The 56155-nt window shown below is 70.2% G+C and carries 54 protein-coding genes and 4 tRNA genes (1 of these 58 running past the window's edge); 32 read left to right on the top strand and 26 right to left on the bottom strand.

What is annotated here, in order from left to right:
* Together rarD and ACIQ7D_RS23565 are read right to left on the bottom strand one after the other, a co-directional pair.
* Positions 1-420, bottom strand: the beginning of a protein-coding gene (gene rarD / locus ACIQ7D_RS23570) for an EamA family transporter RarD (protein WP_403940530.1). It extends 603 nt beyond the left edge of the window; 420 of the gene's 1023 nt are visible here — the first part of the coding sequence; the start codon lies at positions 418-420; its stop codon lies off the left edge, out of view.
* A 207-nt stretch (positions 421-627) separates the two neighbouring features.
* Positions 628-1488: an SDR family oxidoreductase gene (locus tag ACIQ7D_RS23565; protein WP_403940528.1), complete on the bottom strand. Its 861-nt coding sequence runs from the start codon at positions 1486-1488 to the stop codon at positions 628-630.
* 107 nt (positions 1489-1595) lie between these two features.
* On the opposite strand from ACIQ7D_RS23565, the gene ACIQ7D_RS23560 reads away from it, so the two are divergent.
* Entirely contained in the window at positions 1596-2018 is a 423-nt protein-coding gene (locus tag ACIQ7D_RS23560; RefSeq protein WP_403940526.1) for a winged helix-turn-helix transcriptional regulator, read from the top strand.
* Between the two features lie 69 nt (positions 2019-2087).
* Here ACIQ7D_RS23560 and ACIQ7D_RS23555 read toward each other — a convergent pair whose 3' ends face one another.
* The 5 genes from ACIQ7D_RS23555 to ACIQ7D_RS23535 all read right to left on the bottom strand — a co-directional run bounded on the left by ACIQ7D_RS23555 (position 2088) and on the right by ACIQ7D_RS23535 (position 9322).
* Positions 2088-3089 carry a 2-oxoacid:ferredoxin oxidoreductase subunit beta gene (locus ACIQ7D_RS23555; RefSeq protein WP_403940618.1) on the bottom strand — a complete coding sequence of 334 codons (1002 nt, stop codon included), beginning with the start codon at positions 3087-3089 and terminating at the stop codon, positions 2088-2090.
* Between the two features lie 121 nt (positions 3090-3210).
* Entirely contained in the window at positions 3211-5253 is a 2043-nt protein-coding gene (locus tag ACIQ7D_RS23550) for a 2-oxoacid:acceptor oxidoreductase subunit alpha (protein WP_403940525.1), read from the bottom strand.
* A gap of 353 nt (positions 5254-5606) precedes the next feature.
* The gene (locus ACIQ7D_RS23545) at positions 5607-6278 is read right to left on the bottom strand and encodes a response regulator (protein ID WP_403940523.1); all 672 of its coding nucleotides are present in this window, start codon (positions 6276-6278) and stop codon (positions 5607-5609) included.
* A 251-nt stretch (positions 6279-6529) separates the two neighbouring features.
* Positions 6530-7843 (bottom strand): sensor histidine kinase, encoded by a 1314-nt coding sequence (locus tag ACIQ7D_RS23540; protein ID WP_403940521.1) that lies wholly within the window; start codon positions 7841-7843, stop codon positions 6530-6532.
* Positions 7844-8092: 249 nt separating this feature from the next.
* Entirely contained in the window at positions 8093-9322 is a 1230-nt protein-coding gene (locus tag ACIQ7D_RS23535) for a sensor histidine kinase (RefSeq protein ID WP_403940519.1), read from the bottom strand.
* Positions 9323-9518: 196 nt separating this feature from the next.
* On the opposite strand from ACIQ7D_RS23535, the gene ACIQ7D_RS23530 reads away from it, so the two are divergent.
* The 13 genes from ACIQ7D_RS23530 (at position 9519) to ACIQ7D_RS23470 (ending at position 21258) form a co-directional block, all read left to right on the top strand.
* Positions 9519-9911, top strand: coding sequence for an NADH-quinone oxidoreductase subunit A (locus ACIQ7D_RS23530; protein ID WP_403940517.1), 393 nt, complete (start codon positions 9519-9521; stop codon positions 9909-9911).
* On the top strand, positions 9902-10600 hold the full coding sequence (locus ACIQ7D_RS23525; RefSeq protein WP_403940515.1) for an NADH-quinone oxidoreductase subunit B: 699 nt from the start codon (positions 9902-9904) through the stop codon (positions 10598-10600). Before ACIQ7D_RS23530 ends, ACIQ7D_RS23525 begins: the two co-directional genes overlap by 10 nt.
* Positions 10597-11655, top strand: a complete 1059-nt coding sequence (locus ACIQ7D_RS23520; RefSeq protein WP_403940513.1) for an NADH-quinone oxidoreductase subunit C — start codon at positions 10597-10599, stop codon at positions 11653-11655. Before ACIQ7D_RS23525 ends, ACIQ7D_RS23520 begins: the two co-directional genes overlap by 4 nt.
* Positions 11652-12620 carry an NADH-quinone oxidoreductase subunit H gene (locus ACIQ7D_RS23515; RefSeq protein WP_403940511.1) on the top strand — a complete coding sequence of 323 codons (969 nt, stop codon included), beginning with the start codon at positions 11652-11654 and terminating at the stop codon, positions 12618-12620. Before ACIQ7D_RS23520 ends, ACIQ7D_RS23515 begins: the two co-directional genes overlap by 4 nt.
* A 2-nt stretch (positions 12621-12622) precedes the next feature.
* Positions 12623-13174: a NuoI/complex I 23 kDa subunit family protein gene (locus ACIQ7D_RS23510; RefSeq protein ID WP_403940509.1), complete on the top strand. Its 552-nt coding sequence runs from the start codon at positions 12623-12625 to the stop codon at positions 13172-13174.
* An 8-nt stretch (positions 13175-13182) separates the two neighbouring features.
* Positions 13183-13722 carry an NADH-quinone oxidoreductase subunit J gene (locus ACIQ7D_RS23505; RefSeq protein WP_403940616.1) on the top strand — a complete coding sequence of 180 codons (540 nt, stop codon included), beginning with the start codon at positions 13183-13185 and terminating at the stop codon, positions 13720-13722.
* Complete coding sequence (gene nuoK / locus ACIQ7D_RS23500; RefSeq protein ID WP_329828523.1) at positions 13722-14090, top strand: NADH-quinone oxidoreductase subunit NuoK; 369 nt, start codon at positions 13722-13724, stop codon at positions 14088-14090. The genes ACIQ7D_RS23505 and nuoK overlap by 1 nt, the downstream gene beginning before the upstream one ends.
* The gene (locus tag ACIQ7D_RS23495) at positions 14087-16090 is read left to right on the top strand and encodes an NADH-quinone oxidoreductase subunit L (protein WP_403940507.1); all 2004 of its coding nucleotides are present in this window, start codon (positions 14087-14089) and stop codon (positions 16088-16090) included. The genes nuoK and ACIQ7D_RS23495 overlap by 4 nt, the downstream gene beginning before the upstream one ends.
* Positions 16091-16117: 27 nt before the next feature.
* Positions 16118-17746 (top strand): NuoM family protein, encoded by a 1629-nt coding sequence (locus tag ACIQ7D_RS23490; protein ID WP_403940614.1) that lies wholly within the window; start codon positions 16118-16120, stop codon positions 17744-17746.
* Complete coding sequence (locus ACIQ7D_RS23485) at positions 17743-19332, top strand: NADH-quinone oxidoreductase subunit N (protein ID WP_403940505.1); 1590 nt, start codon at positions 17743-17745, stop codon at positions 19330-19332. The genes ACIQ7D_RS23490 and ACIQ7D_RS23485 overlap by 4 nt, the downstream gene beginning before the upstream one ends.
* 160 nt (positions 19333-19492) lie before the next feature.
* A complete protein-coding gene (gene htpX / locus ACIQ7D_RS23480) occupies positions 19493-20356 on the top strand; it encodes a zinc metalloprotease HtpX (RefSeq protein ID WP_403940503.1) in 864 nt (287 codons plus the stop codon).
* The gene (locus ACIQ7D_RS23475) at positions 20353-20745 is read left to right on the top strand and encodes a YccF domain-containing protein (protein ID WP_403940501.1); all 393 of its coding nucleotides are present in this window, start codon (positions 20353-20355) and stop codon (positions 20743-20745) included. Before htpX ends, ACIQ7D_RS23475 begins: the two co-directional genes overlap by 4 nt.
* Before the next feature lie 243 nt (positions 20746-20988).
* A complete protein-coding gene (locus tag ACIQ7D_RS23470) occupies positions 20989-21258 on the top strand; it encodes a GlsB/YeaQ/YmgE family stress response membrane protein (RefSeq protein ID WP_403940499.1) in 270 nt (89 codons plus the stop codon).
* A 51-nt stretch (positions 21259-21309) separates the two neighbouring features.
* On the opposite strand, the gene ACIQ7D_RS23465 is transcribed toward ACIQ7D_RS23470, so the two are convergent.
* The 3 genes from ACIQ7D_RS23465 to ACIQ7D_RS23455 form a co-directional block, all read right to left on the bottom strand.
* Entirely contained in the window at positions 21310-22056 is a 747-nt protein-coding gene (locus tag ACIQ7D_RS23465) for an alpha-ketoglutarate-dependent dioxygenase AlkB family protein (RefSeq protein WP_403940496.1), read from the bottom strand.
* Positions 22053-22562: a methylated-DNA--[protein]-cysteine S-methyltransferase gene (locus ACIQ7D_RS23460; RefSeq protein WP_403940494.1), complete on the bottom strand. Its 510-nt coding sequence runs from the start codon at positions 22560-22562 to the stop codon at positions 22053-22055. Before ACIQ7D_RS23460 ends, ACIQ7D_RS23465 begins: the two co-directional genes overlap by 4 nt.
* A 130-nt stretch (positions 22563-22692) precedes the next feature.
* Complete coding sequence (locus ACIQ7D_RS23455) at positions 22693-23181, bottom strand: YajQ family cyclic di-GMP-binding protein (protein ID WP_329828534.1); 489 nt, start codon at positions 23179-23181, stop codon at positions 22693-22695.
* Between the two features lie 243 nt (positions 23182-23424).
* On the opposite strand from ACIQ7D_RS23455, the gene ACIQ7D_RS23450 reads away from it, so the two are divergent.
* Positions 23425-23506 (top strand) — tRNA-Tyr (locus tag ACIQ7D_RS23450).
* A 66-nt stretch (positions 23507-23572) separates the two neighbouring features.
* Here ACIQ7D_RS23450 and ACIQ7D_RS23445 read toward each other — a convergent pair.
* Both ACIQ7D_RS23445 and ACIQ7D_RS23440 read right to left on the bottom strand, forming a co-directional pair.
* Positions 23573-24232 carry an SDR family oxidoreductase gene (locus ACIQ7D_RS23445; RefSeq protein WP_403940492.1) on the bottom strand — a complete coding sequence of 220 codons (660 nt, stop codon included), beginning with the start codon at positions 24230-24232 and terminating at the stop codon, positions 23573-23575.
* Between the two features lie 64 nt (positions 24233-24296).
* On the bottom strand, positions 24297-25568 hold the full coding sequence (locus tag ACIQ7D_RS23440; RefSeq protein ID WP_403940490.1) for an amidohydrolase family protein: 1272 nt from the start codon (positions 25566-25568) through the stop codon (positions 24297-24299).
* A gap of 283 nt (positions 25569-25851) precedes the next feature.
* On the opposite strand from ACIQ7D_RS23440, the gene ACIQ7D_RS23435 reads away from it, so the two are divergent.
* The 6 genes from ACIQ7D_RS23435 to ACIQ7D_RS23410 all read left to right on the top strand — a co-directional run bounded on the left by ACIQ7D_RS23435 (position 25852) and on the right by ACIQ7D_RS23410 (position 28406).
* Positions 25852-25924 (top strand) — tRNA-Thr (locus tag ACIQ7D_RS23435).
* A gap of 47 nt (positions 25925-25971) precedes the next feature.
* Positions 25972-26044: transfer RNA gene (locus ACIQ7D_RS23430), tRNA-Met, on the top strand.
* A 93-nt stretch (positions 26045-26137) separates the two neighbouring features.
* Positions 26138-26302: a 50S ribosomal protein L33 gene (gene rpmG / locus ACIQ7D_RS23425; protein WP_003956487.1), complete on the top strand. Its 165-nt coding sequence runs from the start codon at positions 26138-26140 to the stop codon at positions 26300-26302.
* Between the two features lie 87 nt (positions 26303-26389).
* A complete protein-coding gene (locus tag ACIQ7D_RS23420) occupies positions 26390-26842 on the top strand; it encodes a MaoC family dehydratase N-terminal domain-containing protein (RefSeq protein WP_403940488.1) in 453 nt (150 codons plus the stop codon).
* 5 nt (positions 26843-26847) lie between these two features.
* Complete coding sequence (locus ACIQ7D_RS23415) at positions 26848-27276, top strand: MaoC family dehydratase (RefSeq protein WP_403940486.1); 429 nt, start codon at positions 26848-26850, stop codon at positions 27274-27276.
* Positions 27277-27350: 74 nt separating this feature from the next.
* Complete coding sequence (locus tag ACIQ7D_RS23410; RefSeq protein ID WP_403940484.1) at positions 27351-28406, top strand: UDP-N-acetylmuramate dehydrogenase; 1056 nt, start codon at positions 27351-27353, stop codon at positions 28404-28406.
* 12 nt (positions 28407-28418) lie between these two features.
* On the opposite strand, the gene ACIQ7D_RS23405 is transcribed toward ACIQ7D_RS23410, so the two are convergent.
* Both ACIQ7D_RS23405 and ACIQ7D_RS23400 read right to left on the bottom strand, forming a co-directional pair.
* Positions 28419-29450 (bottom strand): adenosine deaminase, encoded by a 1032-nt coding sequence (locus ACIQ7D_RS23405; protein ID WP_403940482.1) that lies wholly within the window; start codon positions 29448-29450, stop codon positions 28419-28421.
* Between the two features lie 145 nt (positions 29451-29595).
* Complete coding sequence (locus ACIQ7D_RS23400) at positions 29596-30822, bottom strand: pyridoxal phosphate-dependent aminotransferase (RefSeq protein WP_403940480.1); 1227 nt, start codon at positions 30820-30822, stop codon at positions 29596-29598.
* Between the two features lie 205 nt (positions 30823-31027).
* Here ACIQ7D_RS23400 and ACIQ7D_RS23395 point away from each other — a divergent pair.
* The 10 genes from ACIQ7D_RS23395 (at position 31028) to ACIQ7D_RS23350 (ending at position 44421) form a co-directional block, all read left to right on the top strand.
* Positions 31028-31100: transfer RNA gene (locus ACIQ7D_RS23395), tRNA-Trp, on the top strand.
* A 108-nt stretch (positions 31101-31208) separates the two neighbouring features.
* Positions 31209-31493, top strand: a complete 285-nt coding sequence (gene secE / locus ACIQ7D_RS23390) for a preprotein translocase subunit SecE (RefSeq protein WP_329828543.1) — start codon at positions 31209-31211, stop codon at positions 31491-31493.
* Positions 31494-31565: 72 nt separating this feature from the next.
* Positions 31566-32435 (top strand): transcription termination/antitermination protein NusG, encoded by an 870-nt coding sequence (gene nusG, locus ACIQ7D_RS23385; RefSeq protein WP_403940478.1) that lies wholly within the window; start codon positions 31566-31568, stop codon positions 32433-32435.
* Positions 32436-32601: 166 nt separating this feature from the next.
* The gene (gene rplK, locus ACIQ7D_RS23380; protein WP_023539372.1) at positions 32602-33036 is read left to right on the top strand and encodes a 50S ribosomal protein L11; all 435 of its coding nucleotides are present in this window, start codon (positions 32602-32604) and stop codon (positions 33034-33036) included.
* Between the two features lie 82 nt (positions 33037-33118).
* Positions 33119-33841: a 50S ribosomal protein L1 gene (rplA, locus tag ACIQ7D_RS23375; RefSeq protein WP_403940476.1), complete on the top strand. Its 723-nt coding sequence runs from the start codon at positions 33119-33121 to the stop codon at positions 33839-33841.
* Positions 33842-34076: 235 nt separating this feature from the next.
* Positions 34077-34952: a DUF6612 family protein gene (locus tag ACIQ7D_RS23370; RefSeq protein ID WP_403940612.1), complete on the top strand. Its 876-nt coding sequence runs from the start codon at positions 34077-34079 to the stop codon at positions 34950-34952.
* Positions 34953-35228: 276 nt separating this feature from the next.
* Positions 35229-35789 carry a 50S ribosomal protein L10 gene (gene rplJ / locus ACIQ7D_RS23365; protein WP_329828548.1) on the top strand — a complete coding sequence of 187 codons (561 nt, stop codon included), beginning with the start codon at positions 35229-35231 and terminating at the stop codon, positions 35787-35789.
* Positions 35790-35893: 104 nt separating this feature from the next.
* Positions 35894-36277, top strand: coding sequence for a 50S ribosomal protein L7/L12 (gene rplL, locus ACIQ7D_RS23360; protein ID WP_403940473.1), 384 nt, complete (start codon positions 35894-35896; stop codon positions 36275-36277).
* 621 nt (positions 36278-36898) lie between these two features.
* Entirely contained in the window at positions 36899-40381 is a 3483-nt protein-coding gene (gene rpoB / locus ACIQ7D_RS23355) for a DNA-directed RNA polymerase subunit beta (RefSeq protein ID WP_403940471.1), read from the top strand.
* A 125-nt stretch (positions 40382-40506) separates the two neighbouring features.
* Positions 40507-44421, top strand: a complete 3915-nt coding sequence (locus ACIQ7D_RS23350; protein WP_403940469.1) for a DNA-directed RNA polymerase subunit beta' — start codon at positions 40507-40509, stop codon at positions 44419-44421.
* An 87-nt stretch (positions 44422-44508) separates the two neighbouring features.
* Here the strand turns inward: ACIQ7D_RS23350 and ACIQ7D_RS23345 are convergent, their stop codons facing one another.
* The 10 genes from ACIQ7D_RS23345 to ACIQ7D_RS23300 all read right to left on the bottom strand — a co-directional run bounded on the left by ACIQ7D_RS23345 (position 44509) and on the right by ACIQ7D_RS23300 (position 54798).
* Positions 44509-44772 (bottom strand): hypothetical protein, encoded by a 264-nt coding sequence (locus tag ACIQ7D_RS23345; protein ID WP_403940467.1) that lies wholly within the window; start codon positions 44770-44772, stop codon positions 44509-44511.
* A gap of 12 nt (positions 44773-44784) precedes the next feature.
* Entirely contained in the window at positions 44785-45696 is a 912-nt protein-coding gene (locus tag ACIQ7D_RS23340) for a peptidoglycan-binding protein (protein ID WP_403940465.1), read from the bottom strand.
* 215 nt (positions 45697-45911) lie between these two features.
* Positions 45912-47369 (bottom strand): phage tail protein, encoded by a 1458-nt coding sequence (locus ACIQ7D_RS23335; protein WP_403940463.1) that lies wholly within the window; start codon positions 47367-47369, stop codon positions 45912-45914.
* 64 nt (positions 47370-47433) lie between these two features.
* The gene (locus tag ACIQ7D_RS23330) at positions 47434-48147 is read right to left on the bottom strand and encodes a hypothetical protein (RefSeq protein WP_403940461.1); all 714 of its coding nucleotides are present in this window, start codon (positions 48145-48147) and stop codon (positions 47434-47436) included.
* 4 nt (positions 48148-48151) lie between these two features.
* Positions 48152-49270, bottom strand: a complete 1119-nt coding sequence (locus ACIQ7D_RS23325; RefSeq protein WP_403940611.1) for a hypothetical protein — start codon at positions 49268-49270, stop codon at positions 48152-48154.
* An 11-nt stretch (positions 49271-49281) separates the two neighbouring features.
* Complete coding sequence (locus tag ACIQ7D_RS23320; protein WP_403940459.1) at positions 49282-50418, bottom strand: hypothetical protein; 1137 nt, start codon at positions 50416-50418, stop codon at positions 49282-49284.
* Positions 50419-50508: 90 nt separating this feature from the next.
* Positions 50509-51435 (bottom strand): phage distal tail protein, encoded by a 927-nt coding sequence (locus ACIQ7D_RS23315; RefSeq protein WP_403940457.1) that lies wholly within the window; start codon positions 51433-51435, stop codon positions 50509-50511.
* A 49-nt stretch (positions 51436-51484) separates the two neighbouring features.
* Positions 51485-52774: a tape-measure protein gene (locus ACIQ7D_RS23310; RefSeq protein WP_403940455.1), complete on the bottom strand. Its 1290-nt coding sequence runs from the start codon at positions 52772-52774 to the stop codon at positions 51485-51487.
* Positions 52771-53967, bottom strand: coding sequence for a phage tail protein (locus tag ACIQ7D_RS23305; protein WP_403940453.1), 1197 nt, complete (start codon positions 53965-53967; stop codon positions 52771-52773). The genes ACIQ7D_RS23310 and ACIQ7D_RS23305 overlap by 4 nt, the downstream gene beginning before the upstream one ends.
* A gap of 75 nt (positions 53968-54042) precedes the next feature.
* Entirely contained in the window at positions 54043-54798 is a 756-nt protein-coding gene (locus ACIQ7D_RS23300; RefSeq protein WP_403940451.1) for a hypothetical protein, read from the bottom strand.
* Positions 54799-54845: 47 nt separating this feature from the next.
* On the opposite strand from ACIQ7D_RS23300, the gene ACIQ7D_RS23295 reads away from it, so the two are divergent.
* Entirely contained in the window at positions 54846-55247 is a 402-nt protein-coding gene (locus ACIQ7D_RS23295; RefSeq protein ID WP_403940449.1) for a hypothetical protein, read from the top strand.
* Positions 55248-55275: 28 nt separating this feature from the next.
* On the opposite strand, the gene ACIQ7D_RS23290 is transcribed toward ACIQ7D_RS23295, so the two are convergent.
* Complete coding sequence (locus ACIQ7D_RS23290) at positions 55276-55620, bottom strand: hypothetical protein (RefSeq protein WP_403940447.1); 345 nt, start codon at positions 55618-55620, stop codon at positions 55276-55278.
* A gap of 65 nt (positions 55621-55685) precedes the next feature.
* Positions 55686-55979 (bottom strand): hypothetical protein, encoded by a 294-nt coding sequence (locus tag ACIQ7D_RS23285; RefSeq protein WP_403940446.1) that lies wholly within the window; start codon positions 55977-55979, stop codon positions 55686-55688.
* Positions 55980-56155: the final 176 nt, after the last annotated feature.

Below are 56155 nucleotides of genomic sequence, written 5' to 3'. Positions count from 1 at the left end.
CGCCGAGAACCCGATGAAGACCGCCGCCCACTGGGCGGGACGCAGCCGCTCCTTGAGCAGCAGCACGCCCATGGCGATGGTCACCAGCGGGTTGATGAAGTATCCCAGGGACGCCTCGACCACATGGCCGGCGTTGACCGACCAGATGTAGACGCCCCAGTTGACGGTGATCGTGGCGGCTGCCAGTGTGATGAGCGCCAGCTTGCGGGGCTGCCGCAGCAGTTCGGGCAGCCAGGCCCAGCGGCGCAGCGCCAGCAGCGCGAGCGCCACGAAGGCCAGCGACCAGACCATCCGGTGGGCCAGGATCTCCATCGCCCCGGCCGGCTTGAGGAGCGGCCAGAACATCGGGACCAGTCCCCACATCCCGTAGGCACCGATCCCGTACAGCAGGCCCGTCCGCTGTTCGTTCTCCGACTTCACTGACCCTCCCCGTCCCGCGCGCCGCCCCGAGCCCGCCTCCGAAAAGGTAGCGGGGCACGGGGTGCGGTGTCATGTCCGTATCGTCATACGGTCATGACGGGTGCGAGGCCGGGCGCGGGGCCGAGAATGACACTCGGAACGAGCCCCGGAACGAGACCCGGAATGAGCCCTGGAACGAGACCGGACCAGGGAGAGCCGGGCGGGCCGTCAGGCCTTGAGCGCCTCGGCGATCGTGTCGGCGAGCGGTGTGGTCGGCCGGCCCGCGAGCCGCGCCAGCTCGCCCGACGTGCCCGCGAGGCGGCCGCGCTCGATCGCGTGGTCCACGTCGGCGAGGATCGCCGCCATCGGCTCGGGCACCCCGGCGCCGGTCAGGATCTCCCGCAGGGCCTCGGTCGGCACACTGGTGTACGCGATGGTCCTGCCGGTCTGGCGCGACAGCTCCGCCGCGTACTCGGCGAAGGACCACGCGGTGTCGCCGCTCAGCTCGTACGCCTTGTTCAGGTGGCCCTCGCCGGTCAGTACGGCGGCGTCCGCGGCGGCGTAGTCCGCGCGGGTCGCGGCGGCGACCCGGCCCTCGCCCGCGGCGGCGACGACGGCGTCGTGCTCCAGCACGGGCGCCAGGTTCTCGGTGTAGTTCTCGGTGTACCAGCCGTGGCGCAGGAAGGTGTACGGCAGCCCCGATTCGAGGATGAGCCGCTCGGTCACATGGTGCTCCTCGGCCAGGTCGAAGTCGGCGTCCGGGCCGCCGAGGACACCGGTGTACGCGAGCTGGGCGACGCCCGCCGCCTTCGCGGCGTCGATGGCGGCACCGTGCTGGGCCGCGCGCTTGCCGACCTCGCTGCCGGAGATCAGCAGTACCCGGTCACCCGCCCGGAAGGCGTCCTTCAGCGACGCGGGGTCGTCGTAGTCGGCGACGCGCAGCTCGACCCCGCTCGCCACCAGGCTCGCGGCCTTCTCCTTGTTCCGTACGACGGCGGCGATCCCGTCGGCCGGGACGTCCGCGGCCAGCAGGGCCTCGATGACCAGACGGCCGAGGTGTCCGGTGGCTCCGGTGACGACGATGCTCATGGGGTCTCTCCAGTTCGTGCGGGGGGTGGTGCCTGTGCGCGTTCTTCACTCACCCTACGGATGACACTAACTTCGGGAAAGTACCCACTTCAAAGTAAGGTACTGGCATGGACGTAAGCATGAAGCCCGATGTGAACCGGCAGATGTGCCCCTCCCGGCTGATCCTTGAGCACGTCACCAGCCGCTGGGGCGTCCTCGTCCTCGCCGCGCTGCTGGAGCGCTCGTACCGCTTCAGCGAGCTGCGCCGCGAGATCGGCGGCGTCAGCGAGAAGATGCTCGCGCAGACACTCCAGACCCTGGAGCGCGACGGCTTCGTCCATCGTGACGCCAAGCCCGTCATCCCGCCACGCGTCGACTACACGCTGACCGCGCTGGGGCAGGAGGCCGCCGAGCAGGTGTGGGCGCTGGCGCGGTGGACGGAGCGGCGCGCGGAGGACGTGCTCAAGGCCCGGCAGGTGTACGACGAGGCCCGCACCGATGTGAACGGCGCGCCCCGGACAAGTTCACACGACGAGGCCCGGACCTCCTAGTACGTAACAGGAGATCCGGGCCTCGTAAGGAGCGGCCTCGTAAGGAGCGGCCTCGTGAGGAGCGCCGCGTCAGCCGACGACCGTCCAGGTGTCGCCGCCCGCGAGCATCGCCGACAGGTCGCCCTTGCCGCGTTGCTCGACGGCCGTGTCGAGCTGCTCCGACATCAGCGTGTCGTACACCGGTCGCTTCACGCTGCGCAGCACCCCGATCGGCGTGTGGTGCAGCGTGTCCGCGTCCGCGAGCCGCGAGAGCGCGAACGCCGTGGTCGGACTGGCGGCGTGCGCGTCGTGGACGAGGATGTGCGACTCGTTCTCCGGGGTGACGGGCACGACCTGGAGATCGCCGGTGGCCCGGTCCCGGATCACGCCCTTCGAGCCGCCCGCGCCGAAGCGGATCGGCTGCCCGTGCTCCAGCCGGATCACGGCCTCCTCGGCCTTCTCCTTGTCCTTGAGGACCTCGAAGGCGCCGTCGTTGAAGATGTTGCAGTTCTGGTAGATCTCCACCAGCGCCGTACCGGGGTGTTCCGCGGCCTGTCTCAGCACCTCCGTGAGGTGCTTGCGGTCCGAGTCGACCGTACGGGCCACGAAGGAGGCCTCCGCGCCGATCGCCAGTGACACCGGGTTGAAGGGTGCGTCGAGCGAGCCCATCGGGGTCGACTTGGTGATCTTCCCGACCTCGGAGGTGGGGGAGTACTGCCCCTTGGTCAGTCCGTAGATCCGGTTGTTGAACAGCAGGATCTTCAGATTGACGTTCCGGCGCAGCGCGTGGATGAGGTGGTTGCCGCCGATGGAGAGCGCGTCACCGTCGCCCGTGACCACCCAGACCGAGAGATCGCGGCGCGAGGTCGCGAGCCCGGTGGCGATCGCGGGGGCGCGGCCGTGGATGGAGTGCATCCCATACGTGTTCATGTAGTACGGGAAGCGGGAGGAGCAGCCGATGCCGGAGACGAAGACGATGTTCTCCTTGGCCAGGCCCAGCTCGGGCATGAAGCCCTGGACCGCGGCCAGCACCGCGTAGTCGCCGCAGCCGGGGCACCAGCGCACTTCCTGGTCCGACTTGAAGTCCTTCATGGTCTGCTTGGCCGTGGCCTTGGGGACCAGGCTCAGCAGTTCGCCCGCGATGGACGAGGGGGCGGGCGTACGCGGCACGCCCGGCGTCGCGCCGGACGCGGGTGTGCCGGACATGGTCGTCTCAGACATCAATGGCCTCCTTGAGGGCCGTGGCGAGCTGTTCCGCCTTGAACGGCATGCCGTTGACCTGGTTGTACGAGTGGGCGTCGACCAGGTACTTCGCCCTCAGCATCGTGGCGAGCTGACCGAGGTTCATCTCCGGGACCACGACCTTGTCGTACCGCGCCAGGATCTCCCCCAGGTTGCGCGGGAACGGGTTGAGATGGCGCAGATGGGCCTGCGCGATCGGCTCGCCGGCCTTGCGCAGCCGGCGGACGGCCGCGGTGATCGGACCGTATGTGGAGCCCCAGCCGAGGACGAGCGTGCGCGCGCCGTCCGGGTCGTCCACCTCCAGGTCCGGGACCTGGATGCCGTCGACCTTGGCCTGGCGGGTGCGGACCATGAAGTCGTGGTTGGCCGGGTCGTACGAGATGTTGCCCGTGCCGTCCTGCTTCTCGATGCCGCCGATCCGGTGCTCCAGACCCGGGGTGCCGGGCACCGCCCAGGGGCGGGCCAGGGTCTGCGGGTCGCGCTTGTACGGCCAGAACACCTCGGTGCCGTCGGCCAGCTCGTGGTTGGGGCCGGTCGCGAACTGAACCCGCAGGTCGGGGAGCTCGTCCGGCTCCGGGATGCGCCAGGGCTCGGAGCCGTTGGCGAGGTAGCCGTCCGACAGCAGGAACACCGGGGTGCGGTAGACCAGCGCGATCCGGGCGGCCTCCAGCGCGGCGTCGAAGCAGTCGGCCGGGGTGCGCGGCGCGACCACCGGGACGGGGGCCTCGCCGTTGCGCCCGTACATCGCCTGGAGCAGGTCGGCCTGTTCCGTCTTGGTGGGCAGCCCGGTGGAGGGGCCGCCGCGCTGGATGGCGACGACCAGCAGCGGCAGCTCCAGGGAGACCGCGAGCCCGATGGTCTCCGACTTGAGCGCCACGCCGGGGCCCGAGGTGGTGGTCACGGCGAGCGAACCGCCGAAGGCCGCGCCGAGCGCCGCGCCGATGGCCGCGATCTCGTCCTCGGCCTGGAACGTCCTGACACCGAAGTTCTTGTGCTTGGACAGCTCGTGCAGGATGTCGGAGGCCGGGGTGATCGGGTACGAGCCGAGGTAGAGCGGCAGCTCCGCCTGGTGACCGGCGGCGACCAGACCGTACGAGAGGGCGAGGTTCCCGGAGATGTTGCGGTACGTGCCGGCCGGGAACGCGGAGCCCGCCGGGGCGACCTCGTAACTGACCGCGAAGTCCTCGGTCGTCTCGCCGAAGTTCCAGCCCGCCCGGAACGCGGCCACGTTCGCCTCGGCGATCTGCGGCTTCTTCGCGAACTTGGCCCGAAGGAAGCGCTCCGTACCCTCGGTCGGCCGGTGGTACATCCATGACAGGAGACCGAGCGCGAACATGTTCTTCGAACGCTCCGCTTCCTTGCGGGAGAGCCCGAACTCCTTCAGCGCCTCGATCGTCAGCGTCGTCAGCGGCACCGGGTGGACCTGGTAGCCGTCGAGCGAACCGTCCTCCAGCGGCGAGACCGCGTAACCGACCTTGGCCATGGGGCGCTTGGTGAACTCGTCGGTGTTGACGATGATCTCCGCGCCGCGCGGCACGTCGCCGATGTTGGCCTTCAGCGCCGCCGGGTTCATCGCGACCAGCACGTTGGGCGCGTCGCCGGGGGTGAGGATGTCGTGGTCGGCGAAGTGGAGCTGGAACGAGGAGACGCCCGGCAGGGTCCCGGCGGGGGCCCGGATCTCGGCGGGGAAGTTCGGCAGGGTCGACAGGTCGTTCCCGAACGACGCGGTCTCGGAGGTGAACCGGTCACCCGTGAGCTGCATCCCGTCACCGGAGTCACCCGCGAAACGGATGATCACCCGCTCCAGCCGGCGGACCTCCTTCTCGCCGGAGCCGTCGGCTCCGTCGACTCCGTCGATCCCGTCGGTCCTGGCTGCGTTTCCGGCTTCGGTCCCGTCGGTCGTCCCGTCGGCCGGGCTGCCGCCCGACAGGACCGCATCGCCGGAATCGCTCGGATCGCTAGCGTCGTTGGCCTCATCGGCCTGCTCGGCTGGGCTACTGACCTGGCTGGTCACTGAACTGGACCTCCCTACGAGGCGGCGGCTCGGGACCGACCGGCCGCCCGGCAGTCCGGATACCACCCTACGTGGGTAAGGGTCGCCTTCCCCGGGACAGCCAGATGGTGGACGCTCTTTTGAGACGCCGGGACGTACTGATTTGTCGTGTTTATTGCGTTTTGCCCGACCGTTGATCCCTCCCGTGCCGAGCACTCCGCTCTCATTCTTTGGGTGTAGGGCCTCCGACCTACGGCTGCGGCCGCGGTTACGGCGCGCGGGCGCGGACGGGCCGCTGGGCCGTGCGGAGCCACCGGACCCGGGAGGTGTCACCGGCCCCGGCGGTGGCTCCTCCCGGGTCCGGAGCGGACCGGTCAGTTCCGCAGATACGTCAGCACGGCCAGGACCCGGCGGTGATCCCCGTCACTCGGGGAGAGGCCGAGCTTCAGGAAGATGTTGCTCACATGCTTCTCGACCGCCCCGTCGCTCACGACGAGCTGCTTGGCGACCGCCGAGTTCGTCCGCCCCTCTGCCATCAGCCCGAGCACCTCGCGCTCACGCGGAGTCAGCCCGGCCAGCACGTCCTGCTTCCGGCTCCGGCCCAGGAGCTGCGCCACCACCTCGGGGTCCAGCGCCGTACCGCCCCTGGCCACCCGGACCACGGCGTCCACGAACTCCCGGACCTCGGCCACCCGGTCCTTGAGCAGATAGCCGACGCCCTGGCTGCTGCCGGCCAGCAGCTCGGTGGCGTACTGCTCCTCGACGTACTGCGACAGCACCAGCACGCCTATCCCCGGATGGTCCTTGCGCAGCCGCACGGCCGCCCGTACGCCCTCGTCGGTGTGGGTCGGCGGCATCCGTACGTCCGCCACCACCACGTCCGGCAACGTGTTCCGGTCCGCCAGCTCACCGACGGTCTTGATCAGCGCTTCCCCGTCACCGACACCGGCGACCACGTCGTGCCCGCGGTCGGTCAGCAGCCGGGTCAGGCCCTCCCTGAGCAGCACTGAGTCCTCGGCGATGACCACCCGTACCCTGTCCTCCACGCCCTTCAGCCCCCCATGTCGATGTGTTCCGCCCCGTGCTCCCCAGCATCCCAGTATTCGGATGGCGCCGTGGCCCCCCGCACCGAATTCCGCCCGGCGGCGGGGCACGGCGCGCGGGTGCCCCCGGGGGGCCGGAGCCCGCGGGGGCGGAGTACGTGGGGGGAGGGGTACGTGGGGGAGGGGCACGTGGGGCGGAGTACGTGGGGCGGAGTACGTGAGGGCGGCAGCCGCGCCGGGTCCGGTGTGCCCGGTCAGCCGCGCCAGGGTAGTTCCGCCGTGATCGTCGTCGGGCCGCCGGCCGGGGAGTCGACGACCAGTACGCCGTCCACCGCGTCCAGCCGCTCCGTCAGCCCGGCGAGCCCGCTGCCCGCCGCCGCGTCCGCCCCGCCCACACCGTCGTCCGAGACCTGGAGCATCAGCCGGCCCTCCGTCCGCCAGACGTCCACCGTGGCCCGCCGGGCCCGGGAGTGCTTGCTGACGTTCTGGAGGAGTTCGGAGACGGTGAAGTACGCGATGCCCTCGATCGCCGCGGCGGGCCTGGCCGGCAGGTCGACCTCCACCGTCACCGGGACCGTGCAGCGGGACGCGATCGCGGAGAGTGCCGCGTCGAGCCCCCGGTCGGTGAGGACGGCCGGATGGATGCCGCGCGCCAGGTCCCGCAGCTCCTGAAGGGCCGTCTTCACCTCGCCGTGCGCCTCGTCCACCATGACGGCGGCGGCCCGCGGGTCCTCGGCCAGCTTCTCCTTCGCCAGCCCCAGATCCATCGCGAGGGCGACGAGGCGGGCCTGCGCGCCGTCGTGCAGGTCGCGTTCGATACGGCGCAGATCCGCGGCGGCGGTGTCCACGACCACCCCGCGGTCCGACTCCAGTTCGGAGACCCGGTTGGCCAGCCGCGAGGGGCCGAGCAGACCGAGGACCATCAGCCGGTCCACGCCCGACAGCCCGCGGATCAGCCAGGGGGAGATCAGCACCAGCAGGAATCCGAGCACGCTGGCGCCGGCGATCTCGAAGGGGGTGTCGGCGTAGAAGCCGTTGCCGTTGCCGTCGACGTTGATCCCGATGCCCGGCTGGTCCAGATGGGAGGGGAACACCCACTGCCACAGCGGGTAGAGGAACAGCGACCAGCTCACCGACCAGAACGTCACGGAGAGCACGAACGCGCCCACCGCCCACGGCAGGTGCAACACCGCGTACAGCAGATGGCGCCAGGACACCCCGCTCTTCAGGAGCGCGCCGACCCAGGACAGCAGCCCGCCCTTCTCGCTCCTGACCGGCGCGGGCTCCGCCGCGTCGAGTCCCAGCAGCGCCCGTGCGCGGGCCCGCTCCAGCATGCCGAAGGCCCGGCAGCCGGCCAGCGAGGCGGCCAGGACCGGTATGCCGACGAAGGTGACGAGCAGCCCGGTACCGGCGGCGGTCATGGTCACCGCGTAGCAGAACAGCGCCACGCTGATCGGCAGACTCAGCAGCAGATAACCGAACTCGCGCCACATGCGCCCCTCGACGGGGGCGCGCAGGGCGCGGGGGAGTACGTGGGAGCGTGACCGCGATCCGTAGTCGATGGCCATCGGAGGTGTCCGTTCTGCGAGTCTGCGAGGGAGGCGAGGGGAGGGGAGGGGAGGCCGAGGGGGCTTCGCCGTAACTCCATGCTCCCGGCGCCTCGACCGCCGCACCATGAGGCCGGTCTCCCTCTTCACCCTGGGGTTTTCCCCACCTACGGGGCCCGGTGGGACGCCCGGCGCGCCTGTGGGGCCCACGGGAAGGTCCGTGAGCCCCACAGGGGCGGGAAGGGGGAGGTGGTCGGGTACGGCGTCGGCTCAGGCCCTGCCCCGCTCCCGCCACGGCAGTTCGGCGGTGACGACCGTGGGGCCCCCCTCCGGCGAGTCGAGTACGAAGAGCCCGTCGACCGCGCCGAGCCGCTCGGCCAGCCCGGACATCCCCGTCCCGCCGTCCAGCCGCGCGCCGCCGCGCCCGTCGTCCCGTACCTGGAGCATCAGCCGGTCGTCCGTGCGCCACACGTCGACGGCCGCCGAGCGCGCCGCGCTGTGCTTGCTGACGTTCTGGAGGAGTTCGGAGACCGTGAAGTACGCGATGCCCTCGATCGCTTCGGCGGGCCGCTCGCCCAGGTCGACGGTCACCTTCACCGGGACCGTGCAGCGGGACGCGATGGACGACAGGGCCGCGTCGAGCCCCCGGTCGGTCAGGACGGCGGGGTGGATGCCGCGCGCGAGATCCCGCAGCTCCTGGAGCGCGAGCTTCACCTCGCCGTGTGCCTCGTCCACCATGTCGGCCGCCGCCTTCGGGTCCTCAAGCAGCTTCTCCTTGGCGAGCCCGAGCCCCATCGCGAGGGCGACGAGACGGGCTTGCGCGCCGTCGTGCAGGTCGCGTTCGATACGGCGCAGATCCGCGGCGGCGGTGTCCACGACCACCCCGCGGTCCGACTCCAGCTCCGCGATCCGCCGCTCCAGCTCGTCGGAGGGCGAGAGCAGGCCGCGCACCATGGCCCGGTCGGCGTTGGTGAGCCCGCGCGCCACATGCGGCAGGACCGGCCAGAGCACGATGAACCCCGCCAGCGTGACGGCGAACGTCAGCACGCCCCAGGGCAGCCGGACGAACTCGTACAGCATCGTCCGCCACGCCACCGGATCCTTCAGCCCGGCCCACACCCACCCGAAGAAGCCCTCGGGGTCGCCGGTCTTCCCGGCGCGGCCCTTCCGGCGGCGCATGCGGCCCCGCGAGCCGTGCAGGGGGCTCGGCTCGTCGATCCGTATGCCCAGGAGCGCGCGCGCCCGCGCACGCTCCGCGCGGCCGATCAGCCGCGCGCCCGTCAGCCCGGCGACCAGCCACGGCAGCCCGATGACGGTCACCGAGAGGCCCACGCCGGTGAAGAGCGTGAACGTCGCATAGAGGAAACCGGCCACCGCCACCGGCAGATTGCTCAGGAGATAGGCGATCTCCTTCCAGGTGTGCCGGTCGTATGCGAAACGCGCCGGGGGCGGCCGGCCGTCGTCGGGGAGGCCGTGGTGGGCGGCCGGTCTCGCGGTCATAAGAGCCAAGCGTGCCCGGCCCGGAAGCCGGGCGCCATGGGGTAGCTGGGTGAGTTGACGGTGGGGATAACCCCACTATGCGAGACAGGCTGCTTACCGTTTCTTTAGCAGGGCCTAGACTCCCGTGCGTACAGATCGTCGAAGAAGTCGATGAAGTCGATGAAGTCGCTATGACGTCAGGGAGCGAGGGGCGGACGTGTCGCAATCGACCGTTCTCGCGTCGGACTACTTCCAGAGCTATTCGGTCGTCGGGCTGCTCGCGGTCGTCGGTGTGCTGTTCGTCGCCGTCGCCTTCGGAGCGGGCCGGCTGCTGCGACCGGTGGTGCCGACGCCCGAGAAACTGCTCACGTACGAGTGCGGAGTGGACCCGGTGGGCGAGGGGTGGGCCCACACCCAGGTCCGCTACTACGTCTACGCGTTCCTCTACGTGATCTTCGCCGTCGACTCGGTCTTCCTGTTCCCGTGGGCGACCGTGTTCGCCGCGCCGGGGTACGGGGCCACGACACTGGCCGAGATGTTCATCTTCCTCGGCTTCCTGGCCGTGGGACTGCTCTACGCATGGAAGAAGGGCGTCCTGGAATGGACGTGACCCCCGCCGACCCGGCCGCCGGCGCGAGCCGGGTCCCCGCGCCCGTACCGCTGCCGGACCCGCAACGCCTCGGGGTGCTCTCCCGGCTGGCGCCCGAGCCGATGAAGGTCGTGCTCAACTGGGGCCGCCGCTACAGCCTCTGGGTCTTCAACTTCGGGCTCGCCTGCTGCGCGATCGAGTTCATCGCCGCCTCCATGGCCCGGCACGACTTCATCCGGCTCGGCGTGATCCCGTTCGCGCCGGGGCCGCGCCAGGCGGACCTGATGGTGGTCTCCGGCACGGTCACGGACAAGATGGCGCCCGCCGTCAAGCGGCTGTACGAGCAGATGCCCGAGCCCAAGTACGTGATCTCCTTCGGCGCCTGCTCCAACTGCGGCGGCCCGTACTGGGACTCCTACTCGGTGACGAAGGGCGTCGACCAGATCATCCCTGTCGACGTCTACGTGCCGGGCTGCCCGCCGCGGCCCGAGGCGCTTCTCCAGGGCATCCTGAAGCTTCAGGAGAAGATCGCCCGCGAATCGCTCAAGGAGCGGTACGCGACCGGCGGCAGGCCCTCCACCGCCGCACTGCGCAGCGGCCTGGTACCGGCCCCGCCGACACCGGGCACGGGTACGGGAACCGGTATGGGCACGGGGTCGGATACGGGGACCGGTACGGGCACGGGCACAGCGGGGGAGTCCGCGTCGTGAACGCTTCCGACCAGGCTTCCGCGGCCGGCTACGACCGGCTGCCCGACGCCGCCGCCGAGATCTTCGGCGAGGGCGCCACGGCCGAGCTGACGTACGACCTGCTCACGGTCGACGTGCCCCCCGCGTCCTGGATCAGCGCCCTCGAAACCGCCCGGTCCACCCTGGGCCTCAGCTACTTCGACTGGCTGAGCGCCGTCGACGAACCGGGCACGGGCTTCCGGGTCTGCGCACATGTCGCCGGCGTCGGACCGGGTACGGTCCGCCGTCTGCTCGTCCGTACGACCGTCCCGCACGACGCGGCCGTCCTGCCCACCGCCGTCGGGGTCTACGCGGGCGCGGGCTGGCACGAACGGGAGACGCACGAGATGTTCGGCGTCGCCTTCACCGACCATCCGAACCTCGTCCCGCTCCTGCTCCCCGAGGCCTTCGAAGGCCACCCGCTGCGCAAGGACTTCATCCTCGCGGCCCGTGTCGCGAAGGCGTGGCCCGGCGCGAAGGAGCCGGGCGAGTCCGAGCACGGCGGCCCCAAGCGCCGCCAGATGCTCCCGCCGGGCGTCCCCGACCCGAACGAATGGGGCCCCCTCAAGGGCCAGCTCCCGCCTGCCCCGGCCCGCCCCGCACGCGGCGCCCGCGCCGCCGGAGGCGCGGCTGCCGGTGAGCGCCCGGCGCGCCGGACCCGCGCCGCGGCGGACGAGGGCGGCGGTACGACGCCGGGCGCGGCCCCGTCCTCCGCCCCGGCGCCCGCCCGCCGGGCCCGCAGCGTCTCCGAGGGCTCGACCTCCCAGCGCCCGGACCGGCCCGCCCAGGACGCCCCCTGGCGCCGCCCGACCCCGGAAACCGAACCGGAGCCCCAGGCCAAGCCGGAGCCGGACACGAAGTCCGGCCCGGACACGAAGTCCGGCCCGGACACGAAGTCCGGCCCGGACACGAAGTCCGGCCCGGACACGAAGTCCGGCCCGGACACGAAGCCCGAGCCGGACACGAAACCCGGGCCGCACGCCGAACCCGAGCCCCGTCCCGAGGGCAACCGTCCCGAAACGGGAGGAGACGCGTGAACGACGTACTCGACGTCGCCCTCCGGCTGGTCATCGTCTTCGCCGTGTTCATGGTGGTCCCTCTCGTGGTCGGACAGACCGAGCACAAGGTGATGGCCCATATGCAGGGCCGCCTCGGCCCCATGCACGCGGGTGGCTTCCACGGCTGGGCCCAGCTCGTCGCGGACGGGGTGAAGTTCGCGCAGAAGGAGGACGTCGTCCCGGCCGACGCCGACCGGCGGGTCTTCCAGCTCGCCCCGGCCGTCTCCCTCCTCCCGTACCTCCTCGTCGTCCTCGTGATCCCGATCGGTCCCGGCGAGGGCGCGGTCGGCCAGGTCGTCGACGCTGGCATCTTCTTCGTGCTCGCCGTGATGGGCGTCGGCGTGCTCGGCTCGCTCATGGCGGGCTGGGCCTCGGCCAACAAGTTCTCCCTCCTGGGCGGGTTGCGCACCGCCGCCCAACTCCTCGCGTACGAACTGCCGATGCTGCTCGCCGCCGCGTCCGTCGCGATGGCCGCCGGCACCGTCTCCCTGCTCGGTATCCTCGACGCCTTCCAGTGGTGGTGGCTGCCCTGGCAGATCGTCGGCGCGCTGGTCTTCTTCACCGCGGGCCTCGCGGAACTCCAGCGGCCGCCCTTCGACATGCCGGTCGCGGACTCCGAGATCATCTTCGGCGCCTACACCGAGTACACCGGTCTGCGCTTCGCCCTGTTCCTGCTCGCCGAGTACGCGGGCATCGTCGTGCTGTGCGGGCTGACCACCGTCCTCTTCCTCGGCGGCTGGCACGGTCCGCTCGGCGCCGAGGGGCTCGGCTGGGTCTGGACCCTCCTCAAGACCGCCGTCCTCGCCTTCGTCGTGATCTGGCTGCGGGTCAGCTATCCGCGGCTGCGCGAGGACCAGCTCCAGAAACTCGCCTGGACCGTGCTCATCCCCCTCGCTCTCGCGCAGATCGCGCTCACCGGCATCGTGAAGGTGGCGATCAGCTAACCATGTCCCCGATCCCCGGATCCGGCCTGGCCAAGGGCCTCGCCGTCACCCTGCGGACGATGACGAAGAAGACCGTCACCGCGCAGTACCCCGAAAGGCAGCCCGAACTCCCGCCCCGCTCCCGGGGCGTGATCGGCCTGTTCGAGGAGAACTGCACGGTCTGCATGCTCTGCGCCCGTGAGTGCCCCGACTGGTGCATCTACATCGACTCCCACAAGGAGACGGTCCCGGCGGCGGCCCCCGGCGGGCGCGAGCGCAGCCGTAACGTCCTCGACCGGTTCGCCATCGACTTCTCGCTCTGCATGTACTGCGGTATCTGTATCGAGGTCTGTCCTTTCGACGCGCTGTTCTGGTCACCGGAGTTCGAGTACGCGGAGACGGACATCCGCGAACTCACCCATGAGCGGGACAAGCTCCGCGAGTGGATGTGGACGGTGCCGGCGCCGCCCGCGCTCGACCCCGCCGCCGAGGAGCCGAAGGAGCTCGGCGCGGCCCGCAAGGCCGTGGAGAAGCTCGCCGCGGCGGCCGAGCGGGAGCGGGAGGCAGGGGAGTGAGCCCCGCACTGACCGCCGCGGCCACCGGACACGCCTTCCTGTCGCCGTCCGGCGTCGAGATCGCCTTCGTCCTTGTCGGCCTGGTCACCCTCGGCGCGGCCCTGATCACCGTCACCACCCGGCAGCTGGTGCACGCCGCCCTCTGGCTGGTCGTCGCGCTCGGCGGCCTGGCCGTCGAATACCTCCTGCTGACGGCGGAGTTCATCGCCTGGGTGCAGGTCCTGATCTATCTCGGTTCCGTGGTGGTCCTCCTCCTCTTCGGTCTGATGCTCACCAAGGCGCCCATCGGCCGCTCCCCGGACGCCGATTCGGGCAACCGTCCGCTCGCGCTCGCGGTGGCCGCCGTCGCCGCCGTGTGTCTGGTCTGGGTCGTCGTCGACGCGTTCCGTACGACCTGGATCGACCTGCGCGGCCCGGCCCAGGGCTCCACCGAGGTCACGGGAGCGTTCCTGTTCCGCAACTGGGTGCTGCCCTTCGAAGCGCTCTCGGTGCTTCTGCTGGCCGCCCTCGTCGGTGCGATCGTCCTGTCCCGCAAGGAGCGGCGCTGATGCATCTCGCCTATCCCGCCGTGCTCGCGGCCCTCCTGTTCTGTGTCGGTCTGTACGGGGTGCTCGCGCGCCGCAACGCGATCCTCGTCCTGATGTCCGTCGAGCTGATGCTCAACGCCGTCAACCTCAACCTGGTCGCCTTCGACGTGTGGCTCCGCGACACCCTCCACACCGGCCAGGCGCTCACCCTCTTCGTCATCGCCATCGCCGCCGCCGAGATCGGTATCGGCCTGGCCATCGTGCTGATGGTGTACCGCAACCGCGGCTCCTCGGACATCGACCGGCTCCGTGACACCGCCGAGGGCCCCGACGGGACCGCCACCCCCGCGCAGCAGGCACCGACGCAGAAGACTGAGGCCACCGCGTGACCACCACGACCCTCGCCGTCCTCGTCCCCGTCCTGCCGTTCCTGGGCGCCGTCGCCGGGCTGCTGCTCGGCCGCACCGCCCCCGGGTTCGTCCGCCCCCTGGCCGTCCTGCCGACGCTGGCCGCCGCCGCGCTCGCGGTGACCGTGGCCGTACGCCAGGGCGGTGGCGCCGGTGGCGGGAAAGCGGCGCTGGACGCCGCGACCCAGCTCACCCCCACCGGCTCGGTCCCCATCGACCTCGCCCTGCACATCGACGGCTTCGCGGCCCTGGTCGCCGTCCTCGTCGGCGTCGTCGCGTCGTGCGTGCAGATCTACTCGACGGGCTATCTGCGCGGTGACGCGCGCTACTCCTCGTACGCCGCTCTGGTCTCGCTCTTCACCTCCGCGATGCTGCTCGTCGTCTACTCGGGCGACCTGATGGTGCTTCTGGTCGGCTGGGAGATCATGGGCATCTGCTCGTACTTCCTCGTCGGCCACTACTGGGAGACGCCCGAGGCGCGCGCCGCCTCCCTCAAGGCGTTCCTGGTCACCAAGCTCGGCGATGTCCCCTTCCTGATCGGCCTGTTCGCGCTCGCCGCCGACGCCGGCACGTTCCGGATCACCGGCGTCCTGCGGACGGTCGCCGAGGGCGGTCTCGACCACCCCACCCTCGTCGCGCTGCTGCTGCTCGCCGGAGTGGCGGGCAAGTCCGCGCAGTTCCCCCTGCACACCTGGCTGCCCGACGCGATGGCGGGCCCCACGCCCGTCTCCGCGCTGATCCACGCCGCCACGATGGTCGCGGCCGGCATCTACTTCATCGCCCGGCTCCTCCCCGTCTTCGCCGCCTCGGAGGCGGCACTGGTCGTCCTGGCCGTGATGGCCGCGGTCACCATGGTCGGCTCGGGGCTCGCCGCCCTCGCCCAGGACGACATCAAGCGGGTCCTCGCCTACTCGACCATCGGTCAGCTCGGCTACATGTCGGGCGCCCTGGCCGTGGGCGACCGGAGCGCGGCCGTCTTCCACCTCATCTCGCACGGTGCGTTCAAGGCCCTCCTCTTCCTCGGCGCCGGTGTCGTCATCCACGCAGCCGGCACCAACTCGCTGGCCACCATGTCCCGGATGCGCGGACTGCCCCGGCGCATCCCCGACGCGTACTGGACGATGACCGTCGCCCTGCTCGCGCTCGCCGCGATCCCTCCCTTCGCCGGTTTCTTCTCCAAGGAATCCGTCCTGGTCGCCGCCGAGCACGCCGCCCTCGACGAGTCCGCCGCTCCCGGCGCGGCGGGCTGGACGGTGCTGTGCGCCGGACTCCTCACCGCCCTTCTCACCGCCGCGTACGCCACCCGCCTGTGGCTGCTCGCCTTCCGCGGCCACGGTGCCGAGGCGCCCGACCACGGCAAACAGCCCGTGTCCATGAGCGCCGTCCTGTGGGTGCTCGCCCTTCCCTCCCTCGGATTCGGTCTGACCGTCGGATATCTCGCCGAGTGGTTCGACGGCCACAGCCTCGCCCCGAACCTCACCACCTCCGTCCTGGGCACCGGCGCGGGACTCGTCGGCGGCCTGATCACCTACGGCTGCTGGCGCCACACCACGGCGCTCGCCGCCCGTACGCCGATGGGCGCCGTCACCATGCACCCGCACACCGAGCCCGCGCTCACCGAGGCGGAGGCCATCGGGACACACACCGCCACCTACGGCTCGATCTCGGCGGCCGACGACCCGGCGGACCCCGGGCGGCTGCTGCTGGGCCCGCTCCACCGCCACGCGGCCTCCGGCTTCCATCTCGACGCCGTCTACCACCGCCTGTTCGTACGCCCCGTGCTGGCCGCCGCCGAACTGGTCCGCTTCCTGGACCGCGAGGTGGTCGACACCTACGTACGCGGTGCGGGCACCGGCGCCCGCTGGCTGGGCGCCGCCGTACGCCGTGCCCAGACCGGCAATGTGCAGACCTACCTCAGCGCCCTGCTGGCCGGCTCCGTCGTCCTGGCGATCGCCGCCGTACTCGTCGCCGCCGGAGCGTGAGCCGTGATCGATATCAGTGAGTCCGTGATGCAGTTCCTTCTCGCGTTGATCATCGTCGGGCCGCTCGTCGGCGCTGTCGCGGCCCTGCTCCCCGCCCCGCCCGGGCTCCGCGGCAGCAGCCCCGACCAGGCCGTCCTGCGCCACGGCGTGACCGTGACCGGCGCGATCCTCATCGCCGCGATCGTCCTCGCGCTCGGCTTCGACCACGACCAGCCGTCGAGGATGCAGGCCACCACGGACATCAGGTGGATCCCGGCACTGGACGTGCGGATCCACCTCGGTGTCGACGGCATCTCACTCCCCCTTCTGGTCCTGACCGCGCTGCTGACCTTCCTCTGCGCGCTCTACAGCTACTTCAAGATGCCCCAGGGCCCCTCGCCCAAGGCATTCGTCGCCCTGCTGCTCGTGCTCGAATCCGGCACGCTGGCGACCTTCGCCGTCCTCGATCTGATCCTGTTCTTCCTGGCCTTCGAGATGGTGCTCATCCCGATGTACTTCCTTATCGCCCGCTGGGGCGGCTCGGAAGGCGTCACCGGCGGCCGGCAGGCCGCGGCCGTGAAGTTCATCCTCTACACACTGCTCGGGTCCGTCGTCATGCTGCTCGGCCTGCTCCTCATCGGAGTCAAGGCCGGCACATTCGACATGATGGCACTCGCCACTGACAACGGCTCAGGTCTCACCACATCCGTGCAGGTCACCGCCGTTCTGGCGATCGGTCTCGGACTCGCCGTGAAGACCCCGATGTGGCCCTTGCACAGTTGGCTGCCGGACGCCCACACCGCCGCGCCGACCGTCGGCTCCGTACTCCTCGCCGGTGTCCTGCTCAAAATGGGTACGTACGGATTCGTCCGGATCGTCCTGCCCATCGCCCCCGACGGGATGCGGGTCTTCGCCCCGTATCTCGCCGCCTTCGCCGTCGTCGGCATCATCTACGGCTCCCTCGCCTGCCTCGCCCTGGCCCGGCGCGGCGCGGGCGGCGACCTCAAACGGCTGATCGCCTACTCCTCCGTCGGCCACATGGGCTTCGTCCTGCTCGGCATCGCGACGATGACCCCGACCGGGGTGAACGGCGCGCTCTTCGCCAACATCGCCCACGGCCTCATCACCGGCCTGCTGTTCTTCCTGGTCGGATCCCTCAAGGACCGGTACGGCACCGCAGACCTCGACACCTTGGCCGGAGCGACCGGCGCCGCGCTGTACGGCCGCGCACCCCGCCTCGGCGGACTGCTCGCCTTCGCCGCGGTCGCCTCGCTCGGGCTCCCGGGACTCGCCGGATTCTGGGGCGAGATGCTCGCACTGTTCGGCGCGTTCGACCCGGCGGAGGGGCTGAGCCGCCCCGCCTTCCTCACCTTCATGGCCGTCGCCGCGTTCGGCACCCTGCTCACCGCCGCGTACCTGCTCGTCGTCGTACGCCGTGTCTGCATGGGCGCGCCGTCCCACGAGCCGGCGGCCACCCCCAGGTCCGGGGAGACCGGGGGAGCGAACAACGCGCCAGGAACCACGGGCGCGCGCCACTTCGCCGACGTCCAGAACTACGAGATCGCCGCCTGGTCCCCGCTCGTCGCACTGACCGTCCTCGCCGGTCTCTGGCCCGCGGTCCTCCTCGGCCTCACCGACCCCGCCGTGCAGAAGCTCCTCGCAGGAGGCAAGTCGTGACCGTGGCCGCCGAGAGTGCCGGCGCCGCCGCCGGCCTCGTTCAGTCCGTCGACTGGCTCGCGATCGCGCCCCCCACCCTCGCGGCGGTGGTCGCCCTGATCATCCTGGTCGCGGACCTCTTCGTCCCCGAACACCGCAAGCCGCTCCTCGGCGGCCTGGCGATCGCCGGTCTCGTCGCCGCGCTCGGCACCCTCCTGCCGCTGCGCCACGGCGACCGCGCCACGTTCTGCCTCACCACCGCACCGGACGTGTGCAGTTACACCGCCGACCACTTCGCGCTGGTCATCCAGCTCCTGGTGCTCGGCGGGGCGCTGCTCACGGCGCTGCTCTCCTACCACGACACGCGCCGGCTCCCGGCGGGCGAGTTCTGGTTCCTGCTGCTCGCCTCGGCGGCCGGCGCGGCGCTGCTGCCCGCAGCCCGCGACCTCGCCACCCTTGTCGTCGCCCTCGAAGTGGCCTCCCTGCCCGCCTTCGCCCTGGTCGGGCTCCGGCGCGGCGACCGGCTCTCCTCCGAGGCCGCGCTGAAGTTCTTCCTCTCCTCGGTCACCGCGACCGCCGTCATGCTGCTCGGCGTCAGCTTCGTGTACGCGGCCACCGGAACCCTGCACCTCACCGAGATCGCCACAAGGCTGGACGACGTCCCCGGCCAGCTCGCCACCCTCGCCAAGGCGGGCGTCGCCCTCACCCTCGTCGGCTTCGCCTTCAAGACGGCCGCGGCGCCCTTCCACTTCTGGGTCCCCGACACCTATGTGGGCGCGCCGCTGCCCATCGCCGCCTATCTGTCCGTGGTCGGCAAGGCCGTCGGCTTCTCCGGCCTCATCCTGGTGACCGTCGTCGCGTTCCCCTCGTACCACGCCGTATGGGGGCCGGTCCTCGCCGTCCTCGCCGCGTTGACGATGACGGTCGGCAATGTGGCCGCGCTCCGGCAGTCCGCCACGCGCACGGGCAGCGCCGTACGGCTGCTGGCCTGGTCGTCCGTGGCCCAGGCCGGCTACCTCCTGGTGCCGATCGCCGCCGCCGCGTACGGCGGGGCAGGGGACGGGAGCGGCGGCCGGGGCGGCGGAACGGACCGGATCGGTTCCACCGTCGCGTACGCCCTGATGTACGCCGTCGTCAACCTCGGCGCGTTCGCCGTCGTCGCGCTCGTGGCCCGTACGAAGCCGCTGAACCGCATCTCCGACCACCAGGGCCTCTACGCCCGCCGGCCGCTCGCCGCGCTCGCGATGGGCTTCTTCCTGCTCTGCCTGGCCGGGCTGCCGCCGGGCATCATCGGCCTGTTCGCCAAGGTCACCGTCTTCTCCGCGGCGGTCGACGCCGGACTCGGCTGGCTGGCGGTCGTCATGGCCCTCAACGTGGTCGTGGCGCTCTTCTACTACCTCACGTGGACGGCGGTCCTCTTCCGCTCCCCGGAGGGGGCGCGAGAAGATGCCGACGCCTCCATCGCGACGGCCGACGGCGCCGGGACGGCGGCCCTGGCCCCGGCGCCCGCCCTCACCGTGGCCATCGCGCTGACCGCCGTCGCGGGCATCGCCCTTTCGGGCGCACCGCAACTGGTGCTGCGCTTCGCCGGAGTCAGCCTCTTCTGAGCGCACACCACGACCACCCGGACGGCGTACGCCCCCCGTCCGGGCGCGCCGGGGAACCCGGACCGCCCGCCTCGCGTTGACCTGTACGGAAGGGTCCACTGGAGAGTGGAGCAGCACCAGGCAAAAGGGTTCCCCTGCCGCATGACTTGGAGGGCGTACCGTGCACCGCCGGCACAACGGGCTCAGGACCGCCGTACTCCTCGGGGGACTGTCCGCACTCATCATCGCGATCGGCAGTTTCTTCGGCAGTACGGGTCTGATCGTCGCGCTCGTCGTGGCGGTCGGCACCAACGCGTACGCGTACTGGAACAGCGACAAGCTGGCTCTACGCGCGATGCGCGCACGCCCCGTCAGCGAATTCGAGGCGCCGCAGCTCTACCGCACCGTCCGTGAGCTGTCGACGGCCGCGCGCCAGCCCATGCCGCGCCTGTACATCTCACCCACCCAGGCGCCCAACGCGTTCGCCACCGGCCGTAATCCGCGCAACGCGGCCGTCTGCTGCACGGACGGGATCCTCCAGATCCTGGACGAGCGGGAGCTGCGCGGAGTCCTCGGCCATGAGCTCAGCCATGTCTACAACCGGGACATCCTGATCTCCTCCGTCGCCGGGGCCCTCGCGTCCGTGGTGATGTTCCTGGTGAACTTCGCCTGGCTCATCCCCGTCGGCCGCTCGGACGACGACGACGGCCCGGGCCTCTTCGGCATGCTCCTGATCATGATCCTGGGGCCGCTGGCGGCTTCGGTCATCCAGCTCGCGGTGAGCCGTTCACGCGAGTACGAGGCCGACGCGTCCGGTGCCCAGCTCACCGGCGACCCGCTCGCCCTGGCGAGTGCGTTGCGTAAGCTGGAAGCCGGAACGAAACAGCTTCCGCTGCCGGCCGAGCCGCGCATCGAGACAGCCAGCCACATGATGATCGCGAACCCCTTCCGTCCCGGCCAGGGATTCTCGAAACTGTTCTCCACGCACCCGCCGATGGCGGAACGCATCGCCCGACTAGAACAGATGGCAGGTCCTCGAGCATGAAGACAATCCTGAACATTATCTGGCTCGTCCTGAGCGGATTCTGGCTCTTCCTCGGGTACATGCTCGCGGGTGTGCTGCTGTGCATCACGATCATCGGCATCCCCTTCGGCGTGGCGGCCTTCCGTATCGGCGTCTACGCCCTGTGGCCCTTCGGCTACACGGCGGTCGACCGCCGCGACGCGGGCGCGCCCTCGTGCGTCGGCAACGTCCTGTGGCTGGTCCTCGCGGGCTGGTGGCTCGCCCTCGGCCATATCGTCACCGGCATCGCCCAGTGCGTCACGATCATCGGCATCCCCCTGGGCCTGGCCAACTTCAAGCTGATCCCGCTCTCCCTGATGCCGCTCGGCAAGGAGATCGTCTCCACGGACCAGCCCTTCACCGCCCGCTGACGGAGCCGCGCCGACGCCCGTCGCCCCCGTTCGGGGCTGTTACCGAATGCGGACGTATGCCTCAGGGGATGCGGGGTAGTTGATCACTCAGCATCAGGAGCCCGTCCGGCCGTGCCCCACGTCCCCCGGTCACTTCCCCTGGCCACGTCCCCGGGCTGCTGAGCACCGTCATCACCATCGCAACCACGGCCCGCCTCCGCGGCGTCATTGAGGGCGATACCGCAAGAAAGGCAGGTTCAGGGCATGGGTGTCATCAGCTGGATCATTCTCGGACTGCTCGCCGGCGCCGCCGCCAAGATTCTGCTGCCGGGCCGGGACCCCGGCGGGCTGATCGGGACGACCCTCATAGGGATCGCCGGGGCCTTCATCGGGGGCTGGATATCGGCGACCTGGCTCGACCGGCCGATCAGCAACGACTTCTACGACGGGGCCACCTGGGTCGCCGCCATCGGCGGCGCGCTCGTCCTGCTCATCGGGTACCGGCTGCTCTTCGGCCACTCACGGTCCCGCTGACGCGCCACCGGCGGGGCGCGGGGCGGGCTCAGGCGCTGGAGCGCCCCGCGCTCAGGCGCCGGAGCGCTCCGAAGGGTCCGTCAGGCCCGTCTCGCGCAGGGTGATGTTGAGCCGCCCGCCGCGCATCCCCGTCGCGGGACCGGCCGTCCCCGGATACACTGCGGGCACCCCGTGGTACGCGAAGCGGGACTCCCCTCCGAAGACGAAGAGGTCACCGGAGACGAGCCGCACATCCGTGTACGGGCGGCCCCGCCGCTCCGGGTTGCCGAAGCGGAAGAGGCAACTGTCGCCGATGCTCAGGGAGACCACCGGCGCCGCTGACCTCTCATCCTTGTCCTGGTGCATCCCCATCCTCGCGTCGCCGTCGTAGAAGTTGACCAGCGCCACGTCCGGGGCGTACGCCGTGGCGGCCGCCGGATCGCCGTACGCCTCGGCGAGCGCCGCGCGCCCCAACTCGGCCAGCCAGCCCGGGAACTCCGCGACCCGCGCGCCGTTCACATCCCCCGCGCTCCGCGTGTACCGGTAGGGCTGCCAGTGCCAGCCGACACACACCGTCTGTACGGACATCACGCCACCGTTCGGCAGCACCGTGTGCCGGATCGGCACCGGCCCCCGCGCCCACTCCCGGCAGACCGCCACCAGCTCCCGCTGCCGCTCGGCCGGCAGCCAGTCCGGGACATGCACCGCCCCGGGCGCCACGACGGTACGCGTCCGCCGCGCCGCGAACGGCTCCGGGAACAGCCCGTCCCCACCCGGGCCTTCGCCCGTGCGGCCCTCTCCCGCCGCGCCGGCCGTCATGCCGTCAGCGCGCCCTCCAGGCCGAGGAGCCGTTCCTTGCGCTCCAGTCCGGCCGCGTACCCCCGCAGCGCCCCGTCCGCGCCGATCACGCGGTGGCACGGCCGTACGACGAGCAGCGGATTGCGCCCGATCGCCGTCCCCACGGCCCGCACCCCCGCGCCGGAGGCGCCCACCCGCTCCGCGATCTGTCCGTACGTCACCGTCGCGCCGTACGGAATGCCGTCCACCGCCGCCCAGACCCGGCGCTGGAACTCCGTACCGCCCACCGCGTACGCGATGTCGAAGCCCGTCGACGCGCCGCTGAAGTACGCCGCGAGCTGCGCCACGACCCCGGCGAACGCCTCGGGCGCGCGGACCCAGTCGTCCTGGACGACCGCGGCGCCCTTCTGGCCCGGCAGGGAGAGCGAGGCGAGCGCCACGCCGTCCCGCGCCGTGGCGGACTCCACACCGGCCAGGAGTACGTCGCCCAGCGGGCTGCCGACCGTGGTGTACAAGGTGACTGTCATCACTCGCTCCTCTCCATGCGGTGCGTTTCACCGACCGCTCAGTGACGAGTCTGCGCCCCTGGAAGCCAACGAGCTGGCGGAATTCGGACACCGCACCCATCCTCCGGGCGCGGTCCCCGAACCGCCGTCCTCAGCGGTAGTTGACGAACTGGAGCGCGAAGTCGAAGTCGTGCCCCTTCAGCAGTGCGATCACGGTCTGGAGATCGTCCCGGCTCTTTGAGCTGACCCGCAGCTCGTCGCCCTGCACCTGCGCCTTGATGCCCTTGGGGCCCTCATCGCGGATGATCTTCGCGACCTTCTTGGCGTTGTCCTGGGAGATGCCCTCCTCGATCGACGCGAAGATCTTGTACTCCTTGCCGGACAACTGCGGCTCGCCGGCGTCCAGCGCCTTCAGCGAGATACCGCGCTTGATCAGCTTGGACTGGAAGACGTCGAGGATCGCGCTGACCCGCTCCTCGGAGTTCGCCTGCATCAGGATCTTCTCGCCGGACCAGTCGATCGAGGCCCCCACATTCTTGAAGTCGTAGCGCTGCGAGATCTCCTTCGCGGCCTGGTTGAGGGCGTTGTCGATCTCCTGCCGCTCGACCTTCGAGACGATGTCGAAACTGGAGTCGGCCATGTCCTGTGGCTCCTTGCATCGGTCGGTCTGCCTGAATGGGTGCTGCCGTGCTGCCGGTCGTCGCCGGGCGCAGTCGAGGCGCTGCCGACGCCGTCACCGTCGCCGTAAAGCCTAGTCACCCGGGACCGCCCCGAGCGCGGAACAATCCGGTGGCGGAGCACCCGCCGGCATCGGGTATCGTTTACGTCGTTGCCAAGGAGCACCGCCCCGAAAAGGGCAGCTCGGACGGCAGCGACATCCCATGGCGGTGTGCCCGAGTGGCCAATGGGAGCGGACTGTAAATCCGCCGGCTTAGCCTTCCCAGGTTCGAATCCTGGCGCCGCCACACGATCGAGATGGCCCCTTCCGTACGGAAACGTACGGAAGGGGCCATTCGCGTACGCCCCGTACATCAGCCGCCGTCGGCCGCCGCCTTCACCGCGTCCGCCACCGGGACCGCGCCCCCGATCAGCTCCAGCGTCAGACCCGCCGTCCCCGGCGTCTCCAGCAGCGCCGCCAGCACCGCCGCCACGTCGTCGCGCGGCACCGCGCCCCGCCCCGTCGACCCCGCCAGCGCCACCAGGCCCGTCCCCGCGTCGTCCGTCAGCGCGCCCGGCCGCAGGATCGTCCAGTCCAGCCCGGACCTCGACCGTACGGAGACATCCGCCGCGCCCTTCGCGCGCTGGTACGCGTCGAAGACCTCGTCACCCTTGTGGTCCGGGTCCGCGCCCATAGACGAGACGACCACATGACGGCGGACGCCCGCGCGCTCCGCCGCGTCCGCGAAGAGCACCGCCGCGCCCAGATCTACCGTCTCCTTGCGTGCCGCCCCGCTGCCGCCACCCGCGCCCGCGGCGAACACCGCCGCGTCCGCGCCCGCCAGCACCTCCGCCACCTCCTCGACCGAGGCCGACTCCAGGTCCAGGACGACCGGTTCGGCGCCCGCGGCCCGCAACTCCTCCGCCTGACCAGGGTTGCGGATGATGCCCGCCACCTCGTGTCCGCGCGCGGCGAGCAGGCGCTCCAGCCGCAGCGCGATCTGACCATGTCCTCCGGCAATCACGATTCGCATGGTCACGACCGTACGTCCCGCCGCCCCCCGCCGCACGGGCACGCCCCGCCCACGCGCCTCCCGGTCACGGACCCGCGCCGGGACGGCCCTGGCGCGGCAGCTCCGGCGCGCCCGACTCCGCCGAGTCGCAGTACTCCCGTACCGCGCTCGTCCGCGCCACCACCCGCCCCCGGTGGATCACGATCCTGCTGTACGCGAGCGACAGCACCCCCTCGATCCGCTCCCCGCGCACCGCCAGCAGCTCCGCGGGGAAACCCGCCTCCACCCGCACCTCCGGCAGCCCCATCGCGGCCCGCGCCGCCCCGCTCACCGCGCCGTACGCGTCCGCCGCCCGCACTCCGCCCTGCGAGGCCAGCAGATACGCCGCCTCCAGCGGATCCCCGCGCCCCACCGGGTTCGACATGTCCCGCAGCGCCCCGCCGCCCGCCGCGAGCCGTACGCCCGCCGCCCGCAGCAGCCGAACGGGCGCCACCCCGCGCACCCCGCCCGCCCGCTCCGTACCGCGCCGCTCCACGCCCCCGCAGCCGCCCTGCGGCAGGCAGACAACCGTCACCCCGGCTGCCGCCAACTGGTCCGCCGCCCGCGCCGCGACCTCGGCGGGCAGCGCCGCCAGCCCCGCGCACGGCCCGAGCGTCACCCCGGCCGGCACCCCGCCCGCCAGCGCCGCGAGCCGCGCCAGCCGGGCCGGCTCCGCGCCCTCCGTGTGCAGGTCGACGGGGCAGCCGTGCTCCGCCGCGACCTCCAGCACCGTCTCCACGTACCCCGTCGGATCGGGGTCGAGGTCCGGGCAGCCGCCCACCACCCCGGCGCCCATCGTCACCGCGTCGCGCAGCATCGCGAGCCCGTCGGCACCCGCGAGCCCGGTCAGCAGCCGGGGCACGGCCACCGCGGTCAGATCCGCCAGCCCGCGCAGCGACCGCCGCGCCTGGAGCACCGCCGCGAGCCGCCCCAGCTCCTGGGCGTCACCGATCCGTACATGGGAACGCAGCGCGGTCGCGCCGTGCCCGAGCTGGAGGAGCGCGGCCTCGGTGGCGCGCCGCTGCACGTCCTCGGCGGTGTACGGGGCGGGGCTCCGGGCGGTGCGGTCGGCGGTGAGCGCGGTGTCGCTGTGGGCGTGCGGCTCGGCGGGGGCGGGCAGCAGCAGATAGCCGCCGAGGTCCACCCGCGCGGCACCGGCGCCCGGCGGGAGGCTGCCCGATGTGCCCACGGCTTCGATCCGGCCCCCGCCGATCCGTACGTCGACGGTGCGGCCGTCGGCGAGCCGGGCGCCGCAGAGCACGAGGGCGGGGGTGTCGGCCATGGCCCCGCCGGGCGGTCGCGGCTGACTGTCGGGCATCGGGCTCCTGGGGGAGAGGGTCCGCGCGCGCCTGCAAGATCACGGAGCGCGGAGCCGAGCCTAGGGGCGCCCCGGCCGGGGTTCGCGGAGGAGCGCAATAGTCGTACCGGCGAGCCCACGGGTGGCCGCCGGGACCCGTGCCGGAACCATGCCGGAACCATGCCGGAACCGCGGGCGGACCGGGCCGGAAGTGGCGTGCGACACGGGGCGGGACACCTGGGGCGACGGGCCACGAAACGGATTTGGGCGATCGGCGGGCGACCGTGTAATGTCTTCATCGCTCGCCCCAATAGCTCAGTCGGTAGAGCGTCTCCATGGTAAGGAGAAGGTCTACGGTTCGATTCCGTATTGGGGCTCAGATGTTCGGTGATCCTCGCCTTCGGGCGAGGGGATCCAGCATCGAAGCGGTGTAGCTCAGTCGGTAGAGCAAGCGGCTCATAATCGCTGTGTCACCGGTTCAAGTCCGGTCACCGCTACACAAAAGTAGCCGATTGTGGGGTCGGTCCTTCGATCGGCTACTCTTTTATGCGTTCATCCTTTCATCCGTTGTCCGTCCAAGGAGCACTCACGTGGCTGCCACCGACGTCCGCCCGAAGATCACGCTGGCCTGCGTGGAGTGCAAGGAGCGGAACTACATCACCAAGAAGAACCGGCGTAACAACCCGGACCGTCTTGAGATGAAGAAGCACTGCCCGCGCTGCAACTCGCACACCGCGCACCGCGAAACGCGCTGAATCAGGCTCGTACGCGAGGCCGTCCCCGGTTGGGGACGGCCTCGCGTCGTTTGTAGTGGTCACTTACATCAGGGAGGGAGCGAGTCAGTGGCGCTCGATCAGTCCTTCGTGGGGCGGAGCTATCCGCCCACCGCGCCGTACGAGGTCGGCCGGGAGAAGATCCGTGAGTTCGCCGAGGCGGTGGGCGACCCCAATCCGGCGTACACCGACCCGGAGGCCGCCAAGGCGCTCGGGCACACCGATCTGATCGCCCCGCCGACCTTCGTGTTCGCCATCACGTTCAAGGCGGCCGGTGAGGTCGTCGCCGATCCGCAGCTCGGTCTGGACTACAGCCGGGTCGTCCACGGCGACCAGAAGTTCGCGTACACCCGCCCCGTGCGCGCGGGGGACCGGCTCAGCGTCACCTCCACCATCGAGGCGATCAAGTCCCTCGCCGGGAACGACATCATCGACGTACGCGGCGAGGTGCACGACGAGGCCGGCGATCATGTGGTGACCGCGTGGACCAAGCTGGTGGCGCGCGCCGCCGAGGGGGCGTGAGAGCGATGACCACGAAGATCGGTTACGACGACGTCGAGGTCGGTACGGAGCTGCCGGCGCGGAGCTTCCCCGTCACGCGGGCCACGCTGGTGCGGTACGCGGGTGCCTCCGGGGACTTCAACCCGATCCACTGGAACGAGAAGTTCGCCAAGGAGGTCGGTCTCCCCGACGTCATCGCCCACGGCATGTTCACCATGGCCGAGGCGATCCGCGTGGTGACCGACTGGGCCGGCGATCCGGGGGCCGTCGTCGAGTACGGCGTCCGCTTCACCAAGCCCGTCGTCGTCCCCAACGACGAGACCGGCGCGCTGGTCGAGGTCAGCGCGAAGGTCGCGGCGAAGCTGGCGGAAGGCCGGGTCCGCGTGGACCTGACCGCGATGAGCGCGGGGCAGAAGGTGCTGGGCATGGCCCGCGCCGTCGTCCGGCTCGGCTGACACACGCACCACCGGCCCGCGGGCCGGTGGGTAAGGGGCGCTCGCAATGGACGGGCGCCCCTTACGCTTGTGCCGTGCACGTACTCCACGACGCCCCTCTCGCCCCCCTGACCACCTTCCGCCTCGGCGGCCCCGCGGCCCGGCTCCTCACAGCCGTCACCGACGACGAGGTGATCGCCGCCGTACGGGAGGCGGACGACGCGGGCACCCCGCTGCTGATCATCGGCGGCGGCAGCAACCTGGTCATCGGCGACCGGGGCTTCGACGGCACCGCCCTGCGCATCGCGACCAAGGGCTTCACGCTCGACGGTACGGTGCTGGAGCTGGCCGCCGGCGAGGTGTGGACCGACGCCGTCGCCAGGACCGTCGAAGCGGGCCTCGCGGGCGTCGAGTGCCTGGCGGGCATCCCGGGCTCCGCCGGCGCCACCCCGATCCAGAACGTCGGGGCGTACGGCCAGGAGGTCTCCACGACCATCACCGAGGTCGTCGCGTACGACCGCGCCACCCGCGAGACCGTCACGCTCACCGGAGCCGAGTGCGGCTTCTCGTACCGCCACAGCCGCTTCAAGGAGCACCCCGGGCGCTGGGTCGTGCTGCGGGTCCGCTTCGGCCTGGAGGACGCGGGCGGGCTCTCCGCCCCCCTCAAGTACGCCGAGACCGCCCGCGCCCTCGGCGTCGGGCCCGGCGACCGGGTCCCCGCCGCCACCGCCCGGGACACCGTCCTCAAACTACGGGCCGGCAAGGGCATGGTGCTCGACCCGGAGGACCACGACACCTGGTCCGCGGGGTCGTTCTTCACCAACCCGATCCTCACCGACCCCCAGTACGCGGAGTTCGCCGCCCGCGTCAGGGCCCGGCTCGGCGACGACGTGACGCCGCCCGGCTTCCCGGAGGGGGAGGGGCGCACGAAGACCTCGGCGGCGTGGCTGATCGACCGGGCCGGTTTCACCAAGGGGTACGGCACCGGCCCGGCCCGGATCTCCACCAAGCACACCCTCGCCCTCACCAACCGGGGCGCCGCGCGCACCGAGGACCTGCTCGCCCTCGCGCGCGAGGTCGTCGCCGGGGTGTACGACGCCTTCGGGATCACCCTGGTCAACGAGCCGGTGACGGTGGGCGTCAGCCTCTGAGAGGGACGGAGGTCAGTCGGCCAGCCAGGTGTCGATCCCGGACAGCAGCTTCTCCCGCACCCCGGCCGGCGCCGCCGAGCCCCGTACCGATTGCCGGGCCAGCTCGGCCAGTTCCGTGTCGCTGAAGTTCTGGTGGAGCCGCGCCAGTTCGTACTGCGCCGCCAGCCGGGAGCCGAAGAGCAACGGGTCGTCGGCGCCCAGCGCCATCGGGACCCCCGCGTCGAACAGCGTGCGCAGGGGGACGTCCTCGGGCTTCTCGTAGACGCCCAGCGCGACGTTCGACGCCGGGCACACCTCGCAGGTCACCCCACGCTCCGCGAGCCTGCGCAGCAGCCGGGGATCCTCCGCGGCGCGCACACCGTGGCCGATCCGGGAGGCGCTCAGATCGTCCAGGCAGTCCCGTACGGACGCGGGGCCCGTCAGCTCGCCACCGTGCGGCGCGGCCAGCAGCCCGCCGTCCCTGGCGATCGAGAAGGCCCGGTCGAAGTCCCTGGCCATGCCGCGGCGCTCGTCGTTGGAGAGCCCGAAACCGACGACGCCCTTGTCCGCGTACCGCACCGCGAGCCGCGCCAGGGTCCTGGCCTCCAGTGGATGCTTCATCCTGTTGGCGGCGACCAGCACCCGCATCCCGAGTCCGGTCTCCCTGGACGCGGTGTCCACGGCGTCCAGGATGATCTCCAGCGCCGGGATCAGCCCGCCGAGGTGCGGGGCGTACGAGGTGGGGTCGACCTGGATCTCCAGCCATCCCGAGCCGTCCCGTACGTCCTCCTCGGCGGCCTCGCGCACCAGCCGCTGGATGTCCTCGGGCGCCCGCAGACAGGACCGGGCGATGTCGTACAGCCGCTGGAAGCGGAACCAGCCGCGTTCGTCGGTGGCGCGCAGTCTGGGCGGTTCGCCGCCGGTCAGCGCGTCGGGGAGGTGGACGCCGTACTTGTCGGCGAGTTCGAGCAGCGTCGAGGGGCGCATCGAGCCGGTGAAGTGCAGATGCAGATGAGCCTTGGGCAGCAGGCTGAGGTCCCGGGGGCGGGGGGTGGTGCTCTCCATCCATAGATCCTGCCGTACGGAAAGAGGCACCGGCAGCCACTTTCCCCGATCGGGATCTTGTCCGAACGCAGATCCGGAACGGGGAACGGGTCCCCGGCCGGTGGCCGGGAACCCGTTCGGTCGCTGGTGGGAGCTGGTGGGAGCGTCAGTCCTTGGCCTCGGCCAGCAGCTTCTGGAGGCGCCCGACGCCCTCGGCGAGATCCTCGTCACCGAGCGCGTAGGACAGCCGCAGATACCCGGGCGTGCCGAACGCCTCGCCGGGGACGACCGCGACCTCGGCCTCGTCCAGGATCAGCGCGGCCAGCTCGACGGAGGTCGCCGGGCGGGTGCCGCGGATCTCCTTGCCGAGCAGGGCCTTCACCGACGGGTAGACGTAGAAGGCGCCCTCGGGCTCGGGGCAGACGACGCCGTCGATCTCGTTGAGCATCCGGACGATCGTCCTGCGGCGCCGGTCGAAGGCGGTCCGCATCTCGGAGACCGCCTCCAGGTCGCCGGAGACGGCGGCGAGGGCGGCGGCCTGCGCGACGTTGGAGACGTTGGACGTGGCGTGCGACTGGAGGTTGGTCGCGGCCTTGACGACGTCCTTGGGGCCGACGATCCAGCCGACCCGCCAGCCGGTCATGGCGTACGTCTTGGCCACGCCGTTGACGACGATGCACTTGTCGCGCAGCTCGGGGACGACGGCGGGCAGCGAGGTGAAGGTGGCGTCGCCGTAGACGAGGTGCTCGTAGATCTCGTCCGTCAGCACCCACAGGCCGTGCTCGACGGCCCAGTGGCCGATGGCCTCGGTGTCGGCCTCGTTGTAGACGGCGCCCGTCGGGTTGGACGGGGAGACGAAGAGCACGACCTTCGTACGCTCCGTGCGGGCGGCCTCCAACTGCTCGACGGAGACGCGGTAGCCCGTGGTCTCGTCGGCCACGACCTCTACCGGGACACCGCCGGCCAGCCGGATCGACTCGGGGTACGTCGTCCAGTACGGAGCCGGGACGATGACCTCGTCGCCCGGATCCAGGATGGCGGCGAACGCCTCGTAGATCGCCTGCTTGCCGCCGTTGGTCACGAGGACCTGGGACGCGTCGACCTCGTAACCGGAGTCGCGCAGCGTCTTCGCGGCGATGGCGGCCTTCAGCTCGGGGAGTCCGCCGGCCGGGGTGTAGCGGTGGAACCTGGGGTCACGGCAGGCCTCGACCGCGGCGTCCACGATGTAGCCGGGGGTCGGGAAGTCGGGCTCGCCGGCTCCGAAGCCGATCACCGGACGCCCGGCGGCCTTCAGGGCCTTGGCCTTGGCGTCCACGGCGAGGGTCGCGGACTCGGAGATCGCGCCGATGCGGGCGGAGACCCGGCGCTCGGTGGGAGGGGTTGCAGGGCTCATGGGGCCCATGGTCCCAGACCGGAAACCTCCGCGGCACACAGGTTTCGCCCGGCGGTTCCCCGGACGCCCCGTGGGGCTCCAGGGGAAGCTGTTCGACGCACGGCCCATGACCACGTACACTCACTGACCGTTGGCCTTCAGCTCCGAAGCCGCACCGGGCACTCCGTGCATCCGGGCGGATGCGGTAGGTTGAGGGAGAACGCAAAGGGTCGTAGCTCAATTGGTAGAGCACTGGTCTCCAAAACCAGCGGTTGGGGGTTCAAGTCCCTCCGGCCCTGCTACACACATCTTCGCCAGGATGTGTGCGCATGTACGTACATTCAATGCATCGCCGTGCGGCTCCCCCGGGCGCGGCACGGTCACGACCCGGAATCAGGTGAGAGAGAGTGGCGGATGCCGTGGGCTCCATCGACAAGCCTGATGCCGACGATGAGTCCGCCGAGTCGAAGAAGCCCCGCAAGGGCGGAAAGCGCGGCAAGAAGGGCCCCTTGGGCCGTCTCGCGCTCTTCTACCGACAGATCGTCGCCGAGCTGCGCAAGGTCGTCTGGCCGACTCGCAACCAGCTGACGACGTACACCACCGTGGTGATTGTCTTCGTAGTCGTCATGATCGGTCTGGTGACCGTGATTGACTATGGCTTCCAGCAAGCAATCAAGTACGTCTTCGGCTGATCCCGCGAAGGGCGCCCGGTGCGGCGCCCCTTTCGCGTGTTCCACCCATTGAGCCAGGAAGAAGCAGCCACCGTGTCTGACCCGAAACTGAACGACGCCAGCGAGTCGGTGGAGTCCCGAGAGGACCAGACCGACATCGTCGAGGCGGCGGACGCTGTCGAGCCAGACCAGGCCGAAGCCGCTGACGTCGCCGCCGGCGAGCCGGCCGAAGAGGCCGCGCTGCATGTCGAGGACGAGACCGAAGCGGCCGCCGGCGACTCCGCGGACACGGACGACGAGGCTGCCGAGGCCGAGGACGGGACGGAAGCCGTCGCCGAGGCGCCGGCCGACCCGGTCGCCGCCCTGCGTGACGAACTCCGCGGGCTGCCCGGCGAGTGGTACGTGATCCACACCTACGCGGGCTACGAGAAGCGCGTGAAGGCCAACCTGGAGCAGCGCGCCGTCTCGCTCAACGTCGAGGAATTCATCTACCAGGCTGAAGTCCCCGAGGAAGAGATCGTCCAGATCAAGAACGGCGAGCGCAAGAACGTTCGCCAGAACAAGCTTCCCGGGTACGTCCTCGTCCGCATGGACCTGACGAACGAGTCCTGGGGCGTCGTCCGCAACACCCCCGGTGTCACCGGCTTCGTGGGCAACGCCTACGACCCGTACCCGCTGACCCTGGACGAGATCGTCAAGATGCTCGCCCCGGAGGCCGAGGAGAAGGCCGCCCGTGAGGCCGCGGAGGCCGAGGGCAAGCCCGCGCCGTCGCGCAAGGTCGAGGTCCAGGTGCTGGACTTCGAGGTCGGCGACTCCGTCACCGTCACCGACGGCCCCTTCGCCACCCTCCAGGCGACCATCAACGAGATCAACGCGGACTCGAAGAAGGTCAAGGGCCTCGTGGAGATCTTCGGCCGCGAGACCCCGGTCGAGCTGAGCTTCGACCAGATCCAGAAGAACTGATCCTTCTTCCGGAACACCTACTTCCGACAGGTCAGACAGGGGTTCGCGCCTGTCTGACCTGTCGGTTTTTGGCCGTACGGCTATACCCGTTATCGTTGTGCGGTATGCCTCCATCCGGATGACCGGACGGCGGGCTGAAAACTCTCAAATGGACCCGGAGAGAGCAATGCCTCCCAAGAAGAAGAAGGTCACGGGGCTCATCAAGCTCCAGATCAGTGCCGGCGCGGCCAACCCGGCTCCGCCGGTCGGTCCCGCGCTGGGCCAGCACGGCGTCAACATCATGGAGTTCTGCAAGGCCTACAACGCCGCGACCGAGTCGCAGCGTGGCATGGTCGTGCCGGTGGAGATCACGGTCTACGAGGACCGCTCCTTCACCTTCATCACCAAGACTCCGCCGGCCGCCAAGCTGATCCTCAAGGCCGCTGGTGTGGACAAGGGCTCCGGCGAGCCGCACGTCAAGAAGGTCGCGAAGCTCACCCGCGACCAGGTGCGCGACATCGCCACGACCAAGATGCCCGACCTGAACGCCAACGACCTGGACGCCGCCGAGAAGATCATCGCCGGCACCGCCCGTTCCATGGGCATCACGGTCGAGGGCTGACCCAGCAGGGCACACCCCAGTGGGAGGGCCGAGCGCGGCCCGCACCACGAACTCCACACCTGAAGAAACACCAGGAGAAGAAGTGAAGCGCAGCAAGGCTCTCCGCGGCGCGGACGCGAAGATCGACCGGGAGCGTACGTACGCCCCGCTCGAAGCCGTCCGTCTCGCCAAGGACACCACCTCCACCAAGTTCGACGGCACCGTCGAGGTGGCCATGCGTCTGGGCGTCGACCCGCGCAAGGCCGACCAGATGGTCCGTGGCACCGTGAACCTTCCGCACGGCACCGGCAAGACCGCCCGGGTCCTGGTCTTCGCGACCGGTGACCGTGCCGAGGCCGCGCGTGCCGCGGGCGCCGACATCGTCGGCGCCGACGAACTGATCGACGAGGTCTCGAAGGGCCGTCTGGACTTCGACGCCGTCGTCGCCACCCCGGACCTCATGGGCAAGGTCGGCCGCCTCGGCCGCGTCCTCGGCCCGCGTGGTCTGATGCCGAACCCGAAGACCGGCACGGTCACCCCCGATGTCACCAAGGCTGTGAACGACATCAAGGGCGGAAAGATCGAGTTCCGCGTCGACAAGCACTCGAACCTGCACTTCATCATCGGCAAGGTCTCCTTCGACGAGACGAAGCTGGTCGAGAACTACGCCGCGGCGCTGGAGGAGATCCTCCGTCTGAAGCCGTCCGCCGCGAAGGGCCGCTACATCAAGAAGGCCACCCTGGCCACCACGATGGGCCCCGGCGTTCCGCTGGACGCCAACCGCACCCGTAACCTCCTCGTCGAGGAGGACCCGGCCGCCGTCTGATCCCGACGGCAGCCGCGGGTCGCGCCGCACGTACGAAAGCCGGGCCCCGCACCTCTTCGGAGATGCGGGGCCCGGCTTTTTCGTGCTCACGGCTCCAGTCGGCTCCCAGGGCTGCCACCAGGGCGCCTTCCGGCCGCGTCCGGGATATTACGGGCGGCACTGTCCGAGGCAGGCTGTAGAGTCGCGGAACATCTGAAACACCTGTGCCATTCCTGTGGGGGGAATCATGAACTCGATGTACCGGACCGCCGCGGCGACAGCGCTCGGCGGTGTGCTGCTGTGCTCCACCGCGGCCTGTTCGTCCACGCCGTCCGCCGACTCGGCCGCGTCGCCTTCCGCGTCCTCGACGTCGGTCGAGATGAGCCCGGTGGCCGCCGTCAAGCGGGCTTCCGAGAAGAGCGAGAAGATCACCTCGCTCTCCTACACGATGGAGGGGAAGGTTCCGGGGCAGGGGACCGTCAAGGCCGACGCGGCGATGAGCATGGAGCCGCTGGCCATGCGGATGAAGCTGGCGGGCGAGGTGGAGGGCGAGCAGCAGGAGATCGAGATCCTGCTCACCTCCGACGGCATGTACATGGGTGGTGACAGCGCTGCGGCGGACCCGGAGATGGACGGCAAGCGCTGGCTCAAATTCCCCATGGGCTCCCTTGAGGAGATGTCCGCCCAGGGCGCGGAGAGCCCGCTCGGTGGGATGTCCAGCCAGGTGGACCGCAACCCGGCGGCCGAGTCCGCCTCGCTCTCCCTCGCCGAGGACCTGAAGGAGGTCGGCGAGGAGACCGTCGACGGGGCGAAGACCACGCACTACACGGGCTCGATCCCGCTCAGCGCCATGCGGGCGGAGCTGGAGGGTCTGGACGCGGAGACGAAGAAGAAGCGCGAGAAGAGCCTCAAGGCGTACGAGGACCTGGGCATCGACAAGCTCACGATGGACATGTGGATCGACGGCAGCGACCTCGCCAAGCAGTTCCGTACCCGGGCGACCACGAAGGCCGGGCCGCTCGACATGACGGTCAAGTTCGTCGACTACAACAAGCCGGTCGAGATCAAGGCGCCGCCGGCCTCCGAGGTGGCCGACCTCGGCGAGATGATGAACGGGTCCGGAGCGAGCTGACCGGCGCCGGAGCGAGCCGACCGGCGCGATTTGCCGTACGAGCACGACCTCACGTACTCTTCCCCAGAAGCCAAAGACCGCTGGTCGTTGCCGTGTGCTCGTAAGAGGGTGCGGTGGCCGAAGGATCCGCTAGCTGCGGACGACCCGCGCAGGTGACTGTGGAAAGCTCCCGGATCCCATTCGGTCGAGCTACGCCCCGTGCGCCTGCGCCGGGGCGTTTCGTTTTGTTCAGCCCCTTCTGAGCGGTCCTCATCACCCGGAAGGAGGCCGACGCTCATGGCAAGGCCCGACAAGGCTGCCGCGGTAGCCGAGCTGGCGGATCAGTTCCGCAGCTCGAACGCCGCCGTGCTGACCGAGTACCGGGGTCTCACCGTGGCGCAGCTCAAGGAGCTGCGTCGTTCTCTCGGTGAGAACGCCCAGTACGCCGTGGTGAAGAACACGCTGACCAAGATCGCGGCCAACGAGGCCGGGATCAACACGCTGGACGACCTGTTCGCGGGTCCGACGGCGGTTGCCTTCGTCACCGGTGACCCGGTGGAGTCGGCGAAGGGTCTTCGTGACTTCGCCAAGGAGAACCCGAATCTCGTCATCAAGGGCGGTGTCCTTGACGGCAAGGCGCTCAGCGCCGACGAGATCAAGAAGCTCGCGGACCTCGAGTCCCGTGAGGTTCTGCTTTCCAAGCTGGCCGGTGCCATGAAGGGCAAGCAGTCGCAGGCTGCCGCCCTCTTCCAGGCGCTTCCGTCGAAGTTCGTCCGCACCGCGGAAGCTCTTCGTGCCCAGAAGGAAGAGCAGGACGGTGCCGGTACGCCGGCCCCCGTCGAGGCCGACTCCGAGTAATCACGCTCGGTCCCGGGTGATCACACCCGGTCGGCCACAGCGGGCCGGTACGCCCGCGGAACTGTACATACGGCACCAGCCGAATTAGTGGAAGGACCGCCATCATGGCGAAGCTCACCCAGGACGAGCTGCTCGCGCAGTTCGAGGACATGACCCTCATCGAGCTCTCCGGCTTCGTGAAGGCCTTCGAGGAGAAGTTCGACGTCACGGCCGCCGCCCCGGTCGCCGCTGCCGCCGCCGGTGGCGCCGCTGCCGCCGCCGTGGAGGAAGAGGTCCAGGACGAGTTCGACGTCATCCTCACGGGTGCCGGCGAGAAGAAGATCCAGGTCATCAAGGTCGTGCGCGAGCTGACCTCCCTGGGCCTCAAGGAGGCCAAGGACCTCGTGGACGGCGCCCCCAAGCCCGTCGTCGAGAAGGTTGCCAAGGAGGCCGCCGAGAAGGCCGCCGAGTCCCTCAAGGCCGCCGGCGCCTCCGTCGAGGTCAAGTGACCCCATACGGGTCCGTCACCGGCCGCTGAGGGCCCCGCGAGGGGCTCCGGGCGGACGGCGGCAGTCCCGGCGCCGCGGGACACACCACGCGTGGTGCCTCGCGGCGCGGCGTTGACATGAAGGGCGATCACCCAGTCGGGTGGTCGCCCTTCCGCGTTCCCGCAGGGGCTGCCTTGCTCTTCGGCCGTCGGCGAGTATCGTGATCATCGCCGTGCCGGAGCCCGCCCAGTGACCTTCCGCATGGGGCGGGGGGCCTTGACGAACCGCACGGAGCGCGCAATTCTCAGGACGCGTCGTCACAATCGATCCGGATCCGAGGCATGGATCGATGGCGAAGAGGGCAGTAATGGTGTGCGCCTGCGGCGCGAGGTTTTGCAGCGGTTGAGACAAGGGTGTTGAGAACAACGAGGGTGTCGGAAAACCCGCTCTGGACATCAGTGTGCCAAGTGGCTACACTGACCCTTTGCGCTGCCTGTTAGCTGCTCCCTGCCCGTCACCAGGGGCACCCCTTCGCATGAGCATCGGTGAAAGAAAAGCTCTGAACTGGGCTTTCCCTCTCGATGTCCAGCTTGGGACACCGGTACGCGCGTAGTGAGTCCGAGCCCTCGGAAGGACCCCCTCTTGGCCGCCTCGCGCAACGCCTCGACCACGAATACGAACAACGGCGCAAGCACTGCCCCGCTGCGCATCTCCTTTGCAAAGATCAAGGAGCCGCTTGAGGTTCCGAACCTCCTGGCGCTCCAGACCGAGAGCTTTGACTGGCTGCTCGGCAACCCCGCCTGGAAGGCTCGTGTCGAGGCGGCTGTCGAGAGTGGGCAGGACGTCCCCAGGAAGTCCGGTCTGGAGGAGATCTTCGAGGAGATCTCCCCGATCGAGGACTTCTCCGGGTCGATGTCGCTGACCTTCCGCGACCACCGCTTCGAGCCCTCGAAGAATTCGATCGAGGAGTGCAAGGACCGCGACTTCACGTTCGCCGCCCCGCTCTTCGTGACCGCCGAGTTCACCAACAACGAGACCGGCGAGATCAAGTCCCAGACGGTCTTCATGGGCGACTTCCCGCTCATGACGAACAAGGGCACCTTCGTCATCAACGGCACCGAGCGTGTCGTGGTGTCGCAGCTCGTCCGCTCGCCGGGTGTGTACTTCGACTCCTCCATCGACAAGACGTCCGACAAGGACATCTTCTCCGCCAAGATCATCCCGTCCCGGGGTGCCTGGCTGGAGATGGAGATCGACAAGCGCGACATGGTCGGTGTCCGCATCGACCGCAAGCGCAAGCAGTCCGTCACCGTCCTCCTCAAGGCTCTCGGCTGGACGACCGAGCAGATCCTGGAGGAGTTCGGCGAGTACGAGTCCATGCGCGCCACCCTGGAGAAGGACCACACCCAGGGTCAGGACGACGCGCTTCTCGACATCTACCGCAAGCTGCGTCCCGGCGAGCCGCCGACGCGCGAGGCGGCCCAGACGCTGCTCGAGAACCTCTACTTCAACCCGAAGCGCTACGACCTCGCGAAGGTCGGCCGCTACAAGGTGAACAAGAAGCTCGGCGCGGACGAGCCGCTGGACGCCGGCGTCCTCACCACCGACGACGTCATCGCGACCATCAAGTACCTGGTCAAGCTGCACGCCGGCGAGACCGAGACGGTCGGCGAGAACGGCACCCAGATCGTCGTCGAGACCGACGACATCGACCACTTCGGCAACCGTCGTCTGCGTAACGTCGGCGAGCTCATCCAGAACCAGGTCCGTACGGGTCTGGCGAGGATGGAGCGCGTCGTGCGCGAGCGCATGACGACCCAGGACGTCGAGGCGATCACGCCGCAGACCCTGATCAACATCCGGCCGGTCGTCGCCTCCATCAAGGAGTTCTTCGGCACCAGCCAGCTCTCGCAGTTCATGGACCAGAACAACCCGCTCTCGGGGCTCACCCACAAGCGCCGTCTGTCGGCGCTCGGCCCGGGTGGTCTCTCGCGTGAGCGGGCCGGCTTCGAGGTCCGTGACGTGCACCCCTCGCACTACGGCCGCATGTGCCCGATCGAGACCCCTGAAGGCCCGAACATCGGTCTGATCGGCTCGCTCGCCTCGTACGGCCGGGTCAACGCGTTCGGCTTCGTGGAGACGCCCTACCGCAAGGTCGTCGAGGGCGTCGTCACCGACGACGTCGACTACCTGACCGCCGACGAGGAGGACCGCTTCGTCATCGCGCAGGCCAACGCGACGCTCTCCGAGGAGATGCGCTTCACGGAGCCCCGCGTGCTGGTCCGCCGCCGTGGCGGCGAGGTCGACTACATCCCCGGCGACGACGTCGACTACATGGACGTCTCACCGCGCCAGATGGTGTCGGTCGCGACCGCGATGATCCCGTTCCTGGAGCACGACGACGCCAACCGTGCCCTCATGGGCGCGAACATGATGCGTCAGGCCGTGCCCCTGATCACGTCCGAGGCGCCGCTCGTCGGCACCGGCATGGAGTACCGCTGCGCGGTCGACGCCGGTGACGTCGTCAAGGCGGAGAAGGAAGGTGTGGTCCAGGAGGTCTCCGCGGACTACATCACCGTCGCCAACGACGACGGTACGTACACCACATACCGCATCGCCAAGTTCTCCCGCTCCAACCAGGGCACCTCGGTCAACCAGAAGGTCGTCGTCAACGAGGGCGACCGGGTCGTCGAGAGCCAGGTCCTCGCCGACGGGCCCGCCACCCAGCAGGGTGAGATGGCGCTCGGCAAGAACCTCCTCGTGGCGTTCATGCCGTGGGAGGGCCACAACTACGAAGACGCGATCATCCTCAGCCAGCGGCTGGTCCAGGACGACGTCCTCTCCTCGATCCACATCGAGGAGCACGAGGTCGACGCCCGGGACACCAAGCTCGGCCCCGAGGAGATCACCCGGGACATCCCGAACGTCTCCGAGGAGGTCCTCGCGGACCTCGACGAGCGCGGCATCATCCGTATCGGTGCCGAGGTCGTCGCCGGGGACATCCTGGTCGGTAAGGTCACGCCCAAGGGTGAGACCGAGCTGACCCCGGAGGAGCGTCTGCTCCGCGCGATCTTCGGAGAGAAGGCCCGTGAGGTCCGCGACACCTCGCTGAAGGTGCCGCACGGCGAGGTCGGCAAGGTCATCGGCGTCCGCGTCTTCGACCGCGAGGAGGGCGACGAGCTGCCGCCCGGCGTCAACCAGCTCGTCCGCGTCTACGTGGCCCAGAAGCGCAAGATCACGGACGGCGACAAGCTCGCCGGCCGTCACGGCAACAAGGGCGTCATCTCGAAGATCCTGCCGATCGAGGACATGCCGTTCCTGGAGGACGGCACCCCGGTCGACATCATCCTCAACCCGCTGGGTGTCCCGTCCCGGATGAACCCGGGACAGGTCCTGGAGATCCACCTCGGCTGGCTCGCCAGCCAGGGCTGGAAGGTCGAGGGCAACGAGGAGTGGATGGAGCGGCTGAAGGCCATCGGCGCCGACGATGTCGCGCCCGGCACCAATGTCGCCACCCCGGTCTTCGACGGCGCCCGCGAGGACGAGATCTCGGGTCTCTTCGAGTCGACGATCCCGAACCGCGACGGCGAGCGGATGGTCAAGGGCTCCGGTAAGGCCCGGATGTTCGACGGCCGCTCCGGTGAGCCGTTCCCCGACCCGATCTCGATCGGGTACATGTACATCCTCAAGCTCCACCACCTGGTCGACGACAAGCTGCACGCGCGCTCGACCGGCCCGTACTCGATGATCACCCAGCAGCCGCTGGGTGGTAAGGCTCAGTTCGGTGGGCAGCGCTTCGGTGAGATGGAGGTGTGGGCGCTGGAGGCTTACGGCGCCGCGTACGCCCTCCAGGAGCTGCTGACGATCAAGTCCGACGACGTGACCGGCCGCGTGAAGGTCTACGAGGCCATCGTCAAGGGCGAGAACATCCCTGAGCCCGGCATTCCCGAGTCCTTCAAGGTGCTCATCAAGGAAATGCAGTCGCTCTGCCTCAACGTGGAGGTGCTGTCCTCGGACGGTATGTCCATCGAGATGCGTGACACGGACGAGGACGTCTTCCGCGCGGCGGAGGAGCTCGGTATCGACCTGTCCCGGCGCGAGCCGAGCAGCGTCGAAGAGGTCTGACGGGTTCGCCGGCCGGATCCCCGATCCGGCCGGCTCTCCCCGGACCCGTTCAGACCATTGCTGAAGTGCCCCATCTACTCGCTGACGCGAGGGGCTCGAACCCCCGAAAGAGGGATTGACGACAAGTGCTCGACGTCAACTTCTTCGACGAGCTGCGGATCGGCCTTGCCACCGCGGACGACATCCGGACCTGGTCGCACGGCGAAGTGAAGAAGCCGGAGACCATCAACTACCGCACGCTCAAGCCCGAGAAGGACGGACTCTTCTGCGAGAAGATCTTCGGTCCGACCCGGGACTGGGAGTGCTACTGCGGCAAGTACAAGCGTGTCCGCTTCAAGGGCATCATCTGTGAGCGCTGTGGCGTCGAAGTCACGCGCGCCAAGGTGCGCCGTGAGCGGATGGGCCACATTGAGCTGGCCGCGCCCGTCACCCACATCTGGTACTTCAAGGGCGTGCCCTCGCGCCTCGGGTACCTGCTCGACCTCGCGCCGAAGGACCTTGAGAAGGTCATCTACTTCGCCGCGTACATGATCACGTTCGTGGACGAGGAGCGCCGTACGCGCGATCTGCCGTCGCTGGAGGCGCATGTCTCCGTCGAGCGCCAGCAGACCGAGAACCGCCGCGACTCCGACCTCGAAGCCCGCGCCAAGAAGCTTGAGACCGACCTGGCCGAGCTGGAGGCCGAGGGCGCCAAGGCCGACGTGCGCCGCAAGGTGCGCGAAGGCGCCGAGCGCGAGATGAAGCAGCTCCGGGACCGCGCGCAGCGCGAGATCGACCGTCTCGACGAGGTGTGGAACCGCTTCAAGAACCTCAAGGTCCAGGACCTGGAGGGCGACGAGCTGCTCTACCGCGAGCTGCGCGACCGCTTCGGCACCTACTTCGACGGTTCGATGGGCGCCGCCGCGCTGCAGAAGCGCCTGGAGTCCTTCGACCTGGACGAGGAGGCCGAGCGTCTCCGCGAGATCATCCGGACCGGCAAGGGCCAGAAGAAGACCCGTGCGCTCAAGCGCCTCAAGGTCGTCTCCGCGTTCCTCCAGACCAGCAACAGCCCCAAGGGCATGGTGCTGGACTGCGTGCCCGTGATCCCGCCGGACCTGCGTCCGATGGTGCAGCTCGACGGTGGCCGCTTCGCGACCTCCGACCTGAACGACCTGTACCGCCGTGTGATCAACCGGAACAACCGCCTCAAGCGTCTCCTCGACCTCGGTGCCCCCGAGATCATCGTGAACAACGAGAAGCGGATGCTCCAGGAGGCCGTCGACGCGCTGTTCGACAACGGCCGCCGCGGCCGTCCGGTCACCGGTCCCGGCAACCGCCCGCTGAAGTCCCTGAGCGACATGCTCAAGGGCAAGCAGGGCCGTTTCCGTCAGAACCTGCTCGGCAAGCGCGTCGACTACTCGGCCCGTTCCGTGATCGTCGTCGGCCCGCAGCTCAAGCTGCACCAGTGCGGTCTGCCGAAGGCCATGGCGCTGGAGCTCTTCAAGCCGTTCGTGATGAAGCGCCTGGTGGACCTGAACCACGCGCAGAACATCAAGTCGGCGAAGCGCATGGTCGAGCGCGGCCGCACGGTCGTGTACGACGTGCTCGAAGAGGTCATCGCCGAGCACCCGGTGCTGCTGAACCGTGCGCCCACCCTGCACCGTCTGGGTATCCAGGCGTTCGAGCCGCAGCTCGTCGAGGGCAAGGCCATCCAGATCCACCCGCTCGTCTGCACCGCGTTCAACGCGGACTTCGACGGTGACCAGATGGCCGTCCACCTGCCGCTCTCCGCGGAGGCGCAGGCCGAGGCCCGCATCCTGATGCTGTCCTCGAACAACATCCTCAAGCCGGCCGACGGCCGTCCGGTCACCATGCCCACCCAGGACATGGTGCTCGGCCTCTTCTTCCTCACCACGGACGAGGAGGAGCGCAAGGTCATCGGCGAGGGCCGGTCCTTCGGCTCCACCGCCGAGGCCACCATGGCCTTCGACAACCGTGAGCTGTCGCTCCAGGCCAAGGTCGACATCCGCTTCCCGGTGGGCACCATCCCGCCGCGCGGCTGGACCCCGGCGGCCTCCGAGGAGGCCGACACCGACGGCACCGCGGTGCCGTGGCAGCAGGGCGACCCGTTCCGGCTGCGGACGACCCTGGGCCGCGCGCTCTTCAACGAGCTGCTGCCCGAGGACTACCCGTTCGTCGACTACACGGTGGGCAAGAAGCAGCTCTCCGAGATCGTCAACGACCTCGCCGAGCGCTACCCCAAGGTCATCGTGGCCGCGACGCTCGACAACCTGAAGGCGGCCGGCTTCTTCTGGGCGACCCGCTCCGGTGTCACCGTCGCCATCTCCGACATCGTCGTCCCCGACGCGAAGAAGGAGATCGTCAAGGGGTACGAGGCGCAGGACGAGAAGGTCCAGAAGCAGTACGAGCGTGGTCTGATCACCAAGGAAGAGCGCACGCAGGAGCTCATCGCGATCTGGACCAAGGCGACCAACGAGGTCGCCGAGGCGATGAACGCGAACTTCCCGAAGACCAACCCGGTCTCGATGATGGTCAACTCGGGTGCTCGCGGAAACATGATGCAGATGCGTCAGATCGCCGGTATGCGTGGTCTGGTGTCCAACGCCAAGAACGAGACGATCCCGCGTCCCATCAAGGCGTCCTTCCGTGAAGGCCTGTCCGTGCTGGAGTACTTCATCTCCACGCACGGTGCCCGTAAGGGTCTGGCCGACACCGCCCTGCGTACCGCCGACTCGGGTTACCTCACCCGTCGTCTGGTGGACGTCTCGCAGGACGTCATCATCCGCGAGGAGGACTGCGGCACCGACCGCGGTCTGAAGCTGCGGATCGCCGAGCGCGGCGCCGACGGTGTGCTGCGCAAGGCGGAGGACGTCGAGACGTCCGTGTACGCGCGGATGCTCGCCGAGGACGTCGTCGTGGACGGCAAGGTCATCGCGCCGGCCAACGTCGACCTGGGCGATGTCCTGATCGACGCCGTCGTGGCCGCCGGGGTCGAGGAGGTCAAGACCCGCTCGGTCCTGACCTGCGAGTCCGCGGTCGGCACCTGTGCCTTCTGCTACGGCCGCTCGCTGGCCACCGGCAAGCTGGTCGACATCGGTGAGGCGGTCGGCATCATCGCCGCCCAGTCCATCGGTGAGCCCGGTACCCAGCTCACGATGCGTACCTTCCACACCGGTGGTGTGGCCGGTGACGACATCACGCAGGGTCTGCCCCGAGTCGTCGAGCTGTTCGAGGCCCGTACGCCCAAGGGTGTCGCCCCGATCTCGGAGGCGGCCGGCCGCGTCCGTATCGAGGAGACCGAGAAGACCAAGAAGATCGTCGTCACCCCGGACGACGGCAGCGACGAGACGCCGTTCCCGATCTCGAAGCGTGCCCGTCTGCTCGTGGGCGAGGGCGACGCCGTCCAGGTGGGCCAGAAGCTCACCGTCGGTGCCACCAACCCGCACGACGTGCTGCGGATCCTCGGTCAGCGCGCGGTCCAGGTCCACCTGGTCGGCGAGGTCCAGAAGGTCTACAACTCGCAGGGTGTGTCGATCCACGACAAGCACATCGAGATCATCATCCGGCAGATGCTGCGCCGCGTGACGATCATCGAGTCCGGCGACGCGGAGCTGCTGCCCGGCGAGCTGGTGGAGCGGTCGAAGTTCGAGACCGAGAACCGCCGTGTGGTCACGGAAGGCGGCCACCCGGCCTCCGGCCGTCCGCAGCTCATGGGTATCACCAAGGCGTCGCTGGCCACCGAGTCGTGGCTGTCGGCGGCGTCCTTCCAGGAGACGACCAGGGTCCTGACCGACGCGGCGATCAACGCCAAGTCGGACTCCCTGATCGGCCTCAAGGAGAACGTCATCATCGGTAAGCTCATCCCGGCCGGTACGGGCCTGTCCCGCTACCGCAACATCCGGGTCGAGCCGACCGAGGAGGCCAAGGCCGCGATGTACTCGGCCGTCGGCTACGACGACATCGACTACTCGCCGTTCGGCACGGGCTCCGGCCAGGCCGTTCCGCTGGAGGACTACGACTACGGTCCGTACAACCAGTAAGGCGTACGTCTGCTGAAGGGCGCCCACTCCGTCACGTACGGGGTGGGCGCCCTTCGGCGTGTGTACGGGGCCCACCGGCACGGGGCTTCACCGTACGGCCAGCTCCCAGGCGGCGACGGCGAGCCCGCAGGTGGCCGTCAGCGCGGCGATGTTCGCCAGCGGCCAGCGGGAGCGCTCCAGGGAGTCCAGCCGTGCCTCGTGGTCGGCGAGCTGCCGGTCGGTCTGGTCGCTGCGCTGCACGAGCAGGGCGAGCGAGCCGTCGGTCCGTGCGAACCCCGCCTCCAGCGTGCCCCGCAGCCGCTCCAGTTCGACGGCGACGGTGACCGGGTTGTTCGATTCGGTGTCGGTCATGGGCGCCCTCCTTCAGTCGGTGTACGGGACCTTCAGCGCGGTCCACGAGGCGTGGCCGGGCGTGCCGTCCGCGTCGGCGCCGCGGAAGCCGAGCTTGCGCTGCCAGGCCGCGTACGAGCGCCGGTCGGCCTCGGTCCACCGGGGGCCCGGGCCGACCGTGTAGGCGGAGCAGCCCTCGGCGACGAGCCGCCGACCCATCGCGGTGACCACGGGGGAGCTGCGGCGGTCGGTGAAGAACGCGGCGCCGGGGAACGGCTGGTGGCGCGGGGTGGTGGTCGCCGGCGGTACGGGTGTCGGGGGTACGGGCGCCGTGCCGATCCGGGCGGCGATCCGGGCGCGCATCCCGGCCATGGTGAATCCGCGGGGGTCGACCTTCTGGTCGGACCACTCCGTATGCCCGATCACGCTCTTCGCGCTCCAGCCGTGGGCGCGGCAGATCGCTGCCGAGACCCGTTCGATCGCGGTGAGCTGGGCCGGGGGCCAGGGGTCCTTCCCGTCACCGAGATTGACGCATTCGAAGCCGTAGAAGCGCGCGTTGCCGTCGGCCGCGCCGGGGCTCCCCTCGTGGTGGCGGGGCGCGGGCGGGCGTTCGCCGTAGTCCTCCTCGATCACCCGCCGCAGTACGGCCGGGTCGCCGCCGCCCGCGTGGTTGGCGCGGCCGTTGCCGACCAGGTGGACCGTGCCGTCCTTGGCGATGACGCCGTGGCAGAGCGGTCCCGGCAGGGTGGCGTAGCCGTGGTAGCAGAGGGCGACGGAGCCCGTGGTGCCGCTGGAGACGGTGTGGTGGATCATCACTCCGTTCAGTGGTCCCCAGGCGCCTTTGTGGTTGCGGTGGTGGGTGCGCCAGCCGGGGTGTTCGACGACGGTGACGCCCTCGGCGCGCAGGGCGGTGACCATCCGGTCGGCGGTGAGCGGGGTGGCCATGAGGCGTTCCTTTCGGGTGGTGGGCGGCCGGACGCGGGGGGGCCCCCCCCCCGGGGGGGGGGGGGGGGGGGGCCCCCCCGCGGGGGGGGGGGGGGGGGGGGGGGGGGCGCGGGGGGGGGGGTTGGGGGGGGGGGGGGGGCGGGCCGGGGGGCCCCGGGCGGGGGGGGGGGGCGGGGCGGGGCCCCCCGCGGCGCGGTCAGGGGCGGGGCGGGCGGTCAGGAGAGGGCGGCCCAGATGGCGTTGGAGTCGGCGACCACGGTCGAGGGGGTGAAGGAGGCGGGCAGCGAGGTCTGGCCGGTGACGTTCATCCGGCCGTGGCGGACGAAGGACCCGGGCATCCGGGCGCTCCCGCCGGGGGTCTGACCCATGCTGGAGCCCCGCATGAAGGCGGGACCGCTGTTGCTGGGGTTCGGTCCGTTGATCAGGAGGGCCACCCAGTAGTTGCCCGCGGTGGCGTTGTACGCGCTGGTCAGCGGGCAGACGACGGTCTGCCCCTCGGTGGCCTTGATCGGTGTGGTCAGGGGTGCGGTCAGGCCGACGCGGGCCCCGGCCGCCGTGTACAGCCCGGCGAACGAGCTGGCGCTGAGGCCGGTCCCCGCGTAACCGGGCACGTAGAAGACCACGTTCCGTACGGTGGTGGCCGCGTGGAGCGGGATCCCGATCAGATACACCCAGCCGTTGATGCAGTACTGGACGGTGCTGCCGGAGGCCGCCGCCGGGTCGAACGCCCAGCCGGAGAAGCCCATGGCGGCCGGGGACCAGGTGCCCGCCCCGGCGACCGTGTCCACATATCCGCGCCGGACCAGATGGTCGGCCGCGGACGGATCGGCGGTGGTGGCCGGCGGGGCGGCGAAGGTCTTGGTGCCGCGTACCGTCTGGCTCCCGTCCAGCAGCATCGCGCTGCCGGCCGGTACGGCGTTCACGTCACCGGCGGTGAGCGCGACCGCGCCCGTGCGTTCGTTGACGGAGGTGACCGGCGCGCCGCCCAGCGGCAGATAGCGCAGGTCGGCGGCGGGCGCGTCCAGGGCGCCGACATCGGCGGCGGCGAGGACGACCGCGCCCGTGCGGCCGTTGACCGAGGCGACCGCCCCGCCGGAGCCGGCCGGAAGCTGTCCCGGCGGCACCAGGCCGTCCGTGCCGAGGGTGGCCACCCCGCCCCGGGCCCCGGCCGAGGCGGCCGGGATCGCGGCCACGTCACCGGCGGTGAGGACGATGTCGGCCGCGCCGTGCCCGTTGACGGTACGTACGGCTCCGGGCCGGCCGGCGGGCCCCGCCGGGCCCGGTTCCCCGGCGGGCCCGGCCGGTCCCCGTACCGCCACATAGTTCGGGGTGGCCGGGTCCACCGGGGCGAGATCGGCGAGGTCGACGCTCTCCTGGCCGGTGGTGAGCACGATCCGGTACGTGCGCGGCCGGGACAGGCCGCCCAGCTTCTCGGTGACGGTGTAGGCCCATCCTTCCGGGTTCCAGCCGGGGGCGTCGGTGGCGGGCAGCACCACCCGGATCGCGCCCTCGCCGTCCAGCGTCGCCCGGGTCGGCCCGCCGAGGAAGAGATCGGCCTCGGCGTGGGTGAGAAGGGCCGGCGGCCGGAACTCGACCTGGCCGGTCATGGGGTGGCCGTCCGGCGTCAGATAGCGCGCGGTGACGGCCACCGTGGGAATGGATTCGGGCAGCACGCGGGTGCCTCCTTGGGAAGAGGGATGGTGGTGGGGGCCGGACGGCGGGCGGGGAGCCGTACGGTCAGGACTGCACGCCGTACAGGGCGAGGGGCCGGCAGCGCACGGTGTCGCCCGCCGCGAGGACGCGCGCCTGCACCTCGAAGGTGACGGCCGCGTCGTACGCCGCGTCCAGGACCGCCGTGAACTCCAGCCCCCGGGCGTCGCCGGCCGGTCCGACCTGCGTACCGTCGGCCAGCAGCCGCAGCTCGGCCTTCCCGGCGCTCTCGGCGGCGATCCGGCAGTACAGGCGGGCGTGCTGGGCGATGCCCGTACCCCGGTACAGCGTCGTCCAGGCGGTCGCGCCGGTGGACTCCCAGCGGTCGGCGGCGACCGGCTGCGGCAGCGGATAGGGGACGTAGGGCCGGGCCAGCCCGTGTCCCACGGCGTCGTCGGCGACGACCACATTGCCCCTGCGGTCGAGGATCTGGACCGGCTGGACGGGCAGTGTGTCGGGGGTGCCGCTCCAGACGGTCAGGGCGAGGGTGCCGTCGTCCCTCCGTACCATCAGCCCCTGCTGCGGGGCCCCTTCGGCGCGGTCGGGCTGGACCCGGCCCAGGTAGAGCAGGTCGTCGCCCTGGCCGGTGCGCACCCGCAGCCGGCCGCCGTCGCCGATGACGACGTCGCCGCCCATGATCTGGTTCATCGCCGGGCGGGTGTTGGCGCTGCCCATCAGGTCGCGTACCTGCCGCTCCAGCGTGCGGATCCGGTCCAGCAGGTCGACGGGGATGATCGCCACGGGGTCACACCCCTTCCAGGTAGAGCGTGGCCGTCTCGGGCTTCGCCCGCTGCGGCGGATTGACCGCGAGCCCGACGATCCGGAACCGGGTGTCCGAGCCGCCCGGGTGCCACAGGTCATGGACGCGCAGCCGGATCAGGGCGCCCATCAGCGCGGGCGTGATCCGGCCGTCCATCCACACCGTCAGCTCCGGGATCGTCTCCGGGGCGCGGTGACGGGACAGCTCGGCGCGGGCGAGGGAGCCCAGCGCGTTCGCGTCGTTCACCGCGGTGTGGTCCGAGGTCTGCTCCAGCCGGGGCCAGCCGCCCGCGATGTCCTCGTCGCTGACCACGCGCACGGTCAGCGGCTCGGACTCCTGCGACTGGTCGCTGTTGTCCGACTCGCCGCGCGCCACCCACACATTGGCCTGCACGGTCGAGTCCGACGGCAGGCTGTAGGTGTGCACCGGACCCGGATGGTCGAGCACGATCTCCGTACGGCCGGTGGTGATCACCGGATGGCCGAGTTGCAGATGTTTGACGCGCTTTCCCTCCGTGTCCCGGTAGCAGTGGATCCGCCACTCGAAGCCGTCGTCGAACTGGCAGAGCTTGTCGAGCAGTTCCCTGACCCGGGCCAGCCCGCTGTAGGCGTACGCGAAGTCCCTCCGTACCCCGGACTCCTCGGTCCCGTACCGGATGCCGATGTCGCCACCCGGCTGCGCCTGTACGTGGTCGATGAGCAGCCGGACGATGTCGAACTGCTCGGTGCCCGCCCCGACCAGATCGGCGGAGAGGATCCGGTGATCGAGGTACGAGTCGAAGGTGCCGGCCTGGAACTGGACCGCGAGCCGCCCCTGTTCGTCCATCTGCGGGGTGCTGGTCCACAGCACCCCGCCCCACCAGATGTCCCCGTTGCGCTCCAGCCAGACCGCCGTACGGCCGGGCACCAGCGCGGCCCGGGTCCGTTCGGCGAGGGCCGCGTCGGGCAGTGGGATCGTCGCGGAGAGGGAGCCCGCCTTCCCGATGAAGTCGTCGAACTTCGCGTCGGTGAGCGGGAGCACGTCGAGCATCCGGTCGGTGCGCAGATCGCAGAACAGGGCGCGGTAGACGGCGGTACCGGGGGTACGGAGCGCCCCCGAGGGCATCGGCGCCCGCGTCACAGGGCGGCCTCCGCCGCCTCGTAGGTGAAGCTGCCGGAGATCCGCATGGTGGCGGCCCAGGCCCACGGGGTGACCGCGTCCACGATGCCGCCGTACGGCATCGGCAGGGTGCCGGGCGAGCCGGAGGCGAGCTCCAGCTCCATGTTCCTGGTGTTGGTGATACGGACCCGGACCGCGTACCGGTCCTTGTTGCTCGTCCCCAGAAGACCGGCGGAGCCCACGGCCTGGGTGGCCGCGGCGGCGGTCACCGGCAGGCTGAAGCGCCAGTTGTCGGTCGAGGCGCCGGCGCCGAACCGGGTGGTCGAGCCGAAGACGATGTCGAACGACCCGTGCACCACCGTGCCGATCTGCACGTAACGGCACTGGATCTCCGCGTTGCCGAAGGCCGGTGCCGCCAGGCCGGTGGACGTCGTCCAGACCGGGGTCCAGTCCCGCCAGCGCGGCAGCGGCGGGTACGGCTGCCAGGCGGCACCGTCCCAGCGCTCCAGGCCGCCCGCACCGATGTCCCGGTACTGGCCCGGGTAGGCGCCCGGGACGGTGCGGGCCCACTCCTCGGGCAGGATGCCGCCGACCGCGACGGTGGTACGACGCAGATCGGCGACGGCGGAGGACCAGTCGATCCCGCCGCTGCCCGCCGAGGCGCCCGCCGGGACCCGGATGGTGGCCAGGGCCAGGGAGGCGGACGGGATCGCCGGGGCGGTCGGGTTGGGCTCCGCCTCGCCCTGGAGGACCTCCAGCACCGCCTCCGTACGCTCCTCGCCCTCCTGCGTCCCGTCGTACACCCGCAGCACCACCAGGTCGAGGCGGGGGTTGGCCGGGTCGCCGTCGCCGAGGAGGAGCTGGGTGTACTCGGTGACGGCGACGGGGTAGGAGCCGGCCGTCTCGCTGCCGTGGACGACGGCGCGGCCCGCGGCGACGGTCGCGGTCATCCCGGCCGACTCGCCGTACACGTACAGACCGGACAGGACGTACTTGCCGTCCGGCGAGCCGGGGAGCACGCCGCCGCGGGTGGTGAGCTGGCCGGAGGGGGTCATGGTGCCGAGGGGGGCGAGCCGGGTGTCGGTACGGGACTGACCGGTGGCGCCGGTGCCGTCGGCGGAGCGGTTGAGCAGCCATGCGGTACGGATGGGCATGAGGTCTCCTCTGCGGGATGGGTGTGGTGGTGCGGGCGGCGGGGGGCGTGCGGGGCGGTGGCACCAGGAGGAGTGGCGCCAGTCGGTGCGTCACCAGTAGGAGTGGCGCCAGCGCACGGCCGCCTGCGCCGCCGGGTCCGGCGCGGCGTCCTCGGAACGGAAGGCCAGCGAGGTCTCACCGGGCTCCAGGAGGAACAACTGCTCCGGCGTCGAGGCGGCCGTGGCCGTGTAGAGACGCGAGGCGGTGCCGTTGAGGACGACCGTCCCGGTCCAGGTGTCCACGGTCAGGACGTCGTCGGCGGCGAGCATGATGTCGTACTGGAGACGGCGGCCGTCGGACAGCCTGGTCAGCGAAGGACGCCGTACGGGACCGCGGAACTCGATCAGCGGATGGGCCGCCGTATCACCGGAGTTGACGGCGGTGAGGGTGCCGCTCGTACCGGCCGTGCCCCAGTCCAGCGGCCAGTCCAGCCCGCCGTCCGGCCAGTCGACGCCCGGCTCGGCCGAGGGCAGACCGGTTCTGGCCCCCTGCTCGTCCGTACCGAAGCGGCGTGGATCGGTGGCCGTCCACTGAAGGCTGGTCCTCGACGTGCCGTTCATCTGGAAGGAACGGTCCTGCGGTACGACGCGCCGGCTGATCCGGGCCCGTACCGCCAGGGTCTCCCCGTGCAGCCGGACCGCGAGCCACCGTTCGGCGCCGTCCAGCCCGGTGCCGGAGCGGAACTCGCCGAGGCCGGCCCGCGCCCCCGCGCGGGACGCGGGCAGCAGCCAGACGGTCACGTCGATCAGCCGGGGCTGCGCCCAGCGCGAGCCGGGCCAGGAACCGTGCTGGTCGGGGCGGGGCACGTCACCGATGTCGATGCCGGGCAGGTCCTCCCAGCCGCTGAGGCCGGCACGGTCGATCTCGAACGGGGTACCGGGACCGAGAAGCAGTCCGGCCCACTGGATCTGCCCGTCGCGGGTGATCAGTGAGCCGGGGGAGGGATCTTCCTGGTATGCGGTTGTGGTCTCGGCCATGGGCCGTCACCTCGTTTCGTAGGGAAGCGGTGGGTTCCTCCGCCGGCGGTCACGCGGCGGCGGCCGTCCGGTTCAGGAACAGCAGGTCCCCGGCGATGACCAATGCGCTGCGGCCGTCGGGCTCGTGGTAGCAGGGCAGGACGGCGCGGTGCGCCGAGCGTCCGGTGGACGGCGCGTGTCCCGGCTCGGCGGGCCGCAGCCGGTCGAGCGAGGACAGCGGAAGTACGGCGCCGGAGTGCGGGCCGCCGCCCGAGGGCACGACGACACCGCCTTCGGCGAGCTGCGGGATCTTCGGGAGGTCGACCCCGAACTTCTTGCCGAGAACCGAGAAGCTGAGCTTGTTGAGGCCGTCGATGACCCAGTTGGCGAACGAGATCAGGCCGTTGATGGGGCCCTTGATGACGGAGAGCAGGGCCTGCATGGCGCTGGTGACGAAGCCGCCTATGCCGTTCAGTGCCCGGGACAGGGCGTCCTTCACCCGCTGGAAGGAGCGCGGGATGTCCCGGGTGATCCAGTCCAGCACCGGCCGGACCCCGGACTTCAGACCGTTCCACGCCGAACGGATCAGCCCGGTGAGGGCGCGGGTCGCGGTGGAGACGGCGCTACGGGCGCGGTCGAAGCCCTGGGAGAGCGCGGGGCCGAGCACCTTCAGAACCCCGCCGATGACCTTGCGCACGGTGGAGAAAGCGGCGGAGACGGTCTTCGCGTACAGCCGCACGACCGGACCGAGGAACGCCCAGATCCCCTGGATCACCTTCAGCGCCTGGTCGAAGACCTGCTGCATGATCCGCCGGCCGGTCTGGGAGTTGACGGCCAGATCGATCAGATACGCGGCGATCGGGGTGATCAGGCCGATGACGAAGCCCAGCGGGTTGGCACGCAGGGCCACATTGACGGCGGTCATGGCCCCGGTGGCGACGGTGAGCCCGGTCGCGAGCGGCCCCATGATCTTGGAGACGGTGCCCGCGCCGGAACCGAGCTTCCCCGCCAGCCCGCCGAACAGCCCCGCCCCGGTGGCCAGGGGGGACAGCGCCCCCGCGACGCCCTTGGCTTTTCCGCCGCCGTCACTGAGCCGCGTACCGGCGCTCCCGGCCGATCTGCCGACCCGGGTGAGCGCCTGCCCGGCGGTCTCGGCACGCCCCTTGACCTGCCGGAGCCCGCCCGTGGCCTGGGTGGCGTCGGACGCGATCCGGCCGGCCGCGGCCGCGGAGCGCTGAACGCCCTGCCGGAGCGCCTGGAGCGCGCGACCGCCCTGGCCGAGCTGGGTACGGAAGGAGGCGAGGGCGGGCCCGACCCCGGCGAGCGGATCCCGGGGTGTGCTGACGGTCGCGGCGCTCATCCGCGCGCCTTGGACAGGAACATCAGCGCCATCGCGGTCTCCCGGAGATCGCTGCCGGCCGCCTCGTGATAGTTCTCGATGAGCAGCCCGCCGCCCACGGCCCCGGCCCCGAAGGCCTGCGTCCGGCCCTGCCGCGCGGTGTGCCGCAGCAGCCGGTCGAGCTTGGACAGCGGCAGCACGGCCTCGGCCTCCCCGGCCTCCGCGACCAGGGCGGCCACACCGCCGCGCCGGGGGGTGACGATGCCGCCCTCGGCCAGCCGCGGAATGGTCGGCAGGCTCACCCCGAAGGTCTTGCCGCCGACACCGGGCACCCAGCCGGGGACCGAGACCTTGATGCCGTTGAGCTTCCTGATCGCCGAGTTGATGAGGTCGATCACTCCGTTGAGCGGCGACTTCACCGCGCTCTTCACGGAGTTGAAGGCCCGGGAGGCGATGCCCTTGAGCCCGCCCCAGATGCTGGAGAGCTTGCTCTTGACGGCGCTGAACGCCTGCGGGACGACGTTCCTGATCCAGGAGACGACGGGGGAGATGACCTTCTTGACGCCGTTCCAGACGCTGGAGATCACGCTCTTGACGGCGTTCATCGCCGTGGTGATGACCTTTTTCCACGCGTTGAAGTACGTCTTGATGACGGTGCCGACAGCCTTGACGACGGTGGATACCGCCTTCTTGATCCCGTTCCAGACCGACTTGATCAGCGAGCCGGCCTTCTTCATGATCGGGCCGATCGCCTTCATGACGGCGCTGATGACCTTCTTGATGGCGTCGAAGGCGGTCTTCATGACCTTCTGCATGGCCTTCGAGCGGGCGGCGGTCTCGACCACCTTCTCGATCAACGGCGCGAGCAGCCCGAGCAGCACGCCGATGAGGTTGCCCTTCATGGACTTGTTCAGCCCGTTCATGCCCTTGGACGCCTTGTCGGCCCCGGACTTGAACTTCCCGACCTGTGTCCCGCCCTTCTGCCCGGCCTGCCCGGCCTTGGTGAGCGACTTGGCGGCACTGTCGGCCCGGGTCCTGAGGGTGCTCAGCTCGCGGGCGGAGGACTGGGCGGAGGCCTTGATCTTCTTCAGCCCTTGATCGGACCCACCGGAATTCTTGCTCAGGCCCGAGGCCGCACTTGCCGCCCCGTCAAGTTGCGATTTGAATCCTCTGATTGCGCCGCCGGCGCGGCCCAAGGACTGGGCGAGAGACATGTTTTCTCCTCACTGCTCGCGGCACGATTCGTCGCGATGACACGTGTACGGGTGAGCGGCCGGAGCCATAGGGCGTCAGCCGAGTGCACGCTGGAGACGTTCGGCCTCGGCGGTTACGCCTCGCAGGTCGGACGCGGCAGAGTTCAGCCGCGTGGATTCAGCGCGATACCCGTCTGCGGCACGACGCTGACCACGTTGTCCGGAAAGTGATCTGGCTCTGGAGTCGGAAACGTTTCCGCGCTGCTGTGTGTCGCCCGCGACGGTGTTCGCGAACCGCCGCTGGTTCTGAAGGATTCCTCTGATGGTTGTGTCGTGCCTGCCGAGCCGGCGATCGATTCCGTCCAGACGGCCGGTGTCCGTAGCGGATCCTCCGTCGTTCCCGGTGCGGAGTTCGCTGGGATCTGCTTGATGCAGCCAGCTGGGCAGCCTCTCCTGTAGCGAGCTGACCAGATCTGATGAGCGAATCTTTTCCACCCATGGGAATTTGACGATTTCCGCTCCGAGGAAGGAGAATCCTGTCGGGGTGAAGGCCAGGGCCTCCAGGTCCCACTTGAATATTTGGTTGCTGAAATATTCAATTTGATTGGAGGCGCTGAACGCTTTGCCGTCCAGGTGGGCGGAGGTGTAGCTCGGGCTTGATTTGAGTTCGGTGATCTCTTCGAGCGCCGCAGATATTTCCGTGCGGTGTTTTTCTTTCAGCCCTTCGATTTGCAGGGCGGTGCTGGTCTGGTTTTTGGAAATCAGTGAGATCGATGCCCGGAGAGCCTGCTGGACTTCTCGTAGATCTGATTTGATTTCCGTTATTTCCATTTTTGCGGGGTCTTCTGCCACTGGCTGCACCCTTTTCGTGTCTCCTGCGGCGTGCTATGGTCCCACGCATGCAAGATTCCTTCGAAATGGAAAACTTGATCCCTTGGGGAATAGGGATGGGTGTGCTTCTGCTGTGCCTTCTGGTTTTTTTTAATCTTGCGCGAAATGAATTTGTGCTGAAGCGCCGGGGGGTGATGGTGGCCGGTATCTGTGTGGGCGAGAAGCCGTTCTCTTCGGTGATCCGATACACGGGGCCGGACGGTGCTGAATACGAACGCACGGTCGGCGGGGGGAGTAAGGGGCGTATCGCGAGCATGGGTGATGAAGTTCAACTGGTCTGTGACCCGCGCCGCCCCAAGGTCGCTTCTGCCCCTCCGGAATCAATCTCCGAAGGGGTTGTCCATGTCGTCTTGGGTGTCGTCCTCCTGGTGCTGACGGTTCGACTGGCCATATGGCCGTTCTGGGGATAGGCCGGGTTCGCGGCTCTGATTGATCGGGTCAGTGGAAGAAGCGGGTCAGGTCGGCGTGGGTGGGGGGTTCCGGGGCCGGCTGGGACCGGGGTGCCGGTGTGTCGGTCGGAGTGGGGGCGGGGTCGCCCGGGCGGGGGACCGGGAGCGGGGGCTCCGGGGCGTCGGCGGATTCGTCGGTGTTGACCGTGGCGAACATCCAGTTGGCGGCGGCCAGATGGTCGACCGCGGCGGCGAGGAGGTGGTCGGTGACCGACCATTCGGCTTCCTCGCCGTGGAGTTCCAGGGTCAGGGCGCTGTCGCGTGGCATGTGCTTGACCAGCACCGCGAGCCGGCGGCTGGTGAGCCGGCCGCGGTGCCAGTCGAGCAGGTCCACGCCGTAGTGCCGGAGGAGGTCGGCTTCGAGGGCCTCGGCGTGTTCTTCGACGAACGCGACGAGGCTCAGCCTTCCCCCAGGCCGAGCCCGGTCTCCTTGCCGTACGCCTCCAGGATCGCGGCGATGTCCTGGACCGTGATGTCGTGCCGGGCGAAGCGGATGAACTGCTGTTCGCCCAGCAGGAGCCCCAGCAGCCCGTCGACGTCGTTGTCGTCCAGGCCGCGCAGGGCCTTGGCGGTGGCGCGGCTCAGTTCGGTGGGGAGTTCGAAGGTGTCGCCGTCCAGCTCGAACGACCAGGTGCGACCGAGGGCTTCGAGGCGCTGGGCCCGCGCCGCGTTGACGTTGAAGGAAGTCGTCATGTGTGTCTCCTGCCGATGAGCGGGTGGGGTGGGGCGGTTGGGGCGGGGGGGGGGGGGGGGGCCCCCCCCCCCCCCCCCCCGCCCCCCCCCCCCCCCCCCCCCCCCCCCGCCCGCCCCCCCCCCCCCGGGCCCCCCCCCCCCCCCCCCCCCCCCCCCCCCCCCCCCACCCACACCCC

The sequence above is a fragment of the Streptomyces sp. NPDC096310 genome (assembly GCF_044763125.1).
Lineage (GTDB): Bacteria > Actinomycetota > Actinomycetes > Streptomycetales > Streptomycetaceae > Streptomyces.
This window is presented reverse-complemented; position numbering and strand designations above follow the sequence as displayed.

What these genes read in the sequence shown, in the direction of transcription:
- ACIQ7D_RS23305 (WP_403940453.1), bottom strand. Translation starts at nt 53,967, where the DNA reads ATGTCTCTCGCCCAGTCCTTGGGCCGCGCCGGCGGCGCAATCAGAGGA.
- ACIQ7D_RS23405 (WP_403940482.1), bottom strand. Translation starts at nt 29,450, where the DNA reads ATGGAGAGCACCACCCCCCGCCCCCGGGACCTCAGCCTGCTGCCCAAG.
- rplL (WP_403940473.1), top strand. Translation starts at nt 35,894, where the DNA reads ATGGCGAAGCTCACCCAGGACGAGCTGCTCGCGCAGTTCGAGGACATG.
- ACIQ7D_RS23555 (WP_403940618.1), bottom strand. Translation starts at nt 3,089, where the DNA reads ATGAAGGACTTCAAGTCGGACCAGGAAGTGCGCTGGTGCCCCGGCTGC.
- ACIQ7D_RS23340 (WP_403940465.1), bottom strand. Translation starts at nt 45,696, where the DNA reads ATGGCCACCCCGCTCACCGCCGACCGGATGGTCACCGCCCTGCGCGCC.
- ACIQ7D_RS23525 (WP_403940515.1), top strand. Translation starts at nt 9,902, where the DNA reads ATGGACGTGACCCCCGCCGACCCGGCCGCCGGCGCGAGCCGGGTCCCC.
- ACIQ7D_RS23415 (WP_403940486.1), top strand. Translation starts at nt 26,848, where the DNA reads ATGACCACGAAGATCGGTTACGACGACGTCGAGGTCGGTACGGAGCTG.
- ACIQ7D_RS23400 (WP_403940480.1), bottom strand. Translation starts at nt 30,822, where the DNA reads ATGAGCCCTGCAACCCCTCCCACCGAGCGCCGGGTCTCCGCCCGCATC.
- nuoK (WP_329828523.1), top strand. Translation starts at nt 13,722, where the DNA reads ATGCATCTCGCCTATCCCGCCGTGCTCGCGGCCCTCCTGTTCTGTGTC.
- ACIQ7D_RS23470 (WP_403940499.1), top strand. Translation starts at nt 20,989, where the DNA reads ATGGGTGTCATCAGCTGGATCATTCTCGGACTGCTCGCCGGCGCCGCC.
- ACIQ7D_RS23370 (WP_403940612.1), top strand. Translation starts at nt 34,077, where the DNA reads ATGTACCGGACCGCCGCGGCGACAGCGCTCGGCGGTGTGCTGCTGTGC.
- ACIQ7D_RS23455 (WP_329828534.1), bottom strand. Translation starts at nt 23,181, where the DNA reads ATGGCCGACTCCAGTTTCGACATCGTCTCGAAGGTCGAGCGGCAGGAG.
- ACIQ7D_RS23535 (WP_403940519.1), bottom strand. Translation starts at nt 9,322, where the DNA reads ATGACCGCGAGACCGGCCGCCCACCACGGCCTCCCCGACGACGGCCGG.
- ACIQ7D_RS23295 (WP_403940449.1), top strand. Translation starts at nt 54,846, where the DNA reads ATGCAAGATTCCTTCGAAATGGAAAACTTGATCCCTTGGGGAATAGGG.
- rplK (WP_023539372.1), top strand. Translation starts at nt 32,602, where the DNA reads ATGCCTCCCAAGAAGAAGAAGGTCACGGGGCTCATCAAGCTCCAGATC.
- ACIQ7D_RS23285 (WP_403940446.1), bottom strand. Translation starts at nt 55,979, where the DNA reads ATGACGACTTCCTTCAACGTCAACGCGGCGCGGGCCCAGCGCCTCGAA.
- ACIQ7D_RS23510 (WP_403940509.1), top strand. Translation starts at nt 12,623, where the DNA reads ATGTCCCCGATCCCCGGATCCGGCCTGGCCAAGGGCCTCGCCGTCACC.
- ACIQ7D_RS23345 (WP_403940467.1), bottom strand. Translation starts at nt 44,772, where the DNA reads ATGACCGACACCGAATCGAACAACCCGGTCACCGTCGCCGTCGAACTG.
- ACIQ7D_RS23320 (WP_403940459.1), bottom strand. Translation starts at nt 50,418, where the DNA reads ATGCCCATCCGTACCGCATGGCTGCTCAACCGCTCCGCCGACGGCACC.
- ACIQ7D_RS23325 (WP_403940611.1), bottom strand. Translation starts at nt 49,270, where the DNA reads ATGCCCTCGGGGGCGCTCCGTACCCCCGGTACCGCCGTCTACCGCGCC.
- ACIQ7D_RS23310 (WP_403940455.1), bottom strand. Translation starts at nt 52,774, where the DNA reads ATGAGCGCCGCGACCGTCAGCACACCCCGGGATCCGCTCGCCGGGGTC.
- ACIQ7D_RS23490 (WP_403940614.1), top strand. Translation starts at nt 16,118, where the DNA reads ATGCAGTTCCTTCTCGCGTTGATCATCGTCGGGCCGCTCGTCGGCGCT.
- ACIQ7D_RS23565 (WP_403940528.1), bottom strand. Translation starts at nt 1,488, where the DNA reads ATGAGCATCGTCGTCACCGGAGCCACCGGACACCTCGGCCGTCTGGTC.
- ACIQ7D_RS23460 (WP_403940494.1), bottom strand. Translation starts at nt 22,562, where the DNA reads ATGACAGTCACCTTGTACACCACGGTCGGCAGCCCGCTGGGCGACGTA.
- ACIQ7D_RS23440 (WP_403940490.1), bottom strand. Translation starts at nt 25,568, where the DNA reads ATGCCCGACAGTCAGCCGCGACCGCCCGGCGGGGCCATGGCCGACACC.
- ACIQ7D_RS23445 (WP_403940492.1), bottom strand. Translation starts at nt 24,232, where the DNA reads ATGCGAATCGTGATTGCCGGAGGACATGGTCAGATCGCGCTGCGGCTG.
- ACIQ7D_RS23540 (WP_403940521.1), bottom strand. Translation starts at nt 7,843, where the DNA reads ATGGCCATCGACTACGGATCGCGGTCACGCTCCCACGTACTCCCCCGC.
- ACIQ7D_RS23315 (WP_403940457.1), bottom strand. Translation starts at nt 51,435, where the DNA reads ATGGCCGAGACCACAACCGCATACCAGGAAGATCCCTCCCCCGGCTCA.
- ACIQ7D_RS23465 (WP_403940496.1), bottom strand. Translation starts at nt 22,056, where the DNA reads ATGACGGCCGGCGCGGCGGGAGAGGGCCGCACGGGCGAAGGCCCGGGT.
- rplJ (WP_329828548.1), top strand. Translation starts at nt 35,229, where the DNA reads ATGGCAAGGCCCGACAAGGCTGCCGCGGTAGCCGAGCTGGCGGATCAG.
- ACIQ7D_RS23475 (WP_403940501.1), top strand. Translation starts at nt 20,353, where the DNA reads ATGAAGACAATCCTGAACATTATCTGGCTCGTCCTGAGCGGATTCTGG.
- ACIQ7D_RS23560 (WP_403940526.1), top strand. Translation starts at nt 1,596, where the DNA reads ATGGACGTAAGCATGAAGCCCGATGTGAACCGGCAGATGTGCCCCTCC.